Annotated in this window: 56 protein-coding genes (2 of these 56 cut by a window edge); 27 read left to right on the forward strand and 29 right to left on the reverse strand. The window is 61.1% G+C overall.

The features are described from left to right. On the forward strand, positions 1-887 hold the 3' portion of the coding sequence (locus HMPREF2690_RS04835) for an amino acid permease (protein WP_083316765.1). It extends 625 nt beyond the left edge of the window; only the last 887 of its 1,512 coding nucleotides appear in the window; its start codon lies beyond the left edge, outside the window; its stop codon occupies positions 885-887. A gap of 30 nt (positions 888-917) precedes the next feature. Further along, the gene (locus HMPREF2690_RS04840) at positions 918-1,946 is read left to right on the forward strand and encodes an ornithine cyclodeaminase (protein ID WP_070771393.1); all 1,029 of its coding nucleotides are present in this window, start codon (positions 918-920) and stop codon (positions 1,944-1,946) included. 88 nt (positions 1,947-2,034) lie between these two features. On the opposite strand, the gene HMPREF2690_RS04845 is transcribed toward HMPREF2690_RS04840, so the two are convergent. Together HMPREF2690_RS04845 and HMPREF2690_RS04850 are read right to left on the reverse strand one after the other, a co-directional pair. Next, positions 2,035-2,559 carry an alkylhydroperoxidase, AhpD family gene (locus HMPREF2690_RS04845; protein WP_070451048.1) on the reverse strand — a complete coding sequence of 175 codons (525 nt, stop codon included), beginning with the start codon at positions 2,557-2,559 and terminating at the stop codon, positions 2,035-2,037. An 86-nt stretch (positions 2,560-2,645) separates the two neighbouring features. Continuing rightward, positions 2,646-3,242 (reverse strand): peroxiredoxin, encoded by a 597-nt coding sequence (locus HMPREF2690_RS04850; RefSeq protein ID WP_070422344.1) that lies wholly within the window; start codon positions 3,240-3,242, stop codon positions 2,646-2,648. A gap of 115 nt (positions 3,243-3,357) precedes the next feature. Here HMPREF2690_RS04850 and HMPREF2690_RS04855 point away from each other — a divergent pair, with 115 nt between their 5' ends. Both HMPREF2690_RS04855 and hrpA read left to right on the forward strand, forming a co-directional pair. Continuing rightward, on the forward strand, positions 3,358-4,314 hold the full coding sequence (locus HMPREF2690_RS04855; RefSeq protein ID WP_070422343.1) for a hydrogen peroxide-inducible genes activator: 957 nt from the start codon (positions 3,358-3,360) through the stop codon (positions 4,312-4,314). A 15-nt stretch (positions 4,315-4,329) separates the two neighbouring features. Beyond that, the gene (gene hrpA, locus HMPREF2690_RS04860; RefSeq protein ID WP_070820301.1) at positions 4,330-8,268 is read left to right on the forward strand and encodes an ATP-dependent RNA helicase HrpA; all 3,939 of its coding nucleotides are present in this window, start codon (positions 4,330-4,332) and stop codon (positions 8,266-8,268) included. Here the strand turns inward: hrpA and nrdR are convergent. Next, positions 8,265-8,726, reverse strand: a complete 462-nt coding sequence (nrdR, locus tag HMPREF2690_RS04865) for a transcriptional regulator NrdR (RefSeq protein ID WP_070422341.1) — start codon at positions 8,724-8,726, stop codon at positions 8,265-8,267. The genes hrpA and nrdR overlap by 4 nt on opposite strands. Positions 8,727-9,383: 657 nt before the next feature. On the opposite strand from nrdR, the gene lexA reads away from it, so the two are divergent. From lexA to HMPREF2690_RS04890, 5 genes are all read left to right on the forward strand, one after another. Beyond that, positions 9,384-10,031 (forward strand): transcriptional repressor LexA, encoded by a 648-nt coding sequence (gene lexA / locus HMPREF2690_RS04870; RefSeq protein ID WP_083284773.1) that lies wholly within the window; start codon positions 9,384-9,386, stop codon positions 10,029-10,031. 104 nt (positions 10,032-10,135) lie between these two features. After that, the gene (locus HMPREF2690_RS04875) at positions 10,136-10,936 is read left to right on the forward strand and encodes a DeoR/GlpR family DNA-binding transcription regulator (protein WP_070451043.1); all 801 of its coding nucleotides are present in this window, start codon (positions 10,136-10,138) and stop codon (positions 10,934-10,936) included. A 55-nt stretch (positions 10,937-10,991) separates the two neighbouring features. Further along, entirely contained in the window at positions 10,992-11,975 is a 984-nt protein-coding gene (locus HMPREF2690_RS04880; protein WP_256380948.1) for a 1-phosphofructokinase family hexose kinase, read from the forward strand. Positions 11,976-11,994: 19 nt separating this feature from the next. Beyond that, positions 11,995-14,061, forward strand: coding sequence for a PTS fructose transporter subunit IIABC (locus HMPREF2690_RS04885; protein ID WP_210401378.1), 2,067 nt, complete (start codon positions 11,995-11,997; stop codon positions 14,059-14,061). A gap of 66 nt (positions 14,062-14,127) precedes the next feature. After that, positions 14,128-14,397, forward strand: a complete 270-nt coding sequence (locus tag HMPREF2690_RS04890) for an HPr family phosphocarrier protein (RefSeq protein WP_070422337.1) — start codon at positions 14,128-14,130, stop codon at positions 14,395-14,397. A 76-nt stretch (positions 14,398-14,473) separates the two neighbouring features. Here HMPREF2690_RS04890 and HMPREF2690_RS04895 read toward each other — a convergent pair whose 3' ends face one another. Further along, on the reverse strand, positions 14,474-15,751 hold the full coding sequence (locus HMPREF2690_RS04895) for a uracil-xanthine permease family protein (protein ID WP_070820304.1): 1,278 nt from the start codon (positions 15,749-15,751) through the stop codon (positions 14,474-14,476). A gap of 77 nt (positions 15,752-15,828) precedes the next feature. On the opposite strand from HMPREF2690_RS04895, the gene nagB reads away from it, so the two are divergent. After that, positions 15,829-16,590: a glucosamine-6-phosphate deaminase gene (gene nagB, locus HMPREF2690_RS04900; protein WP_070614517.1), complete on the forward strand. Its 762-nt coding sequence runs from the start codon at positions 15,829-15,831 to the stop codon at positions 16,588-16,590. 33 nt (positions 16,591-16,623) lie between these two features. Here nagB and hflX read toward each other — a convergent pair whose 3' ends face one another. Further along, the gene (gene hflX, locus HMPREF2690_RS04905; protein ID WP_083320314.1) at positions 16,624-18,168 is read right to left on the reverse strand and encodes a GTPase HflX; all 1,545 of its coding nucleotides are present in this window, start codon (positions 18,166-18,168) and stop codon (positions 16,624-16,626) included. A 106-nt stretch (positions 18,169-18,274) separates the two neighbouring features. On the opposite strand from hflX, the gene HMPREF2690_RS04910 reads away from it, so the two are divergent. Next, on the forward strand, positions 18,275-19,027 hold the full coding sequence (locus tag HMPREF2690_RS04910) for a hypothetical protein (RefSeq protein ID WP_246819510.1): 753 nt from the start codon (positions 18,275-18,277) through the stop codon (positions 19,025-19,027). A 17-nt stretch (positions 19,028-19,044) separates the two neighbouring features. Then, positions 19,045-19,560 (forward strand): hypothetical protein, encoded by a 516-nt coding sequence (locus tag HMPREF2690_RS04915; RefSeq protein ID WP_070820305.1) that lies wholly within the window; start codon positions 19,045-19,047, stop codon positions 19,558-19,560. An 18-nt stretch (positions 19,561-19,578) separates the two neighbouring features. Here HMPREF2690_RS04915 and HMPREF2690_RS04920 read toward each other — a convergent pair whose 3' ends face one another. The 4 genes from HMPREF2690_RS04920 to HMPREF2690_RS04935 form a co-directional block, all read right to left on the reverse strand. Beyond that, entirely contained in the window at positions 19,579-20,466 is an 888-nt protein-coding gene (locus HMPREF2690_RS04920) for a hypothetical protein (RefSeq protein ID WP_070483814.1), read from the reverse strand. A gap of 92 nt (positions 20,467-20,558) precedes the next feature. Then, entirely contained in the window at positions 20,559-21,413 is an 855-nt protein-coding gene (dapF, locus tag HMPREF2690_RS04925; RefSeq protein WP_070820306.1) for a diaminopimelate epimerase, read from the reverse strand. Beyond that, on the reverse strand, positions 21,356-22,255 hold the full coding sequence (miaA, locus tag HMPREF2690_RS04930; protein ID WP_070820307.1) for a tRNA (adenosine(37)-N6)-dimethylallyltransferase MiaA: 900 nt from the start codon (positions 22,253-22,255) through the stop codon (positions 21,356-21,358). The genes dapF and miaA overlap by 58 nt, the downstream gene beginning before the upstream one ends. After that, complete coding sequence (locus HMPREF2690_RS04935; protein WP_070820308.1) at positions 22,252-22,818, reverse strand: hypothetical protein; 567 nt, start codon at positions 22,816-22,818, stop codon at positions 22,252-22,254. The genes miaA and HMPREF2690_RS04935 overlap by 4 nt, the downstream gene beginning before the upstream one ends. Positions 22,819-22,948: 130 nt before the next feature. Here HMPREF2690_RS04935 and HMPREF2690_RS04940 point away from each other — a divergent pair, with 130 nt between their 5' ends. Together HMPREF2690_RS04940 and HMPREF2690_RS04945 are read left to right on the forward strand one after the other, a co-directional pair. Further along, the gene (locus HMPREF2690_RS04940; protein WP_070820309.1) at positions 22,949-24,313 is read left to right on the forward strand and encodes a DUF349 domain-containing protein; all 1,365 of its coding nucleotides are present in this window, start codon (positions 22,949-22,951) and stop codon (positions 24,311-24,313) included. Further along, positions 24,313-25,383, forward strand: a complete 1,071-nt coding sequence (locus HMPREF2690_RS04945) for a GNAT family N-acetyltransferase (RefSeq protein ID WP_070820310.1) — start codon at positions 24,313-24,315, stop codon at positions 25,381-25,383. Before HMPREF2690_RS04940 ends, HMPREF2690_RS04945 begins: the two co-directional genes overlap by 1 nt. Here the strand turns inward: HMPREF2690_RS04945 and HMPREF2690_RS04950 are convergent. Together HMPREF2690_RS04950 and miaB are read right to left on the reverse strand one after the other, a co-directional pair. Beyond that, positions 25,380-26,000, reverse strand: coding sequence for an Rv2732c family membrane protein (locus HMPREF2690_RS04950; RefSeq protein WP_070451032.1), 621 nt, complete (start codon positions 25,998-26,000; stop codon positions 25,380-25,382). The two genes, HMPREF2690_RS04945 and HMPREF2690_RS04950, sit on opposite strands and share 4 nt — an antisense overlap. 17 nt (positions 26,001-26,017) lie before the next feature. Then, a complete protein-coding gene (miaB, locus tag HMPREF2690_RS04955) occupies positions 26,018-27,547 on the reverse strand; it encodes a tRNA (N6-isopentenyl adenosine(37)-C2)-methylthiotransferase MiaB (protein WP_070483827.1) in 1,530 nt (509 codons plus the stop codon). Between the two features lie 129 nt (positions 27,548-27,676). Between miaB and gluA the strand changes: the two genes are divergently transcribed. The 4 genes from gluA (at position 27,677) to HMPREF2690_RS04975 (ending at position 31,034) form a co-directional block, all read left to right on the forward strand. Next, complete coding sequence (gluA, locus tag HMPREF2690_RS04960; protein ID WP_168167285.1) at positions 27,677-28,405, forward strand: glutamate ABC transporter ATP-binding protein GluA; 729 nt, start codon at positions 27,677-27,679, stop codon at positions 28,403-28,405. Positions 28,406-28,436: 31 nt separating this feature from the next. Then, positions 28,437-29,309, forward strand: a complete 873-nt coding sequence (locus tag HMPREF2690_RS04965) for a glutamate ABC transporter substrate-binding protein (RefSeq protein WP_070816265.1) — start codon at positions 28,437-28,439, stop codon at positions 29,307-29,309. Positions 29,310-29,394: 85 nt separating this feature from the next. Continuing rightward, entirely contained in the window at positions 29,395-30,081 is a 687-nt protein-coding gene (locus HMPREF2690_RS04970; protein ID WP_070422323.1) for an amino acid ABC transporter permease, read from the forward strand. Beyond that, positions 30,081-31,034, forward strand: coding sequence for an amino acid ABC transporter permease (locus HMPREF2690_RS04975; protein ID WP_070820311.1), 954 nt, complete (start codon positions 30,081-30,083; stop codon positions 31,032-31,034). Before HMPREF2690_RS04970 ends, HMPREF2690_RS04975 begins: the two co-directional genes overlap by 1 nt. Before the next feature lie 27 nt (positions 31,035-31,061). On the opposite strand, the gene recX is transcribed toward HMPREF2690_RS04975, so the two are convergent. The 3 genes from recX to HMPREF2690_RS04990 form a co-directional block, all read right to left on the reverse strand. After that, the gene (recX, locus tag HMPREF2690_RS04980) at positions 31,062-31,649 is read right to left on the reverse strand and encodes a recombination regulator RecX (RefSeq protein ID WP_070771413.1); all 588 of its coding nucleotides are present in this window, start codon (positions 31,647-31,649) and stop codon (positions 31,062-31,064) included. Positions 31,650-31,652: 3 nt separating this feature from the next. Then, a complete protein-coding gene (gene recA, locus HMPREF2690_RS04985) occupies positions 31,653-32,774 on the reverse strand; it encodes a recombinase RecA (RefSeq protein ID WP_070422320.1) in 1,122 nt (373 codons plus the stop codon). Positions 32,775-32,974: 200 nt separating this feature from the next. After that, entirely contained in the window at positions 32,975-33,190 is a 216-nt protein-coding gene (locus HMPREF2690_RS04990) for a DUF3046 domain-containing protein (RefSeq protein ID WP_070422319.1), read from the reverse strand. 58 nt (positions 33,191-33,248) lie between these two features. Here HMPREF2690_RS04990 and HMPREF2690_RS04995 point away from each other — a divergent pair, with 58 nt between their 5' ends. Genes HMPREF2690_RS04995 through HMPREF2690_RS05005 form a run of 3 tightly spaced genes read left to right on the forward strand, consistent with a single transcriptional unit; the run spans position 33,249 to position 35,112 of the window. Beyond that, entirely contained in the window at positions 33,249-33,815 is a 567-nt protein-coding gene (locus HMPREF2690_RS04995; RefSeq protein WP_070422318.1) for a biotin transporter BioY, read from the forward strand. 5 nt (positions 33,816-33,820) lie between these two features. Beyond that, entirely contained in the window at positions 33,821-34,510 is a 690-nt protein-coding gene (locus HMPREF2690_RS05000; protein WP_070771414.1) for an energy-coupling factor ABC transporter ATP-binding protein, read from the forward strand. Beyond that, on the forward strand, positions 34,507-35,112 hold the full coding sequence (locus tag HMPREF2690_RS05005) for an energy-coupling factor transporter transmembrane component T family protein (protein WP_070820312.1): 606 nt from the start codon (positions 34,507-34,509) through the stop codon (positions 35,110-35,112). The genes HMPREF2690_RS05000 and HMPREF2690_RS05005 overlap by 4 nt, the downstream gene beginning before the upstream one ends. A gap of 55 nt (positions 35,113-35,167) precedes the next feature. On the opposite strand, the gene HMPREF2690_RS05010 is transcribed toward HMPREF2690_RS05005, so the two are convergent. From HMPREF2690_RS05010 to pgsA, 4 genes are all read right to left on the reverse strand, one after another. Further along, positions 35,168-35,992: a PspA/IM30 family protein gene (locus HMPREF2690_RS05010; protein WP_070451023.1), complete on the reverse strand. Its 825-nt coding sequence runs from the start codon at positions 35,990-35,992 to the stop codon at positions 35,168-35,170. Between the two features lie 74 nt (positions 35,993-36,066). Continuing rightward, positions 36,067-36,414, reverse strand: coding sequence for a helix-turn-helix domain-containing protein (locus HMPREF2690_RS05015; RefSeq protein WP_070422314.1), 348 nt, complete (start codon positions 36,412-36,414; stop codon positions 36,067-36,069). A gap of 23 nt (positions 36,415-36,437) precedes the next feature. Continuing rightward, complete coding sequence (locus HMPREF2690_RS05020) at positions 36,438-36,977, reverse strand: CinA family protein (protein WP_070422313.1); 540 nt, start codon at positions 36,975-36,977, stop codon at positions 36,438-36,440. Further along, positions 36,974-37,513 carry a CDP-diacylglycerol--glycerol-3-phosphate 3-phosphatidyltransferase gene (gene pgsA / locus HMPREF2690_RS05025; RefSeq protein WP_083320324.1) on the reverse strand — a complete coding sequence of 180 codons (540 nt, stop codon included), beginning with the start codon at positions 37,511-37,513 and terminating at the stop codon, positions 36,974-36,976. Before pgsA ends, HMPREF2690_RS05020 begins: the two co-directional genes overlap by 4 nt. 49 nt (positions 37,514-37,562) lie before the next feature. Between pgsA and HMPREF2690_RS05030 the strand changes: the two genes are divergently transcribed. Beyond that, positions 37,563-37,847 (forward strand): YciI family protein, encoded by a 285-nt coding sequence (locus tag HMPREF2690_RS05030; protein WP_070422311.1) that lies wholly within the window; start codon positions 37,563-37,565, stop codon positions 37,845-37,847. Here HMPREF2690_RS05030 and HMPREF2690_RS05035 read toward each other — a convergent pair. Next, positions 37,844-39,019 carry a TerC family protein gene (locus HMPREF2690_RS05035; RefSeq protein ID WP_070820314.1) on the reverse strand — a complete coding sequence of 392 codons (1,176 nt, stop codon included), beginning with the start codon at positions 39,017-39,019 and terminating at the stop codon, positions 37,844-37,846. The two genes, HMPREF2690_RS05030 and HMPREF2690_RS05035, sit on opposite strands and share 4 nt — an antisense overlap. Before the next feature lie 261 nt (positions 39,020-39,280). Between HMPREF2690_RS05035 and HMPREF2690_RS05040 the strand changes: the two genes are divergently transcribed. Continuing rightward, positions 39,281-40,330 (forward strand): HNH endonuclease signature motif containing protein, encoded by a 1,050-nt coding sequence (locus tag HMPREF2690_RS05040; protein WP_070820315.1) that lies wholly within the window; start codon positions 39,281-39,283, stop codon positions 40,328-40,330. Positions 40,331-40,389: 59 nt separating this feature from the next. Here the strand turns inward: HMPREF2690_RS05040 and HMPREF2690_RS05045 are convergent, their stop codons facing one another. The 7 genes from HMPREF2690_RS05045 to dapB form a co-directional block, all read right to left on the reverse strand. Continuing rightward, on the reverse strand, positions 40,390-43,386 hold the full coding sequence (locus HMPREF2690_RS05045; protein ID WP_070483843.1) for an FtsK/SpoIIIE family DNA translocase: 2,997 nt from the start codon (positions 43,384-43,386) through the stop codon (positions 40,390-40,392). A gap of 67 nt (positions 43,387-43,453) precedes the next feature. Continuing rightward, entirely contained in the window at positions 43,454-44,080 is a 627-nt protein-coding gene (locus HMPREF2690_RS05050; RefSeq protein ID WP_083292016.1) for a TIGR03085 family metal-binding protein, read from the reverse strand. A 24-nt stretch (positions 44,081-44,104) separates the two neighbouring features. Beyond that, positions 44,105-44,530, reverse strand: coding sequence for a hypothetical protein (locus HMPREF2690_RS05055; protein ID WP_070771421.1), 426 nt, complete (start codon positions 44,528-44,530; stop codon positions 44,105-44,107). A gap of 69 nt (positions 44,531-44,599) precedes the next feature. Further along, positions 44,600-46,678: a ribonuclease J gene (locus tag HMPREF2690_RS05060; protein WP_070422305.1), complete on the reverse strand. Its 2,079-nt coding sequence runs from the start codon at positions 46,676-46,678 to the stop codon at positions 44,600-44,602. A gap of 2 nt (positions 46,679-46,680) precedes the next feature. Next, positions 46,681-47,589, reverse strand: a complete 909-nt coding sequence (dapA, locus tag HMPREF2690_RS05065) for a 4-hydroxy-tetrahydrodipicolinate synthase (protein ID WP_070820316.1) — start codon at positions 47,587-47,589, stop codon at positions 46,681-46,683. Positions 47,590-47,625: 36 nt separating this feature from the next. Beyond that, positions 47,626-48,261: an FAD-dependent thymidylate synthase gene (locus HMPREF2690_RS05070; protein WP_070820317.1), complete on the reverse strand. Its 636-nt coding sequence runs from the start codon at positions 48,259-48,261 to the stop codon at positions 47,626-47,628. Then, on the reverse strand, positions 48,262-49,005 hold the full coding sequence (gene dapB / locus HMPREF2690_RS05075) for a 4-hydroxy-tetrahydrodipicolinate reductase (protein WP_070816278.1): 744 nt from the start codon (positions 49,003-49,005) through the stop codon (positions 48,262-48,264). It abuts the gene before it with no gap. A gap of 55 nt (positions 49,006-49,060) precedes the next feature. Here dapB and HMPREF2690_RS05080 point away from each other — a divergent pair, with 55 nt between their 5' ends. From HMPREF2690_RS05080 to HMPREF2690_RS05095, 4 genes are read left to right on the forward strand one after another with little or no spacing between them, the layout of a single operon-like run. Further along, positions 49,061-49,711 (forward strand): AMIN-like domain-containing (lipo)protein, encoded by a 651-nt coding sequence (locus tag HMPREF2690_RS05080; RefSeq protein WP_070820318.1) that lies wholly within the window; start codon positions 49,061-49,063, stop codon positions 49,709-49,711. Further along, complete coding sequence (locus HMPREF2690_RS12150; protein ID WP_070820319.1) at positions 49,711-49,962, forward strand: hypothetical protein; 252 nt, start codon at positions 49,711-49,713, stop codon at positions 49,960-49,962. Before HMPREF2690_RS05080 ends, HMPREF2690_RS12150 begins: the two co-directional genes overlap by 1 nt. 19 nt (positions 49,963-49,981) lie before the next feature. Next, positions 49,982-50,953, forward strand: coding sequence for an oxygenase MpaB family protein (locus HMPREF2690_RS05090; RefSeq protein ID WP_070816281.1), 972 nt, complete (start codon positions 49,982-49,984; stop codon positions 50,951-50,953). Positions 50,954-50,963: 10 nt separating this feature from the next. Then, positions 50,964-52,529 carry a succinic semialdehyde dehydrogenase gene (locus HMPREF2690_RS05095; RefSeq protein WP_141761204.1) on the forward strand — a complete coding sequence of 522 codons (1,566 nt, stop codon included), beginning with the start codon at positions 50,964-50,966 and terminating at the stop codon, positions 52,527-52,529. Positions 52,530-52,584: 55 nt separating this feature from the next. On the opposite strand, the gene HMPREF2690_RS05100 is transcribed toward HMPREF2690_RS05095, so the two are convergent. From HMPREF2690_RS05100 to HMPREF2690_RS05110, 3 genes are all read right to left on the reverse strand, one after another. Next, positions 52,585-54,909, reverse strand: a complete 2,325-nt coding sequence (locus tag HMPREF2690_RS05100) for a polyribonucleotide nucleotidyltransferase (RefSeq protein WP_070422398.1) — start codon at positions 54,907-54,909, stop codon at positions 52,585-52,587. A gap of 96 nt (positions 54,910-55,005) precedes the next feature. After that, positions 55,006-55,275, reverse strand: coding sequence for a 30S ribosomal protein S15 (gene rpsO / locus HMPREF2690_RS05105; protein WP_070569980.1), 270 nt, complete (start codon positions 55,273-55,275; stop codon positions 55,006-55,008). A gap of 102 nt (positions 55,276-55,377) precedes the next feature. Continuing rightward, on the reverse strand, positions 55,378-56,287 hold the 3' portion of the coding sequence (locus HMPREF2690_RS05110) for a nucleoside hydrolase (protein WP_070820320.1). 53 nt of this gene lie beyond the right edge of the window; only the last 910 of its 963 coding nucleotides appear in the window; its start codon lies off the right edge, out of view — the gene reads right to left on this strand; its stop codon occupies positions 55,378-55,380.

Raw genomic sequence — 56,287 nt, forward strand, 5'->3', positions numbered from 1 at the left:
CGCTCATCTCCGATCACGGTGGCTGGTTCCCGAACGGCGTACTGCCGGCACTGATCGTGATCCAAGGCGTCGTGTTCGCTTACGCAGGTATCGAGCTGCTGGGCACGACCTCTGGTGAGGCAAAGAACCCCCGTAAGGACATCCCGAAGGCGATTAATGCTGTTGTCTTCCGCCTGCTGGTGTTCTACTTCGGCTCCGTGCTCCTGCTGTGCATGCTGCTGCCGTACACCCAGTACTCCGGTGACGAGTCACCGTTTGTGACTTTCTTCAACTCCATCGGCGTGCCGTACGCCGGTCCTATCACTCAGTTGGTGGTCATCACCGCTGCGTTGTCCTCCCTGAACGCCGGCCTCTACTCCACGGGCCGCATCATGTACTCGCTGTCCAAGGCCGGTTCCGCACCGCAGTGGGCAGGCAAGGTCACCAAGGGTGGTGTGCCCTACGGTGGCATTCTGATGACCACCGGCGTCGCCCTGTTCGGCGTTGTGCTCAACTACTTCGTGCCGGAGGCAGCGTTCGAGGTTGTGTTGAATATCGCGGCACTTGGCACGATGGCGTCCTGGGCGGCAATTTCCCTGTCGCACATGCGCTTTGTGCGGCTGGCCCGGCAGGGCAAGTACACCCGTCCGGATTACCGCGCACCATTCTCGCCGTTCACCGATATTGTCTCGCTGCTGTTCCTTGGGCTGGTTGTCGTGCTCATGGCCTTCGACTACCCAATTGGCACCTGGACACTGATTGTGTCGCTGCTGATGTGGCCGGCGCTTGCGTTCGGCTGGTTCAAGGTCCGCGATCGCGTCGAGTTCATTTCACGCTCGCACGTAAACTACGAGCACGTCACTGGTGAACAAGCCCCTGATATCGATCCCCCAATCGTTGCCCATTAATTCCCCACATTTTTGAAAGGAACTACCCGTATGACTCAACTCGTCGACGTCACCAACATGTGCCGCTGGATCGACCACCACGGTGTGGAGAAGATCATCGCCGGCATCCTCGAATACATCGAAAAGGACTTCGTCCGCTGGGAAGAATTCGACAAAATTCCGCGCGTGGCTAGCCACACCCCGATCGGTGTCATCGAACTGATGCCCACCTCCGACTCAGTCGAGTACGGATTCAAGTACGTCAACGGCCACCCGTCGAACCCGGCTCGTGGCTTCCAAACTGTGACCGCTTTCGGTTTCCTGGCTGACGTAGACAACGGCTACCCCACGTTTGAAGCCGAGATGACCTTGCTCACTGCACTTCGTACTGCTGCAACCTCCGCAATGGCGGCAAAGTACCTCGCCCGCAAGGACTCTGAGGTCATGGCGATGATTGGCTCCGGTTCGCAGTCGGAGTTCCAGGCACTCGGGTTCCGTGCGGCGCTGGGCATCGAGCGGGTTCGCATCTTCGATATCGACCCGAACGCTATGGAGAAGTTCCGCCGCAATATCGAGCCACTCGGCATCGAGGTCTACATCGCCGACAGCGTTGAGGATGCGCTCGAAGGCGCAGACATCATTACGACCTGCACCGCCGACAAGGCCCAGAACACCATCCTGGACTACTCGTTGGTTCGCCCGGGCGTCCACATCAATGGTGTGGGCGGCGACTGCCCCGGCAAGACGGAGCTTGATCCGCGCATTCTTGACGACGCCACCGTGTTCGTCGAGTTCCCTCCACAGACCCGCATCGAAGGCGAGATCCAGAACAAGGACGAGGACTTCGAGGTTGTCGAACTGTGGAAGGTCATCGCAGGCAAGGTCCCGGGCCGCTCCAGCGATGAGGAGATCACGCTGTTCGACTCCGTGGGCTTTGCTATCGAGGACTTCTCCGCCCTGCGCTACCTGCGCGACTCGACTGCTGGCACCGACTTCCAGACCTATATTGAGTTGGTCGCCGATCCGGATGATCCGAAGGACCTGTTCTCGCTGACCACCAAGGTGCTCAGCCCCATGTAGCGCGCTCTGCTTAACGACGAAACGCCGCTGGCTCCGAACAGAAAGGTTCGGGGCCAGCGGCGTTTAATCGTCGATACGCGCTAGTGGCTTAGCGTGCGTCTTCGATGGTGATCGTCTGGGCAACAGCCTGGACAACACCGGCAATCTTGATGGATTCCCAGACTTGTTCCTTGGTCAGGCCTTCCTCGCGGACGGTGTTGGCGTGGGCGACAGCGCAGTGCTCGCAACCATTGATGGTGGAAACGGCGAGCGACCACAGCTCGAAATCAGCCTTTTCCACGCCCGGCTTGGAGATGATGTTCATGCGAAGACCGAACTTCACGTTGGCGTAGTCGTCACCCAACCAGCCCTTAGCGCGGTACGCGACGTTGTTCATCGCCATGACAGTGGCCGCACCGAAGGCTGCGTCGATGGCCTCCTCGGAGAGGTGCTCCTTGGCCTCGTCGGTGATCTCGGAGATGACGGTTGCGTTGCGGGTCGCGGCCGCGGAGGCGACGAGCGTGCCCCACAGTTGCTGCTCATTCAGCTCGGTCGAGCGGGTCAGCGAACCAAGGTTGAGCTTCTGGTCCTTGGCGTACTCGGGAAGTGCGTTGCGCAGGTTATCGATAGACATACGTTGATCCTTTCAGTTGGTATGGGAGCGCCCCGCCACTCCAGCGGTAAGGAGCGCGGGGCGGCACGGAAACTAAAGTTCGGGTGCTACTTCAGGGACTCCTGGACCACAGCCATCTTGTCGATGTTCTTGGTCGGGTCGTTCTTCTGCCAATCGCAAGCGCAGACCTCTTCAGACTGCAGAGCGTCGAGGACACGCAGGACCTCGTCGACGTTACGGCCAACAGCGTCCGGGGTGACGGACACGAACTGGATGATGCCGTCCGGGTCGATGATGAAGGTTGCACGGTCTGCGACACCGTCAGCGTTCTCAACACCGAGGGCGCGGATCAGGTCGTGGCGGATGTCCGAGAACATCGGGAACGGGATGTCCAGCAGTTCCTCGTGGGTTGCACGCCAGTTGAAGTGCGAGAACTCGTTATCGATGGAGCCGCCGAGCACCTGGGTGTCGCGGTCCTCGAACTCCTCGTTGAGCTTGCCGAATGCGGCGATCTCGGTCGGGCAAACGAAGGTGAAGTCCTTCGGGTAGAAGAAGATGACCTTCCACTTGCCCTCGTACTTATCCAGGGAGACGCGCTCGAAGTAGTCGTCCGGGGAAGCAGCGTTAGCTTCCTTCAGGTTGCCACCCTTCAGTGCGAGAAGGTCGAACTCCGGAAAACGCTCTCCAACGGTCATGATCGGCATGATGATCCTCCAAAAGAATCTGGTCAAACGAATGTGTTTCGGACGTAAAACAGTATGACACAGTTCGCAGAAGGTTGCAACCAAAAACCTATTAGCCGGTGTAGGATTCATAAGTATGAGCAATCGAGAGTATAAACCGACACTCGCACAGATCCGTACCTTTGTCACGGTTGCAGAACAGAAACACTTTGTGAGCGCAGCAGCGAAACTTGGCATCTCCCAGCCTTCCCTGTCACAGGCTTTGGCGTCGCTTGAAAATGGTCTTGGCCTGCAACTTATCGAGCGTTCCACCCGGCGCGTGATCGTCACCCCCACCGGTGAAGCGCTGTTGCCATATGCGAAGGCAACCCTCGACGCTGCCGATGCTTTTCTTGCCCAGTCGCGCGGAGCGCTCGGCGAGCTCGCCGGCCCACTGAACATTGGCATCATCCCTACAATTGCGCCGTATCTCCTTCCGGGAGTGCTTATTGGGATCGAGGAAAACTACCCGGATTTGGAACCGCGCATCGTAGAAAACCAAACGGATCAACTGTTACAAATGTTGCGCGACGGGCAACTCGATCTGGCAGTGCTTGCCACTCCGACGCACGCACCAGGTTTGGAGCAATTGCCGCTTTACGACGAGCCGTTTGTGGCAGTGACCAATCCGGACGATCCACTTGCCGGCCGCACCGATCTGGGGCTGGACAGCCTGAAGGACCTCAACCTTTTACTACTGGATGACGGCCACTGTCTCCGGGATCAGATTGTGGAGCTGTGCAAGATCGCTGAGGCAACTCCCGGCGCGCGCAAGCATGCTGTGACACGCGCATCGTCACTGACCACGATCGTCCAGTTGGTCGTGGCAGGGCTGGGGTCAACGTTGATTCCGGCCTCCGCGGTAGGCACTGAGTGCTCTCGCCCCGGAGTCGCTTCCGCAACGTTTGCAAACGGCGTACAGGCGCAACGCACGGTGAGCTTGGTCTACCGCGCGTCCTCGCAGCGTGTTGCGGAGTTCGAGCAGTTAGGGCAACTCGTGAAGGCTTCGTATGAGCGGGCCCTGGAATCAGGTAAATCCCTGCTTCCGCGCTAAGCTCTGCCTCTGGCTATGACTGATCATTCTTCCTCCTCCCCCGCCCCGCCGAAGCCGCAGCTCTACGATGCGCTCGATGCTGTACCGATTGCGGATGTTCGACGGTTCCGTAGGCGACTCAAAAATGCGAGCGCGCCGGATGCGCTGCGGGCGATTGGGAAGGATATTGAGAGGGCACGGGGTGTCGTCGAGAAGCGCGATGCTCTGATCCCTGAAATTACTTACCCGGAAAACCTGCCGGTGTCTGCGCGCCGCGACGACATCATGGAACTGGTGCGCGACAACCAGGTCGTTGTTATCGCCGGCGAGACGGGATCGGGCAAGACCACCCAGATTCCAAAGATGCTGCTGGAGATGGGGCGTGGCCGGCGTGGACTGATTGGACACACGCAGCCGCGCAGACTCGCCGCTCGCACCGTTGCGGAGCGCATCGCCGACGAGCTCGGCCAGGACATCGGTGAATCTGTCGGCTACGCCATTCGTTTCGACGACAAAGTATCCCCGTCTACTGCGGTCAAGCTGATGACGGACGGCATCTTGCTCACAGAGATGCAGCGCGATCGCTTCCTCAACGCGTACGACACGATCATTATCGACGAGGCCCACGAGCGCTCACTCAACATCGACTTCCTGCTGGGCTACCTCAAGCGACTGCTGCCCAAGCGGCCGGACCTCAAGGTGATTGTCACATCTGCGACCATTGACCCGGAGGCATTTGCCAGCCACTTCGCCGACGCCGAGGGCAACCCAGCTCCGATTATCGAGGTCTCCGGGCGTACTTACCCAGTCGAAATCCGCTACCGACCACTGGTTGAGCAGATTCAGAAAAAAGACGGCTCCATCAAGGAGATTGACACCGACATGATCGACGGTGTCGTCGCCGCCTGCAAAGAACTTATGGGTGAGGGCAACGGCGACATTCTGTGTTTCTTCTCTTCAGAGCGCGACATCCGTGACTGCATGGAGGCGATTGAGAAGCAGCACTGGCGTGGCGTTGAGGTTGTTCCGCTGTTCGGTCGCCTCTCCAACGCGGAGCAGCACCGTGTGTTCTCCCCACACTCGGGTCGTCGCATTGTGTTGTCGACAAACATCGCCGAAACGTCTCTGACCGTGCCGGGCATCCACTATGTGGTGGACACTGGCCTGGCGCGTATCTCGAGGTATTCGACACGCACCAAGGTCCAACGTCTGCCTATCGAGGAAATCTCCCAGGCTTCCGCGAACCAGCGTTCGGGCCGATCGGGCCGTACCGCCGACGGCATTGCCATCCGCCTGTATTCGGAGGAGAACTTCGAAGCGCGCCCAGAGTTCACTGACCCGGAGATTCTGCGCACAAACTTGGCGTCAGTCATCTTGCAGATGATCTCGCTGCGGCTTGGGGATATCAATGAGTTCCCCTTCATCCAGGCGCCTGACCATAAGGCGGTCCGCGACGGACTTATGCTGCTGCACGAATTGGGGGCGATCTCGCAAAAAGAACGTGGTGGCGCACCGACCCTCACCAACGTTGGCCGCGATATTTCCCGCATTCCTGTGGACCCCAAGATGGCCCGCATGCTGGTGGAGGCCAATCGCCTCGGCGTGCTTGATGACGTCACTGTCATCGTCGCAGCCATGACCATCCAGGATGTTCGAGAACGCCCCTTGGAGTACCAGGCCCAGGCCGACCAAGCACACGCCCGCTTCAAGGACAAAGAGTCCGACTTCCTGTCATCGCTGAAACTGTGGGACTACATCGGCGATTCCCGCGACGAGCTGTCCGGCAACGCATTCCGTAAGCGTATGAAGCGCGAGTTCCTCCACTACATGCGCATCCGTGAGTGGCGCGATCTTGTCCGCCAATTGCGCGACGTGGAGCGACAGCTCGGCTGGTCTCCCGCCGATAGTGTCGCGGGTGAGCGCGATGCAGCTGCAGTCCACCAGTCGCTCTTGACTGGTTTGCTCTCCAATATCGGCGCGCGTGACGGCAATTCCAAAGAGTTTCAGGGAGCGCGCGGGACACGGTTTATGGTCTTTCCCGGCTCGTCGCTGGCTAAGCGGCCTCCGGAGTTTCTCATGGCCGCTGAACTCGTCGAAACGTCACGGCTCTGGGCTCGTGACGTAGCCAAGATCGAACCTGCTTGGGTTGAGCGTGCCGCCGGCGACCTGCTCAAACACTCCTATTCGGAACCTGTGTGGTCGCGTAAGCGTTCCGCAGCGATGGTCCACGAAAAATGCATGCTTTACGGCGTGACCATCGTGCGTGATCGGCTTGTTCCCTACCACCGGGTGGATCCTGCCGCTGCGCGCACAATGTTCATCCGCCACGCGCTGCTGGAGGGCGATTGGAACCGTCACCATAAGTTCATCGACCACAATGAAGCGTTGCTTGCGGAAGCAGCCGAGGTCGAGGAAAAGGTTCGCCGCCGCGGCCTTGTCGTCGACGAAGATACGTTGTTCGACTTTTACGACGCTCGCCTGCCCGACAATGTCACCACCGCTCGCCACTTTGATTCGTGGTGGAAGAAACAGCGTGCGAAAGACAAGCATTATTTGGACTTCGATCCGAACGCATTGCTTGACGACGACAACGTTGACGCCTCTGCGACCGCCTTTCCCGAGGCCAAGCGCCAGGGCTCCGTGGAATACGCACTGCGCTACAAGTTCGAACCGGGCGACCCGTTTGATGGAGTCACTGTCGAGGTACCCGTGCCACTCCTGGCAAACCTTGACCCTGACGGCTTCGATTGGCTCGTCCCAGGCTTGCGCTCTGAACTCGCTGCCGAGATGATCCGCACCCTACCGAAGGCGTTACGTAAAACCGTCGTCCCCGCCCCCGACTTTGCGCAGCGTGCACTCGAGGTAATGCCCGAGGACGTCAACACGGACATCCCGTTTACTGAAGCGCTCGCCGATGCGCTTCGAAGCGTTGGTGGCCGCGGTATTAACGCCACGGATTTCAACCCCCAGGCGTTGCCACCGCACTTGCAGGTTACCTATGCGGCAATCGACCGCCGCGGCAAGATCGTCGACCACGACAAGGATCTCGCAGCGTTAAAACGCCGTCAGGCGGGCAAGATTAAGTCGTCTGTATCCAAAGCTGGACGCCAATCGGAGTCTGAGTCTGTAAAAAAGTGGACGTCGGACTCGCTCGGCGCTGTACCGGAGACTGTGACCACAACAATCGACGGTAACGAGGTTGATGCTTACCCAGCACTCGAAGCTACAAAAGACGGTGTCAAGGTCACGGTGCATCCGACGAAGGCTGCCGCCGACGCGTCGATGGTCACTGCGACACTGACGTTGCTGTTGCGCGAAATCAGCGTTAATGCGCAGCAGATGACCAAGGGCCTACCGCTGCGCCACAAGGTCGCTGTTGACCGCTATCCCCACGGCGGAGCAAATGGCCTGGTCGAGGATGCTCGTGTAGCAGTGATTCGTGATCTGATGATGTCGCACGGGGGCCCGGTGCGCACTCCGGAGGAGTTCGACGCCCTTCTCGCCGAGATTAAGCCACAGGTCTCGGGTGGTGTAAGGCGTGCTGTGGTCAACACTGCTCCAGCGCTTGCCGCGTACGCCGACATTTCGGTGGAGCTCGATCAGTGGGAGGGGCCTGCGATTGATGACATGCGTTCGCAGCTCGTCTTCTACCTCCCCCGTCACGCAATAACGGTTCATGGGGTGCAGCACTTGCAGCATTTGCCGCGCTATATCGATGCGATGCGGATCCGGCTGGAGGATATGCGTCTGGACCCGGACCGAGATGCTGACCGCCAGGAAGTTGTCGATGGGGTGAAACGCTACCTTGCTGATCATATGAAGCGACTTCCCGCACAACGGTCGAAGACGCGGGCCTACAAGGATATTCTTTGGCTCATTGAGGAGTTGCGGGTCAGTTTGTTCGCGCAGCGACTTGGCACTCCCCGACCGGTCAGCCAGCGCCGGATTGAGAAGAAAATTGATGCGCTGCGCTAGCGATATTCTTCGCGGTCGCGCCGACGCATAAGCCTGATTTCCGACTCGAAATCGTCGGCACTTTCAAACGACTTATACACAGATGCGAAGCGCAGGTATGCAACCTCGTCAAGCGCACGAAGTGGCTCGAGTACTGCCAAACCAATCTCGTGAGCAGGAACCTGCGAGCTGCCCTGCGCACGCACGATTTCTTCGACTTCTTGTGCGAGGCGCTTCAGTGCATCGTCGGAAACGTCCCGACCTTGACATGCACGCCGCACACCAACGATGAGCTTGTCGCGGTCGAACGGCTCACTTACTCCATTACGTTTGACGACGGTGAGTACCGCGTTTTCAACAGTGGTGAATCGACCACCGCATTCTGTACATTCACGGCGACGGCGAATTGCAGAGCCTGCTTCGACAAGTCTGGAGTCAGCGACTCTGGTCTGTTCGTTATGACAGAAGGGGCAATACATAGGGCTCAGAATACCCCTCTAGCGGACCGCCTCAGAGTCTGCGATGAAAACCGGCTGGGACGATCCCGGCACCTGGTCTGCATCACTAAACACTCCACCAAACGCAGAGCCGGCTAAAAGCGCTCCAGTCAGCAACGCTGCTAAGACGAAACCTTCCTTGCCCTCGCGGTGAGATTCGAATGCCTCAGATACATATTCCCGACGTCCATAACCTAGGTTCTCTGTACGCTCACCTTTTCGATCAATAACGTCAAGCGTTCGAACACCGCTATAAACACCGCTACGATCTCGTCCTGGATTAAGGTCCCACACCTCGACCGGCTGCGCTAACCGAGGCGTCCGAGATACACCGCAATCGCTCCCATACCCACTGTTCACTGCTGGATTAATCGTTACCGACATTTCACTCTCCTTCAATCTCGTGCACCACTGTACGAATGCACTCGACATGTTCGAATATGTAATCGTTTGTATGTTCGATTCCGCTTACATGTTCGATTTATAGCAAAGCGAGCAAACACTGTCTAGCCCAAAGTGGAAAATATCGAACAAACTTGCCCTCTCTGGTAGGTTCTATGCCTACAGACCTAGAAACAGAGACACGCGGAAAGAGGAAGAGCGGTGGCAAAGAAAAAATCTGACGCAGGCAATCTCGACATGAGCACACTTTCAGACAGGCAACGTCGAATCCTTCAGGTCATCCAAGACGCCGTTGTGCTCCGCGGCTACCCGCCAAGCATCCGTGAGATCGGCGACGCTACCGGGCTGCAATCAACCTCATCCGTGGCATACCAGCTCAAGGAACTGGAGAAGAAGGGCTTCCTGCGCCGCGACCCCAATAAGCCGCGTGCCGTGGATCTGCGCCACCTGCAACAGACAACCAAACCGAAGCGCAAAACCCCCCAGCAGGACACGCCCGAGGACGCGACTCCCGCGCGTTTCGTTCCAGTTTTGGGACAAATAGCAGCTGGTGCACCTATCCTGGCCGAAGAAAACGTCGACACCTATTACCCACTTCCTAGCGACCTACTCGGTGATGGCGACGTTTTTATGCTTCAGGTTGTTGGAGAGTCCATGCGCGATGCCGGCATCCTCAACGGCGACTGGGTTGTTGTACGTTCGCAGCCTGTTGCCGAGGAAGGCGAGTTCGTCGCTGCATTGCTTGACGGCGAGGCGACAGTCAAAGAGTTCCACCGCGATTCCACCGGTGTGTGGCTCCTTCCCCACAATGATGCGTTTGCCCCAATCAAGGGCGATAACGCAGAGATCATGGGGCGTGTTATTTCCGTTTTCCGCACCCTTTAGCGGGAATTTGCCCTCCTTTAGGGGCAAAACAAACACAATCACAGACATCCGGGCATGAATGTCTGAAATACTGAGTACTCCGACCAAAACGTTTGAGGAGTGCGATGTACGCCGAGGAGCGCAAACGCCAGATTGCGTCACTTACTGCTGTGGAAGGCAGGGTGAGCGTCGCTGAACTCGCGGAGAAGTTCGATGTCACTGCCGAAACGATCCGCCGCGACCTCACCGCACTTCACGCCGATGGGATTGTGCACCGCGTACATGGTGGTGCTGTTGCAAACCAAGCCTTTCTCACCTCTGAACTCCCGCTCGATGCCCGGTCTCGTGCGGCATCTGATGCGAAGACCGCGATCGCGAAAGCTGCACTGGATTTTCTCCCCCGCCACGACAACGCCGCGATTTTTCTGGATTCTGGCTCTACAACCAGTTACTTTGCACAGTTGCTTTGCGAGGGCACCCGCGCTCAAGACTGCTCTATCGTGACAAATTCGCTGCCAATCGCCCTGGATCTTTCCTCCGCAGGCCTTGATGGCGTACAGCTTCTTGGAGGGTCAGTTCGTGCAATTACGCAAGCGGTAGTTGGTGCGACTGCACTTCGAACGTTGGCATTGCTCCGCGCCGATGTCGCATTCATTGGTACCAATGCACTGACGATTGACCACGGCCTATCTACCGCCGATTCTCAGGAAGCAGCCGTGAAATCGGCCATGGTCACAAATGCCCAGAAGGTCGTGGTCTTGTGTGATTCATCGAAGATCGGCAACGATTACCTTGTCAGTTTCGCACCCCTCGATGCCATCGACATCGTCATTACCGATAGTGGTGCACCTGAGACATTCCTCGAAGATCTCGAGCGCAATGATATTGAGGTCGTTCTTGCGCCGGTGACATCCAGCACACACTAATTCCGATTGTGTGGGATTCGTTGCAAAAACGGATACAATCGGACACACTGGTTGTGTGAGCAGCACAAAGAACACGGTGCGGGTAGTCACCCTCACCCCAAACCCCAGCATGGATGTGACGGTAAACGTCCCCGTGCTTAAACGCGGTGAGGTTGCGCGGATTTCCCAGACCCGAAAAGAGGCGGGTGGAAAAGGGGTCAATGTCGCGCACGCGTGTGCCAAAGCGGGCATTCGAACCATCGCGATTGCCCCCTGTGCCCCCTCCGATCCGTTTGCGGACGTCATCCGTGAACTGCCGGTGCAGTTTCGCCCCGTTGCTATCGCGGCATCGGTGCGAACCAATACTGCGATCGTTGAAGATGACGCAACAACGACAAAGATCAACGAACCAGGAGCGAGGCTTTGCGACGACGAAAAGGCGGCCGTTGAATCAGCTATAGATTCAGTCGTCGCAGACGCTGAAGCCGTCGTTCTTGCAGGATCGCTTCCCCCTGGTGTCCCAACTGACTGGTACGCAGATCTTGTGGAGCGCATCCGTCGGGTTAATGCTGGCGCGCTGGTCGCAGTGGATACTTCCGATGCACCGCTGCAGGCAATTGGTGAGCGACTCGATACGAGCGCGCCGGACGTGTTGAAGCCAAACGCGTTTGAGCTCGCGCAGCTCACCGGTGGCGACGGCAGCGCATTGGAGCGCAGCGCTTCCGAGGGCGACTACGCCGCCATCGTTTCGGCAGCACAGAAACTGATTGACCACGGGGTCAACGAAGTACTGGTCACCTTAGGCGGCGCCGGTGCATGCTTAGTTACTCGCGCTGGTGCGTGGGCGGCGACCCCACCTCCAGTCACGGTGCTCTCAACCGTCGGCGCTGGTGATAGTTCGTTGGCTGGCTACCTGATGGCACGGATCGCCGGGGATGAACCAGCCGAGTGCCTCCGCCGTGCAGTGGCGTACGGCTCGGCTGCGGCGTCGCTGCCGGGCACTGGCATCCCCTCTCCTTCCGATATCGACCTTGAACACACTCACGTGTTCCCCGTATAACTGCATGAAAGAAGACAACGTGAATCAACCTCTCATCACGCCAAAACTTGTCACGCTTGATGCTGACCTTGGCATTTCTCCCTCCGATGTCATTGGCCAGCTCGCTGCACGTATCGCAGATTCTGGCCGTGCGACTGATGCCGCAGCGGTGGCTGAGGCAGCCGTCGCGCGCGAGGCTAAGGCCGGGACCGGCGTGAACGGACGGGTCGCTATCCCGCACTGCCGTAGTGCCGCTGTCACCGAACCCACGCTTGCGTTTGCCCGGCTGTCCAACCCTGTTGACTTCAACGGCCCCGACGGTGACGCCGAGCTGGTGTTTCTCATTGCAGCACCTGAAGGCGGCGGCAAGGCACACTTAAAGATTCTCTCGAAGCTCGCCCGCGCACTGATCCGCGGCGATTTCGTTGATAACCTCCGCTCCGCCGCGTCTGAGCAGGAGATTGTGGATCTTGTGCACGGCGTGGTCAATGCTGAACCGAAGAAGGCTGAACCGAAGAAGGCTGAACCGAAGAAGAAGGCCGATGCGGTGGTGTCGTCGCAAAGCAATGCGCCAATTCGTATTGCAGCGGTCACATCGTGTGCGACCGGCATTGCGCACACCTACATGGCAGCGGATGCACTGACGCAAGCAGCTAGCAAGCGCGACAATGTTGATCTTCGTGTCGAGCCGCAAGGCTCCTCCGGTGGGGATCCGCTCGACCAGGCGTTTATCGATTCCGCTGATGTGGTGATTTTCGCCCATGATGTCGCTGTTCGCGGAAAGAGTCGCTTCGCGGGTAAGCCCGTGGTCGACAGTCCAGTCAAGCGTGGTGTCAACGAACCGGACGCGATGATCGATGAGGCGATCGCCGCATCGAAGGACCCAAACGCACCTCGAGTAGCTGCAGCGTCGAAGGCAGATAGTGACGACACCGCGTCTGCCGCGACACAGAGCTGGCCCAAGCGCATCCAACAAGCGATCATGACCGGCGTTTCCTACATGGTGCCGTTCGTCGCCGCCGGTGGCCTGCTGTTGGCCCTCGGATTCCTCTTCGGCGGCGCGGACATGGCGAATGGCTGGCAGGCACTGGTCACCGAGCACTCCCCGACCAACCTGCCGAGCAATCAGATCACTGTGGACGGCGAACTCATTGCGTTCAGGCGCTCCGGCTGGTTGCTCTACCTCGGCGCAGTGCTCTTCGCCACTGGGCAGATGGCTATGCAATTCGTCGTGCCGGCACTGTCCGGCTACATCGGCTACGGACTCGCTGGGCGCCCGGGTATCGCACCTGGCTTCGTCGGCGGCGCAATCTCCGTGATGGTCGGCGCTGGCTTCATCGGTGGCCTGATCACCGGTTTGCTCGCAGGTGTGATCGCCCACTGGATTCAGACGTGGAAGGTTCCGCGCTGGCTGGGTTCGCTCATGCCGGTGGTGATCATCCCGCTGCTGACATCGCTGATCATCGGCGTACTGATGTTCCTGCTGCTGGGCCGTCCGCTCGGCGCTGTCATGGAAGGACTCACCGCGTGGCTGGAGTCCATGTCCGGTTCGTCTGCCGTGCTGCTTGGCGTGACTATCGGCTTGATGATGTGCTTCGACCTGGGTGGTCCGGTGAACAAGGCTGCTTACCTGTTCGGCACCGCTGGCTTGTCTGCGGGTACCCAGGGTGCGTACGAAATCATGGCCGCGGTAATGATCTCGGGCATGGTGCCGCCGATCGCGCTGTCTATCGCCACCTTCCTGCGTTCCTCGCTGTTTACCCCGGCTGAGCAGGAGAACGGCAAATCCGCCTGGCTGTTGGGATTGTCGTTCGTGTCAGAAGGCGCAATTCCGTTCGCAGCTGCAGATCCGTTCCGTGTGATCCCTTCGATGATGCTTGGCGGTGCAACCGCAGGTGCGGTCTCGATGGCCCTTGGTGTGGGTGCACAGGCACCGCACGGTGGCGTGTTTGTGATCTTCGCCTACCACCCGTGGTGGGGCATGCTCGTGGCGTTGGCTGCCGGTGTCGCGGTGGCGACGCTCGCTGTTGTGGCGCTCAAACAGTGGTGGCCTAACGATGAGATCCGAAAGGCTGCGAAACGCGAGGAAGAACTCGTGTCGGCTTAAGCACAAGGGCGTACACTCGACTGCAAAGCGCATTCTTGAAAAGCCGCGTGAAAGGAAAGTTGCATTATGGCTTCGAAGACGGTCAAGGTCGGTTCCACGGTTGGTCTGCACGCTCGTCCGGCGACGGTGATTGCGGACGCTGCTGGTGAGTACGATGACGAGATCCTGCTTACCCTGGTCGGCGGCGACGAGGACGATGAGACTGATGCTGCGTCCTCGCTCATGATCATGGCGATGGGTGCAGAGCACGGCGATGAGGTCATCGTCACCTCTGATAATGCCGAGGCGGTTGAGAAGATCGCCGCATTGATCGCGAAAAATCTCGACGACGAGTAAAAGCTTCTTGCTTAGCGACGACTACGCCCGGGCAACCACAGTGGTTGCCCGGGCGTAGTCTTTTTGATGGGTGAGGTTAGCGGAACTGGCCTTCACCAATATGGTCGTAAGCCCACCGCATCAGCGGATAGATAACGATGATGCCGACGGAGCCGAGGGCGATGCCTTCCAGGGTGACCTGCCCGACCTCGAAGGTGAGGTTGCCGATGCCGACAATCAGCGCGACGGCAGCTGCGGTGAGGTTCGCCGGGTCAGTGAAGTCGACCTTGTTGTCCTGCCAGATACGCACGCCAAGCATGCCGATCAGGCCGTAGAGCACCAAGCACGCGCCACCGAGCACGCCGGCGGGAATGGTGAAGATGACGGCGCCGAACTTCGGGATGAACGCGAGGATGATCGCGAAGGTGGCAGCCACCCAGTACGCAGCGGTGGAATACACCTTGGTCGCGGCCATGACTCCGATGTTTTCGGCGTAAGTAGTGGTGCCGGAGCCGCCGAAGCCACCCGCCAGGGTCGTGGCGATGCCATCGCCGATCAGTGCCCGGCCCTGCATGTGGTCCAGGTTGCGGTGGGTCATCTCGGCGACCGCCTTGACGTGTCCGACGTTTTCAGCAATGAGCACAACAAGCACCGGAAGTGTCACTAGCACGGCAGAAAGGTGGAACTCCGGAGTGTGGAACTGCGGCAGGCCAACCCAGGCGGCGTCACCGATTGTGGCCAGCGCGTCCTCGCTCAAACCGCCGGTGAGTGCTGCGAAGAGCCAACCCACCAGCACACCAATCAGGATGGACAGTCGAGAAAGCATCCCGCGCGTTGCAACCGTGACCAGCACGATGGTCAGCAAGGTCACGCCTGCAACAGCAGGCTGGGTTTGTACGTTACTGACCGCAGTCGGTGCGAGGTTAAAGCCGATCAACGCCACAATCGCACCTGTGACTACAGGGGGCATTACGGCGTCAATGACGCGTTTGCCGGCTTTTTGCACGATCACGCCGACAAGGATGAGCGCCACACCCGTCAGCAGCACGCCACCGAGTTGCGATCCAATGCCATACTGCTGAGACGCGGTCAGCGGGGCGATGAAGGCAAAAGAAGAGCCGAGGTAGCTCGGCAACTGGTTCCGGGTGATCAGCAGGAAGATAATCGTGCCAAGTCCGGAAAACAGCAACGTGGTGTTTACTGGGAAGCCAGTGAGCGTGGGCACCAGCAGTGTTGCGCCAAACATAGCCACCACATGCTGCATGCCGATGCCGATGGTGCGCGACCACGACAGTCGTTCGTCGGGAGCGACAACCGCCCCGGGTTTCACATGGCGTCCGTCGCCATGCAGGGTCCAACCAATTGAGTTCGTCACGAGTCTTCATTATGGCCCTCGCGCGCTTTGCATAGCTAATCGCAGCCGCAGCAGTTCGAGCGGGTAAGTTGCTCCTCATGGACATCATCATTCGACGCACCCCCGAGGAAGTCGGCGCATACGCCGCCGATTGCATCGAGCCGTTCGCACGCCAAGGCGCCACCATCGGCCTTGCGACCGGATCCTCACCCAACCCAACCTATAAAGAGCTCATCCGCCGACATCGCGAAGAAGGCTTGAGCTTCGCCAACTGCAAGGCCTTCTTGCTGGACGAGTACTACGGCATCCCTCGTGACCACGAGCAGTCTTACTACTCGACGATCCGCCGCGAGTTCACCGGCTCTATCGACATTCCGGATTCGTCCGTTGCGTCTCCCGACGGCGAGGCCGCCAACCCCCAGGCAGCAGCTACCTCCTACGACCACGCCATCCGCCACGCGGGCGGTGTAGATATCCAAATTCTCGGCATTGGCGCAAACGGACACATTGCGTTCAACGAGCCGACGAGTTCGCTGCGCTCCCGTACCCGTCTCATCGACCTGCATCCACGCACGATCGAGGACAATGCACGCTTCTTCGATTCTGCCGACGAGGTCCCGCGCCAAGCCCTGACACAGGGCATCGGCACCATCCTTGAGGCACGCCACCTGGTGCTTATCGCCACTGGCCCGGCGAAGGCTAACGCGGTACAAGCACTCGTCGAGGGGCCTCTGTCCGCATCGTGCCCGGCATCGGCACTGCAGCTGCACAACGCCGCGAAGGTTGTCGTAGACGAAAGCGCCGCCGAGATGCTCACCGGGGCCGAAACCTACAAGGCGTTCGACCCTTACTGGCGCTAACACCGGGGTCAACGCCAACCCGAACCGCCAGGCTTAGGAGACGACGAACTCCGCATACTGGTCGGCGAGGACACGTGGCAGGCGGACGTCGATACGCGTGCCCTCTGCCTCGTACTCCTCGGAGCGCACTGTGCCCTCCTCGTGCACGCGGCTGACCACATCTCCGCGGGTGTAGGGCACGACCATGGTCACGTGCGCATCGATGGAGTTGAGGTGCTGTTCGATGCGCGCCTCTAGCTCGTCGATTCCCTCCCCCGTCAGCGCGGACACAAACACCGCGGTGCGGCCGGTTTTTTCAAAGGCGTGGCGAAGTTCGGCGAGCACGATCGGGTCGGCGTCGTCGATCTTGTTCACCACAACGATCTCCGGCGGCATCTCTTCGCCCGAATCGCGTGTGACCTCTGCAAGGACCGCATTGACTGCTTCGATCTGCTTCAGCGGGAACGGATCCGAACCGTCCACGACGTGCAGGACAAGGTCGGCGCCGCTGACCTCTTCGAGCGTGGACTTAAACGCCTCAACCAGCTGGGTAGGCAGGTGGCGCACAAACCCAACAGTGTCGGTCAGCACTACGTTGCGCCCGTCTGCCAACTTGGCCTTGCGCGTCGATGGGTCGAGAGTGGCAAACAGCGCGTCCTCCACCAGCACGCCCGCACCCGTCATCGCGTTGATCAACGAGGATTTACCCGCGTTGGTGTAGCCCGCGATCGCGATCTTCGGGATAGTGGAGCGCTGGCGCTGCGCGCGCTTGATCTCTCGGGCAGTCTCCATATCGCGCAGCTGGTGGCGCAGTTTGGCCATCTCGGTGCGCAGGCGGCGACGGTCGGCCTCGATACGTGTCTCACCAGGACCACGCAGGCCCACACCGCCGTTGGAGCCAGCACGACCGCCCGCCTGACGCGACAGGTTGCCACCCCAACCGCGGGTACGGCTGTAGAGGTACTCCATCTGCGCAAGGCTGACCTGTGCTTTGCCCTCTTTACTCTTCGCGTGCTGGGCGAAGATATCGAGAATTAACATCGTGCGGTCGATCACCTTGATCTTGAGGGCTTCCTCCAGCGCGATCATCTGCGACGGCGAAAGCTCACCATCAAAAATCACCGTATCAACACCGGTAGACAGCACAATCTCACGCAACTCCGCAACCTTGCCGGAGCCGATATACGTACCCGGATCAGGCTTGTCACGCTTTTGGTACAGCATGTCGACGACTTCAGCGCCGGCTGTTTCTGCCAGTGCTGAAAGCTCCCACATGCGGGCTTCAATCTCCGCAAGGGTGCCTTCGGTCCACGCGCCAACGAGCAAGACCTGTTCGATGCGGAGTTTGCGGTACTCCACCTCTGTGATGTCTTTTTGGTCCTGCGAGCGGATCTCGGTCGACCCGGTCACGGAACGAAACGCGTTGCGCTCCTCCAGGTCGAGCGCACCTACCGTCGGTGCGGATTCGTCGGGAACGGTGTTGTGCCGAAAAGCCTCACGGAGAAGTTCGTCGTGGGCGCGTTGCTCGGGCGTGGTGTCGTCGTCACGCAAAAAGCGCTCACGGTTACCGCCGAAACGGTCAAAGTGGGGTTCAGTCATTACATCCTTTAATGGAGCTTGAAACGTCCTATTCATATCTACCCCATCAAACGCCAATAGGCCCGAGATTCTTCCCCAAGTGCGTCTGCGACTAGGATCGAGCGTCATGAGCACAGCAATCAGCAACGACCTCGCCGCAATCGGCCTGAACTTTGACAAGTGGCAGGACGCTGTGGAAGCCGCCATTGCCACCGACCGTCTCGCGGTCACTGGTGAAGTGCGCGGCGGCCAGCTGATCCAATACGCCGACCCCTCAGGCGCCCAGCTCAACATTTTGGCAGTTGAGCCGTTCGCTACCTTTGCAGGATTCGATTCCGTGACCCGCACCTACGCGCACGTCACCCCAATCAACGACGTGGTTGCGCTCGCCGATGTGGTGGACCCACGCGGCAACGCGATGGCATCCCTGACCGTGAATCTTGCCCAGGGGCCATTGCTTGTCGACGAGCCCACGCTCCAATGGCAAGAACTCTCCGTGACCGCACTCGCGCTGACAACGGAGCGCTACACCTCAACCGATGCCTACCTGGCCCTGCACCCGGGAGCGGTGGTTGGCACGGTAACCTCCCCGGGCGCCGAAGCAGTCGCATCCGGTGCCGCCGCTACCCCGGACGCACGCGCCGAATTCTCCGGCCGCGTACTGGATGCGGAATACCGCACCTCCGAACTGACCGGCCAGCGCTTCATCCACGTCGCTGTCGATGCTGCGTTCCCGTTCGACGTATGCCTGCCCGACGGCGACCTGCCGTCCCGCGACTCCGTCATCGCAGGCACCGCCGTCATGGCCGGCTCCATCCCAACTCCGACCGGCGGCGGCTGCGGCGGCTGCGGCGGATCCTGCGGTTGCGGCGGCCACTAATCCTGTAGGGCAGAACCATGAGTTCACCAGACAAGGACCTCTCGCGAGCACTACTCGGCGCGCTCGTACTCGCTGCCGTAGTAGTGCTTGTCTTGTTGCTGAAGTGGCCTGGTTTGCTCCTGTCTGTCCTGCTGATCGCTTGCGCCTTCTTCATCAGCCGACATCTGCAGCCAGACCCCGAGGTAGCTGCAATGCGATCGTCGCTGGAGTACGCGCGCGACGACATCCTTGAGATTCTCGACGCGTACGAAAAGCTCCAAAACGGCGCATCAGCCGCCGACATCGCAGACCGCACGCTGCACTACCCTGCCCTGGCAAACCCAGATAACTCTGTGCCCCAAATCAACGAGTTTCTGCTCCGAGCATCCTCTGCGCGACGCTTCATCGAGCGTGTCGACGGCTATCTCGAATCCCCCGGCACCGACAAAACCCAGTTAGAGCGCATTCTCATGGTTGCCGACGAGCGTGCCTTCGAGCTTCAGGAGGCCTGGGACGACGCACGCCGGGCCGCAAAGGAGATCGGCCCGGCGTAACGTGTGGAAGTTGCGGTTTTAGAACGGCAACTGCGGCAGGTTAAACGGCAGCGCGATGCCAAACTGCGGAGCAAGCGCAACTACGCCCGCAAACAGCAGGCCAACGGCAGCGAGAGTGCCGAGAACGATGCCGACGATTGCCCCAACGTTTTCCTCAGGAGTATTGAAGGGGTTCGAAGCCCAACCCTTCGTTGGGAACGCAACGGTAGCGTTGCCACCCTGAGCGCAGGCAGCCATTGCCTTCTCAACCGCAGGATTGTATTCTTTCTGAACTGCATTGCCGGTCTTAACGTGCGCCGTCTTGTTGGCGGCCTTCTTGAAGGCCTCAATGCGACCCGTCGGAATACCCAGCTGCTCTGCGGCAAACGATGCAACATCGGTAGTCGGCAAAGCCTCATTGCTTGCTACCACTTCAGTGAATGAAAGCGGTGACGTCGCGGGGATATCGCCGTTGTACACGAGCTCCTTTGCAACGCGTGGGTAGCTCTCCATCAGCCGTGCGTAGCCATAAAAGTAGCCGACGTAGTTGTCCTGGTTATAGGACATCAACTTGTCGTAGGCTGCTTCAAAGGCTTCCTCCTCAGCAGCAGTGAGATCGTCCGTGCGCTGGGCCTCAATCTTCTTTAGCGCTGACTGCACTGTTGCGGACTTCAGCGTAGAGTCTGCCCACCCCTTGATTTCCGGGTAGGCGCCTTCAATACCCTTTTCAAAAACTTCGAAAACCTTCTTTTCGGTATAGTTTTTGTTCAGTTTTGCCAGGTAGTCCTTTTCCGCCTGGTCCAACTTGACCGAACACGTGTTGTTGGTGGTGCGAGGTCCGATCTCAGCTGCGTATGCAGCAGGGACGGTGAGCAGGGATGCCGAAAGGCCAAGCGCGACGGCCGAGGCGATAACTTTGCGTTGCATAGGAAACTCCTGTCAGGGGGGTGGGGTCACAATGACAGGTTGATTGTAAGGCAGGAAAATCCCCCGCACACGTGGTTTACAAAAACTGCTCGTTAAAGTTCGCGGGCCAGCTCTCCACGGAACACGATGGTGGCCGGGCCGGTCATGGTGGCTACACCGTCGTTGAGCTCGACCTTGACGGCGCCACCGGGGACGTTGATGGTGACGGCACCGTTTTCAATTCCGGCGTCTGCAAGCACTGCCTGAGCTGCGGCAACCGTGCCGGTGCCGCAGGAGCGGGTCTCCCCGACGCCGCGCTCCCAGACGCGCATGTGCGCCTCGCCGTCGCGAAGTTCGGTAAGCACTTCGACGTTGACGCCTTCGGGGAAGAACTCGGGGTCGAAGGTCGGGGCGACAAAATCCATTTCCGCAAGCCCTTCAGGTGTGAGACTCGGGATCACGCAGGCGAGGTGTGGGTTGCCCACGTCCACGCCAATGCCAGCGAACTGGTTCTCCCCCATCGATGCGGTGGATACACCGGTGACCTGAACCGCCCCCATGCCGACGGAGACGACGGCGTTGGCGTCATCAGCTTCAAGCACCCGGATGTGCTTGACACCGGCGCGGGTGTCCACGTCGAACTCGCGGGCATCTTCAAGCCCTTCGGCGACGAGCACATGGGAGAAGGCACGGATGCCGTTGCCACACATCTCGGCGATGGAGCCGTCGGCGTTTCGGTAGTCCATGAACCACATACCGTCGCGACGCACCACGCGCAGCAGGCCGTCGCCGCCGACGCCGGCTCGGCGGTCGCACAGGAAGGCGACCTGCTCAGGGGTGATGTCGAGTTGGTCGTCGACGTCGATCAGGATGACGAAATCGTTTTCGGTGGCATGTGCTTTCAGGAACTTCACGGCAGCGAGTCTAACGCGAGATCCACCACGTTCGAATCGGCGGCGTCGAGCCATACCGTGCGCGGGTCGCGATTAAACCAGGAGCGTTGCCGGCGCACGTAGCGGCGCGTGCCGGTGATGGTCTGTTCGAGTGCTTGTTCTTCGGTGAGTTCCCCGTCGAACATGGCGAGGACCTGCGCGTAGCCGATGGCTCGCCCGGCAGTGGAATTGCGGACGAGGCCGTCTGTGACCAGGGCGCGGGTTTCGTCGATAAGCCCATGCTCGAACATCGTGCGGGTGCGCAGCTCGATGCGGGGGTTGAGCCACTCGGCGTTCGTGCGCAGGCCAAGGATGCGCGTGCCCCAACGTGGAGGGGCATTTTTCGGCGGTTGGGAAGCCTTGAACGGTTTGCCGGTCAATTCGATGACTTCGAGGGCGCGCACGGTACGTCGCGGGTCTTTGTCCTCGATGATGCTGGCTGCTTCCGGATCGACCTCGGCGAGTTCGGCGTGCAGCGCGTCGACGCCGATCTCCCCCAGACGCGCTTCGTAGCGGGCGCGCACGGTGGGGTCGGTGGGCGGGAAGGACCAGGCGTCGATAAGCGATTGCACATACAGCATCGAACCGCCCACCAGCACCGGTACCTTGTCACGCGCCATGATCTCCTCAACCGTGGCCACGGCAAGCTTCTGGTATTCCGCGACGGAGGCGGTCTTGGTCACATCCCAAATATCCAGCAGGTGGTGCGGAATGCCTCCGCGCTCCTCCACCGGTAACTTCGCGGTGCCGATGTCCATGCCCCGGTAGAGCTGCATCGAATCAACGTTGACCACTTCCCCGCCGAACTCGTGCGCCAGCGCAATGCCAAGCGCGGACTTGCCGCTGGCAGTGGGCCCTACAACTGCAATGGGATTCATACGCTCCACTCCGCTACATACCGTCCGACACCCAGCGTGTCATCGGCATCGATCAACCGCGCATCCTTGCGCTCAAGTCCTGCGAGTTCGCGCCACAGTTCCGGTTCGAGCACCTGCGTATCGACGAGCACAGCTTCACCACCGTCCAACCACCGCACAATGGCCTCGTGCGTCTCCGGCGCGCCGGGAACCAAGGCCAGCGGGGCGCGCGGAGTTAACCCCGCAGGCCCGTCGACGACGACAACGGTGATGGCGGCGAGGTCAGGGTCGTCAATGCGCGAACGTACCTCGCGAACCTCCGGGTCCCCCAGCGCAAACCTAGCGACCAGCTCTCCTAAGTGGTTCCCACTACGCACCGTGATGTCAGGGCCGCCCCAGGCACGAAACGACCCCGTGTGCGCCGTGTGCCACTGCTCGTCGAGCGAGCAGACGATGTCGATGGCGCGGCCACCTGCAGTTTCCGCCAACGCACGGGTGACGGCCAGGAGGCGCTGCGAGGCGTCGTCGTGGGGCGAGAGCGCCAACGCAGGCGATCCGGGGATGATCCAAAGGTTTGCTCTCACCCGCTCAACCCTACCCAGAGACCCAAATCACCCCGCAGCGATGTGTGTGGCTGTACGATCGCATGCATTGCGCAAAGGCAGCCGCGACGCGCGGCACAGTGCGGCCTATGCCGCGGAAAGGACGACCACTATGACCGAGTCGAACCCCACCAACACCTCTGGCAAGATCCCCTCGCCTGCCGCCATGGCGAAGAAGGGTCCGAAGCCTCGGCCACGCCCGGCCGCGGCGCCTGCCGCCCCGTCAGTGACACCGGCGCCTGTTCCGGCGCGTACGCCGTCGGATCCGTCGAAGTTTGGCCGTGTTGATGCCGAGGGCAACGTCTTCCTCACCCGCGGCGGCACTGAACGCCAGATCGCGTCCTGGCAGGCAGGTACGCCCGAGGAAGGCCTCGCACACTACGGGCAGCGTTACGACGACCTGGTTACCGAAGTCGAACTCATCGAGACCCGCCTGCGCGCTCACCCGGAAGACGCAGACGCGATCCGCAAATCCGCCGAAGCGCTGAAAGCCTCGCTTGACGACGCCGCAGTAATCGGCGACCTCGACGCCGTCGAAGCCCGCCTCGATGCTGCCATCGCCGCATCCGCCGATGCCCGCGAGCAGGCCAAGGAGCAAAAGGCGGAGCGACGTAAGGCAGCGATCGCCCGCAAGGAAGCCCTCGCCGCCGAGGCCGAAGACCTGGCGGAAAACTCCACCGAATGGAAGCGCGCCGGCGACCGCATCCGCGACATCCTCGAGGAGTGGCGCGGCATCCGCGGCATCGACCGCGCAACCGACGACGAGCTGTGGAAGCGCTACTCCCGCGCCCGCGACAGCTTCAACCGCCGCCGCGGCGCCCACTTCGCCGAGTTGGACCGCAACCGCGCCCAAGCCAAGAAGGTCAAGGAAGAACTCGTCGACCGCGCCGAGGCTCTCAAGGACTCCACGGATTGGGGCAGCACCGCCCGCGCCTACCGCGACCTGATGACGGAATGGAAGGCCGCCGGCCGCGCCCCACGCGAGGTAGACGACAAGCTCTGGGAGCGCTTCCGCGCAGCCCAGGACCACTTCTTCGAAGCCCGCAACGCCGTCAACGCCGAGCGCGACCGCGAATTCGAGGCCAACGCGGAAGCCAAGGATGCGCTCATCGCTGAGTACGACGCACAGATCGACCCCGCCAAGGGCCTCGGCGCCGCAAAGGCGAAACTACGCGAACTGCAAGACAAGTGGGACGAGATCGGCTTCGTCCCCCGTGGTCGCGTCCGCGAATACGAGGACAAGATCGCCCGCATCGAACAACGCGTCTCCGAGGCCGAAGACTCCCGCTGGCGCAAGACCAACCCTGCCCAGCAGGACAAGGTCAACCAGTTCCAGGTCAAGGCCGACGACTTCGAGCGCCAGGCCCAGGAGGCGGAGGCCAAAGGCAACGCCGCCAAGGCAGCAACGCTGCGTGAACAGGCGAAGCAGTGGCAGGAGTTCGCCGACGTTGCCGCGAAGGCCGTGAACGAGGGCTAGTGCTCACACCACAGCAGTACGTCCCCCGGCCCAACTCATCGGAGGCAGTGGTCGGGGGTTACGCATTTTCCGCCACGCTCGCCATCCAGGACATCACAGGCCTTGCCACCTCTGGTGTGTCCGCATCGCACATTGCGAAGCGCCTCGAGCCGTCCGCCGAGTCGGAAGCAATCCTCTTCGCGCTCACCTCCCAGCAGGCACCCCGCCCTGTGACGGATTTGGGCTACCGCGAACTTTTCGACGATGACCTCGACCACACCGACGCCTGGCTCTTCATCTCCCTGCCTTTGCTCGAAGACCGTCGCGTGATCGAAGCGAACTTCACCTTCGACGCCGAGATCGCGCCCCTGCCCGGCGAAGATGAACCGCCCGAACCGTGGGCCGCAGCGCTGTTGCTTCTCGACGACCTCTCCACCCGCCTCGAACGCCCCATCCGCCAACTCTGGGTCACACACCTGCCCGACGCTCCGGCATCCCCCGCGTTGACCGAAGCCGGCTACACGGCGGCCTTCCGGGAAGACCAGGCCACGTTCGAGATCACCGCACTGGATGCCCTGCCTCGTACTGTGGCCGCCGAGTTCGCAGTCATCGAAGGCCCAGGGTTCTTCTCCAAACGTAAAGCAGGCGCCGACGAGGTAGAGCAGTTCTCCCGTCTGCTCACCGCGGCATCGCGCGACTACCCTCGCGGCGACCTGGTGATGGACACGATCAATTGGGACCTTGAGCGCATCCGCGACGCCGGCGCGAGGCTGCAAGACCGAGGCGGCTCGCAACTGACCGGGCTGGCCTACGTCGACGGCGTCATCGTCGGGCTCTGCGAAGTCGTGCGCTTCCACGCCGACGACCCGAAGGTCTGCGAACTCGGTCTTGTCTACGTCCTGCCAGAGCACCGCGGCCGTGGCATCGGCAAATCCCTGCTGCGCGCTTCACTCGAGCGAGCACACGCAACCTGGGAAGACTTGGAGACGGTGTACTGCTCCTACCCCGCCGACTCCGCGCCAGCAGCCGCCATCATGAAAACGGTCGCCGCGGAAGTAGTATCCGCGACGACCGGTTGGCAAAAGCTCTAAATATTGCGGTGGCGCTCGGCGGCACGGGCGCGGCGGTCGTCCACAAGCAACGGGTTCTCCTCGTGCGCGTTCGCCTGATGCGTCGCCGACTGCTGCAGCAACGCCACGTCGTCGCGCTGCTGCACCTTCGCGCGCTCGTCGGCCACCTTCACCTGTGCCTCAGAGCGAGACAGGATCAGCGGGAACAGCGTGAACACCGCAACGAACACAGCCAACATGGCCAGGTAGTAGCCGATGTCGCGTGAGGTTTCCGGAGCACTTTGGTTGCGCAACCAAATGCCGAGGATGGAAAACACGGCAGAGACCGTTGTGACCATCCAGGCAGGCAAGGTGACGGCGAATCGTCGCAAAGCAACTGCGAGCGATGTCAAAACCCCAACACCGATGAAGGAAAACCACACAAACAAGTACTCCGCCACCGAAGTGCGCGCATCGCGCGACGCCTGGGTCAGCCCCAAAACCTGCCAACCGGCCACCCCACCTGCAAACGGCAACACCAACGCCACGAGGTACACCACCGCACACGCGGCGAGCACCCACCGTTTCGCCCCCATCGTGATCTGCGAAGCGGCGGACTTCTCCGCGCGAGCCAACGTCTGCGAATCCTGCTGCGTCATAGCAGCCACTGTAGCCCCTAGCAGCCGCAGGACGAATCGCCGGTGGGCTGCTTGGGCGGTTGACCGATCGTCGGTAAGCCAAGCCCCACGCCGACAGGTGCAGTCGTCGGCACCTGGCCCGCCGCCGAATTGTCGCCGGCCTTCGTACGACGGTGATCACGCACCCCAGAATCTGCGATAAGGAAGTGCGGCTTGGACTCAGTGATGGTGACAGTGACGTAATCGCCCGGGCGGATCTCGCCATCAATGTCACCCTCAACCGCGAAGTGCACCAGGCGGCCATCGCGAGCGCGACCCGACATGCGGTGCGTGCGATCATTCTTACGTCCGCCACCCGCTTGCACAAGCAACTCCTGCTCCGTGCCGATCATCTTCTCGTTCTCCTCGGCACTAATGCGATCCTGCAGCGCAAGCAAACGCTCGAAACGCTCCTGCACCACAGCCTTCGGAATCTGCTGCTCCATCTCCGCAGCCGGCGTGCCCGGACGCGGCGAATACTGGAACGTAAACGCAGAAGTGAAACGAGCCTTCTCCACCACATCAAGCGTGGCCTGAAAATCCTCCTCAGTCTCACCCGGGAAGCCGACAATGATGTCAGTGGTGATGGAAGCGTGCGGAAGCTTCTCACGCACCTCATCCAAAATCCCAAGGAACTTCTTCGACCGGTACGACCGGCGCATGTCCTTAAGCACCTTGTCGGAACCCGACTGCAACGGCATATGCAGCTGCGGGCACACATTCGGAGTCTCCACCATCGCGTCAATCACATCCGAGGTGAACTCCGCCGGGTGCGGCGACGTAAAACGCACACGCTCCAAGCCCTCGATATCGCCACAGGCACGCAAGAGCTTGGAGAACGCAGAACGGTCGCGCTCCATGTCCTCGTCGACAAAGTTCACGCCATACGCATTCACATTCTGACCAAGCAGCGTCACCTCGGACACACCCTGATCGACGAGCGCCTGCACCTCCGCCAAAATATCGCCCGGGCGGCGATCCTGCTCCTTACCACGCAACGACGGCACGATGCAGAACGTACACGTGTTATTGCAGCCCACCGACACAGACACCCAACCGGCGTAGGCAGACTCGCGCTTCGCCGGCAGGACAGACGGAAACACCTCGAGCGACTCAACAATCTCAACCTGGGCTTCGTCCTCCACCCGTGCGCGATCGAGCAACGCCGGCAATGCGGAGATGTTGTGCGTGCCAAAGACGGCGTCGACCCACGGTGCCTTCTCAATCACCGTGTCGCGATCCTTCTGCGCCAAACACCCGCCGACCGCAATCTGCATGCCCGGATGATTCGCCTTCGTGTTCTTCAACTGTCCGAGCGAGCCATACAGGCGCTGATCCGCGTTTTCACGCACCGCACAGGTATTGAAGACCACCAGGTCGGGCTCAGTCCCCTCGTCTGCCGCCACGTACCCAGCATCCTCGAGCAGACCCGAAAGACGCTCAGAATCGTGCACGTTCATCTGGCAGCCGAACGTCCGCACCTCATAGGTGCGCGAAGTGGTGTTTTCAGAGGTATTTGCCGTAGTCACGGCGAGACAGTCTAACCAGGCAAAGCGCCCAAACCTAACCGCAAATGACAAACACTTTCCCAGTTTTGGTCACCCGCATCACAGTTTTGGCCTACTGTGCCTTGTATGACACAGGAGATTGCCGAACCCATGATTCGCATGGTGGGTGTGGAGAAGTACTTCGACGACTTCCACGCACTACAAAACATCAACCTTGAAGTCCCCCGCGGACAAGTAGTCGTAGTGCTGGGACCGTCCGGATCGGGAAAGTCCACCCTGTGTCGGACGATCAACCGCCTCGAAACCATCGAGGAAGGCACGATCGAAATTGACGGCCGTACCCTCCCCGCCGAAGGGAAGGAACTGGCCCACCTCCGTTCAGACGTAGGCATGGTGTTCCAACAGTTCAACCTGTTTCCGCACCTGACCATTCTGGACAACGTCACCCTGGGCCCCATCAAGGTCCGCAAGGTGAAAAAGACCGACGCCACCGCACGCGCTCGCGAACTGCTCGACCGCGTGGGCATCGGCAACCAGGCAGAAAAATATCCGGCACAGCTCTCCGGCGGCCAGCAGCAGCGCGTCGCAATCGCACGCGCCCTTGCGATGGAGCCGAAAGTCATGCTTTTCGACGAACCCACCTCCGCCCTCGACCCCGAAATGGTCGGCGAGGTCCTCGACGTCATGGCTGAACTCGCCGAAAGCGGCATGACCATGGTCGTGGTCACCCACGAAATGGGCTTCGCCCGCAAAGTTGCCGACCGCATCTTGTTCATGGCCGATGGCGAAATCGTCGAAGACACCGACCCCGAGTCGTTCTTCACCAACCCGCAGTCCAGCCGTGCACGAGACTTCCTCGGCAAGATCCTGCCCCATTAACCCACCCACGTTTCTTACAAGGAGAATCACCATGAAGCGCACCGCACGTTTCGCATCGACCACTGCCGCAGCTCTGCTCGCGGCCACCACACTCGTCGCCTGCGGCGGCGACTCCGCTGGCGACGCCGAAGGCCTCCTCGCGCAGATCGAGGCCGGCAACGTCACCCTCGGCACTAAGTACGACCAGCCAGGCCTCGGCCTGCGCGAAGCCGACGGCTCCATGACCGGCCTCGACGTCGACGTCGCCACCTACGTGGTCAACCACATTGCCGACGAAAACGGCTGGGAGCATCCAGAAATCACCTGGCGCGAAACCCCCTCGGCACAGCGCGAAACCGTGCTGCAAAACGGTGAAGTCGCAGCAATCGCCGCGACCTACTCCATCAATAAGTCACGCTCCGAAGCAGTCGACTTCGGAGGCCCCTACCTGCTGACCCACCAGGCCCTGCTCGTACGCTCCGACGATGCCGACATCACCGGCCTCGAATCCCTCGACGGTCGCATCCTCTGCTCTGTGACCGGCTCCACCCCGGCACAGAAGGTCAAGGACACCCTGCCGGGCGTCCAGCTCCAGGAATACGACACCTACTCCTCCTGCGTCGAAGCCCTGCGCAACGGCAACGTCGACGCCCTCACCACCGACGCGACCATCCTCGGTGGCTACTCCGCACAGTCCCCGGGCGACTTCAAGGTCGTCGAGCTGAAGAAGGACGGCGAAGAGTTCACCAACGAGCACTACGGCGTTGGCCTGAAGAAGGAAGACGCTGGCGCACTCGAGGCCGTCAACAAGGCACTCAACGCGCTTTACGAAGACGGTTCCTTTGACAAGTTCGTCAACGACAACCTCGACGGCGGCCAGGGTGTTGAAAAGGACAAGGTCGGCGACCTGTCCTTCGTCGAGTAGCACCTGCCGTGTGGCTGGGTGAACCCCCCCCGGCCACCGAGCCCCAACCCTTCTTCATCTCCTTCACGTATTGGAAGTTCCCACCATGGATGCAATGTGGGCTGATCTCGCGCCCAAACTGTGGCCAGCATTCTGGACCACAATCAAGCTGACGTTCTACTCCGCCATCGGATCAATGATCCTGGGCACCCTACTCACTGCTATGCGGGTCTCCCCCGTTGCCATCCTGCGGAACCTGTCGGCGTTTTACATCAACACCGTGCGCAACACCCCGCTGACACTTGTGATCCTGTTCTGCTCGTTCGGCCTCTACCAAAACCTTGGCCTTGAGCTCGCGAGCCGCGAATCCAGCACCTACCTTGCAGACCAAAACTTCCGCCTCGCGATCCTCGGCTTCGTTTTGTACACCTCGTGCTTCGTCGCCGAATCGCTCCGAAGCGGCATCAACACCGTTCACTTCGGACAAGCCGAAGCCGCACGCTCCCTCGGACTGAGCTTCGGGCAGATCTTCTCGTTGATTATCTTCCCCCAAGCTCTGCGTGCAGCAATCGTTCCGCTGGGCAACACGCTGATCGCTTTGACGAAGAACACCACGATCGCATCGGTCATCGGCGTCGCGGAAGCATCGCTGCTGATGAAATCCACCATCGAATTCCACGCAAACCAGCTCTTCGCCATCTTCGGCATCTTCGCCCTCGGCTTCATCGTGCTCACACTGCCAACAGGGCTCGTCATCGGCTGGCTGTCTAACCGTCTGGCGGTGAAACGATAATGGCATCCTCTGTCCGCGCAACTGTTCTCTACGACGCCCCCGGCCCCAAAGCCGTACGCCGCAACTACATTTACACCGCAATCACCATCGCTGTGCTTTTGCTCGTCGGCTGGTGGGTACTGAGCAAACTAGCCACACACGGCCAACTCGACGCTGAGCGCTGGACCCCATTCATCCAGGGAAACACCTGGACCACATACATCATCCCTGGCCTCGTCGGCACCATTAAGGCCGCCGTCGTATCGGTGCTGCTCGCAATTGTCTTCGGCGTGTTTTTCGGGCTTGGCCGGCTCGCCCCGAACAAACTCATACGCGGGTTCTGCGCTGTGGTTGTCGAGTTCTTCCGCGCCATTCCAGTGCTGCTACTCATGATCTTCCTGTACCAGGTCTTCGCGGTATACAAGATCGTTCCACCAGCGTCGCTCGCGTTTTGGGCCGTCGTTGTGGCACTGACGCTCTACAACGGCTCCGTTATCGCCGAGATCCTCCGCGCCGGCATCAAATCGCTACCCCGCGGGCAAACGGAAGCAGCCCAGGCGCTTGGGCTTAGCCACTGGCAAACCATGGGCAAGATCTTGCTGCCCCAGTCCGTCGCAGCCATGCTCCCGGCACTGATTTCCCAGATGGTCATTGCGCTGAAGGATTCCGCCCTGGGCTACCAAATTGGCTACGTCGAGGTTGTTCGCTCCGGCACGCAGGTCGCCTCTGCAAACCGGAACTACTTGGCGTCGCTCATCGTGGTGGCCATCATCATGATCCTGATCAACTACGCGCTGACAATGCTCGCTACCCGCGTCGAGCGCCAACTACGCGCCGGCCGAGCGCGCCGCAACCCCTTTGCCAAGGTGCCCACCGCTGGCAAGGAAGTGGGCCTGGACACCAAGGACACCGTCAACCTCGACTGGCAAGCCCCCGGCTACCAGCAGATCGACAACCCCGTGGAGAAACACTAAGCCCGCGTGCGGAGTCACCACCCCGCGTCACGCGTGGGCTTCGCACTCGGCGATGCGTTCGTCGAGCGCTTCCCGGCCCAGGCGCATTGCCAGCCCCTGGTGAAACCCACGGCGGGCAAGCGCCCCAACGATCCGGCGCAAAAACTTGTCGTACTCTGCCCGATCCTCGGGTGCGTGTTTCACCTTGCGCGCCGCCTTTTCGGCGACCCCGCGGGCGATGCGCTCTTCGTCGTCGTCTGTGATCTGCTCGAGCGCAGCCGCACGGTCCGCACTACCCACCCCTTTGTCACGCAGCTCCATATCGAGCGCACGAGCAGACTTTCCGCGACGCGCAGCGCGCTGACGCACCCACTCAGAAGCAAATGCTGCGTCGTTGAGCAGGCCTGAGCTGGCGAGGTCGTCGAGAACTTCGTCGACAAGCATGGGCTCAAACTCAGCCTTGATCAGCCGACCACGCAGCTCCTCACGCGAGCGCGCCCGCTGATCCAGCAGCCCTAATGCGCGTTTGCGTACCGGCGCCTTCGCCTCCTCATGTGCGTGGTCGATGAAACCCGACCCCGGCTCGTACGCCTCGAGAGCAGCTTTGAGGCGCGCAATCTTTTCGGGGTCCGCCATCGGCTACTTCTCGTCGGCCTTGGCGTCGTCTTCGTCGTCGAAGTCGATGTTTGGCACCATGTCCACCGGATCATCCGACAAGGCATCGTCGTCAACATTGGCATACTTGCCCACACCCAGCGCGCGGAAGATTTTGTCTTCGATTTCGTCGGCCAGGTCCGGGTTGTCTTTGAGGAACAGGCGCGCCTTTTCCTTACCCTGCCCCAACTGGTCGCCCTCGTAGGTGAACCACGAGCCGGACTTCTTCACAATGCCGTTTTCCACGCCCATGTCGATGATGGAGGACTCCCGCGAGATGCCCTCGCCGTACATGATGTCGAACTCGGCGATCTTGAACGGCGGGGAAACCTTGTTCTTCACAACCTTCATCCTGGTGCGGTTACCGATGGAATCCTGGCCGTCCTTCAGGGTTTGAATACGGCGGACATCGCAACGCACCGACGCGTAGAACTTCAAGGCCTTACCGCCAGTGGTCGTCTCCGGGGAGCCGAACATCACGCCAATCTTTTCACGCAGCTGGTTAATGAAGATCGCGGTAGTCCCGGAGTTGTACAGCGCACCGGTCATCTTGCGCAGTGCCTGCGACATCAAACGTGCCTGGAGGCCGACGTGGGAGTCACCCATCTCGCCCTCGATTTCAGCCTTCGGGGTCAGCGCTGCAACAGAGTCGATCACGATCATGTCGATAGCACCAGAGCGCACCAGCATGTCCGCGATCTCAAGCGCCTGCTCACCCGTATCTGGCTGGGAGACCAGCAGATTGTCGGTATCCACGCCAAGCTTGCGGGCGTAGTCAGGGTCGAGGGCGTGCTCGGCATCAATGAACGCCGCGATGCCGCCTGCGCGCTGCGCCTCCGCAATCGCATGCAGGGCAACGGTGGTCTTACCGGACGACTCCGGGCCGTAGATCTCCACGACCCTGCCGCGTGGCCAGCCGCCGATACCAAGGGCAACGTCGATAGCAGTGTTGCCGGAAGAGATGGACTGAATCGGCGGGCGATTCTCGTCGCCCAGGCGCATGACGGCGCCCTTGCCAAAGTCCTTCTCAATCATCGCAAGCGCAGCGTCGAGCGCGTTCTGGCGCGAGTTCGCGGCGGAAGCGGCAGTCTTCTTCTTCGTTGCCATGTGGTGTTTTCCTCCAAATTGTCGGTGGTGCGACGGTTGCCGCATCCACACTGTGTGTTAGTCCGTGCCTATTAGACGCACGCGCCTACCCTTCGGTTCCCTCCAAAACAGGGAAAGTTCCTCGGGGCGGATACAGAAGCCACTTTAGAATGCGGCTACGACACCGAACACTGTACACGCAAGCGTGTTCGAACGGGAATTCAAAACCCGGGCCTGTCAATGCCAAGTCGGCGCTCTTCCGGAATGTCAAACGCTTCACAGAGTCCGCGCCACGCCTCGCGGGGATCGACACCACTTTCGATCATGTCCGCCGCGGTGCGCTCGTAGCCCGGTATCACCTGCGTATCGATAATCCACTTGGCTCGACCCGCGCCAAATTCGTCCTCGACCAGTTGATGAAACTCCGTCAAACGCATGACTCAACACGCTACCCGAACACGCGTTATTGAACGGCGTTCAGGTACACTGCCGCGCATGAGTAAATCTTCCACCGCGCAGGACATTGCGCTCATCGCCGTCTTCGCGGCCATCATCATCGCTCTCGGCTTCGTCTCCATCCCCGTCGGCGCCGCAGGCGTGCCTATCGTGCTGCAAAACGCAGCCATCATCCTCGCCGGCCTCGTCCTCGGCTGGCGCCGCGGCCTGTTCACCGCAGGTATCTTCCTCCTGGTCGGCCTCGCACTACCCGTGCTTGCAGGCGGCCGCACCGTCATCTCCGCACTCGGCGGCACGACCGTGGGGTACCTTGTGGGCTACCTCGTCTCCGCTACCGTCGCGGGCCTGATCGCCTACCGTGCGCCATTCCGCCGCAACACCGCAGCTACGATCGGCGTCCTCATCGTCGCCGGCTACGTTGCCCTGTTCTTCCAGTACCTCTGCGGCGTATTCGGCCTCATGGCCCGCGCTGAGATGTCCTTCGGCGCAGCATGGGCCGCACAGGTGCCATTCCTGCTGCCTGACGCCGGCAAGGTCGCTCTCATGATCGCCATCGCAATCGCGGTGCACCAGGCGTTCCCTGACCTGCGCGGTAGTCGTCGATAAGCACGATGCCCGTCATCGAATTCAAAGGCGCAGCCGTCACCTACGACGGCAACACCGTCCTTCAGCCACTCACCACGCGCCTGAGTGAGCAACGCATCGGCATCATCGGCTCCAACGGTTCCGGCAAATCCACCACCGTGCGCCTCATCAACGGACTCATCGAACCCACTTCAGGGCAAGTGCTTTACGACGACCTCTCGCCCACCACCCAAGGCCGCGACGTCCGCAAACGCGTCGGATTCGTCTTCTCCGACGCCGAATCCCAAATCGTCATGCCACGCGTCTCCGACGACGTCGCCTTCTCTCTTCGCCGCTTCAAACTCCCCCGCGACGAAGTGCGATCGCGTGTCGACGACGCTCTCGCCCGCTTCGAACTCACCGACCTCGCCGAAAACTCACCGCACACCCTGTCGGGCGGCGAAAAACAGATGCTCGCACTTGCATCCGTGATGGTGATCGAACCAGACACCATCATCGCCGACGAGCCGACCACACTGCTTGACCTGCGCAACCGCAAACGAATCGTGCGCGAACTTAACGCACTCGAGCAGCAACTCATCGTGGTCACACACGACCTGGACATGCTGCGCGACTTCGAACGCGTCCTCGTCATCGACGACGGCACACTCGTCTACGACAGCAACCCCGCCGACGCCATCGCGTTCTACACCGACCTCATGGATAAAAAACCATGATCCGCGAACTCCCCCTCGGCGTCTACATCCCCGGCGACACACTGCTCCACCGCATGCAGCCAGCTCTGAAGTTCGTGCTGCTGGTGGCTTTCATCATCGGGGTCACTGTCCTGCCCACCCGGCCCTGGCACGCAGCCGCCGCACTCGGGTTTGTGCTGGTGCTCTACTTGTGGGCACGCATTCCCATGAAGATCGCGTGGCGCCAACTCGTGCCACTCCTGCCTTTCCTGATCTTTTTAGGCGTGTTCATGGTGTGGCAAAACGGCGTCGAATCGGCAGCGACGCTACTCATCGGGCTCCTTGCCACCATCGCTGCGGCGAACCTTCTCACACTGACCACCCCGGTCCAGGAACTCCTTGACGCCCTCGACCGAGCACTCGCACCGTTGGGACGCACAGGCGAACTCATCTCGCTCACCATTGCACTCACCATTCGCCTGATTCCGCTGACACTCGCGACCGCGAACGAAGTCCTCGACGCCCGCAAAGCCCGCGGGGCTGGCTTCTCCCTCCTAGCGTTCGGCACTCCCCTGGTCATCCGCTCCGTGCGGCGGGCGAAGATGATCGGTGAAGCGCTCATGGCGCGCGGCGCCGTCGACTAACCCCACGCAGCGAAAAGGCCCGAAGCGATGTGCTTCGGGCCTTCGACGTTGTGATTTACTCGCCGCGCAGTTCGCGCATGCGCTGCGCAACCGCGTCGTCGCTGACGTTAGCGTCGGTAGCGGACTGCCCCGGCTCAATCGCCTGTTTCTTGCCAGCGGTGAGCTCGCCTGCCATCTCCGCACGCAGCTGCTCCAAGCGGCCGTGACCAGCCATCTGGATACCGGCCTGCTCAACCTCAGCCATACGACCCTGAATGGAGTTCTGCGCCAACTCGGCGGCACCAAGCGCGTTAGCGTAACGACGCTCAATCTTCTCACGAACCTGATCCAAGTTCGGACCGGACGCAGTAATCGAGTTCATCGACTGCATCGTCTCCGAAACCTTCTCCTGCATCTTCGCCTGCTCCAGCTGCGACAGGAGCTTCGAGCGCTCAGCAACCTGCTGCTGCAGGTGCGCCGCGTTGCGCTCCACAGCCTGCTTCGCCTGAGCTGCCTGCTGCAGCGCCTGGTCGTGGAGCTGCTTAGTATCCTCCACACCCTGCTCAGCGGTGACCAGCTGTGCCGCAAACGCCTCCGCGGCGTTTTCGTACTCCTGCGCCTTCTGCGCGTTGCCCTCGCCGCGAGCCTTATCAGCAAGCTTGAGCGCCTGGCGGGCATTCGCCTGCAGCTTCTCAACATCCTCGAGGCGACGGTTGAGCTGCATCTCCAACTGACGCTGGTTACCAATCACCGCGGCAGCCTGCTGCGACAGTGCCTGGTGCTGGCGCTGCGCCTCGTTGATGGCCTGCTCAATCTGGATCTTCGGGTCAGCGTTCTCTTCGATCTTGTTGTCGAAGAGAGCCATCAGGTAGTTCCAGAACTTGGAAAAGGGGTTCGCCATGGCTAATCACCGCGACCTTTCATCTTCATTAGTTAGTGCGTCAAACTCCACCCACAATAGTCGGGTGAGCTCCGTTACGCTTCCGCAGCCGCCGGAGAGGTAACCGCGAGTTCCTCGTTGAAGGAATGCAGCGACATATTCGCCACCGCTTCCAGCAACACCTCAGACACCGTGGTGTCCAGTGCCTCGCACAGCGCTGCAAGCAGTTCAGAGGACACTTCCTTGCGACCGCGCTCCAGCTCCGAGATGTAGCCGGAAGACACGCGAGCCTCCTTCGCCAACGTGCGAAGAGTTACGCCCTTATCAGCGCGAAAAGCGCGCAGCGACATACCGAGGGCTTCGCGGAACAGCGGCTCACGCGCTGGGGCGGATGCAATCGGCAGTTCTACCGGGGCTTCGTAAAGCAGAGTCGTAGTTGTCATCAGCTGCTCCAACGATCGGTGGTCTAGTTTTGTTCCCGAACGCCAGTCAGCGCACCAACCAGGGCCGCTTCGACCGCGCGTCGGCGAATCTCGTTGCGCGACCCTGCGAGGACTCGGACAGGGGTCGCATGTCCATCGACAAGCGCATACCGGCCCGCTTCCGAATCGAGCAGTTCCGCAGCTTGCGACGACGCCGTCCACTGCGGCCCAGCCAGCCCAATCCACACCGTGCCAGCCGGCATACCGTCTTGCGCACCGGGCCCTGCGACGCCAGTAAGCGCAACCGCCCAATCCGTCCCGCACACCCTACGAGCACCGCGCGCCATCTCCCGGGCCACCGCAGCAGAGACCACGCCCTCTTGCTCGATCAACTCTGCCGGAACGTGGGCCAACTCGGTTTTGAGCTCCGCCGAGTACGTCACCAAACCGCCGACGAGTACGTCGGAAGCACCCGGCACGTCCGCAAGGGTCGCAGCAGCAAGCCCGGCAGTCAGCGACTCGCAAAAAGCGATGGTTTGGTTCCGGGAACGTAGTTCGTCGATAAGCAATTGCGCCGTCGTCATTTGTTCGCCTTTCCTGCATCAACCAAATACTGCACACCCGTAACCACGGTGACCGCCACCGCGAGCAACATCACCACAAACACCGGCGTATCCGCCCATGCGGGCAACGGACACAAGTACAGGCCAACCGCCAGCGACTGCAGGACAGTCTTCACCTTGCCACCCTTCGACGCCGGCACCACCAGACCGCGACGCAACATCCACATACGCCACACCGTGATCCCCAGCTCACGAGCCACGATCACCACAGTGACCCACACCGGCAACGAACTCGCAATATTCAGCGTAACCAGCGCAGTAATCATCAACGCCTTGTCCGCGATCGGATCAGCAATCTTGCCGAAATCCGTAATCAGCCCCCGCGCACGAGCAATATCCCCGTCAAGCTTGTCTGTGATCATCAACGCCACAAACAGGCCAAACGCCCACCACCAGCGCTCCGAAAGCACCAGCCACGCGAACACAGGAATGAACAGAATCCGCAGAGACGTCAACACATTCGGCAGATTCCAATTCGACGGCTTATCCGTTTGCATCACGCGATCCACCATACCCATCTCACGCGTTCCACCTAGACTGCCCTCCATGAAGTATTTCGCAGCAACCTACACCTACGGCGAGCAAACGCTTGTCGACGACACCCGCCCCGCCCACCGCGAATTCATCTCCTCGCAACTCGCACTCGGACGCATCGTGGGATCCGGCCCTTTTATCGGCGTCAATCAAGCCCTGATCATCCTGCAACTGCCCGACACTGCCACTGAAGCTGATGCGGCGGCCGTGCTGGATCAAGACCCATACACGACCGCCGGCGCACTCGCAGCGCGCGAGATCCGGGAGTGGAACCCGGTGATGAATATCTTCGGCTAAGCCTTCCTACCGCCACGCGCGACATCGAGGTGGGCGGTCTCGCGCGATCCGGTCGCGGTGTGATCGCCCTTGCCAGATGTCGCCGGGTCGTCGATCCACTCAACATGGTGTCCGTGACGGTCGACCTTGCGGCGGTTGCCGTGGTCGTCGAAATCAATGTGGTACTGGTTTTCGTTCGGATCACGAACACCAGCCTTCACGTCAGCGCGGTCCTTGATCACCGAGGCAATCGCGGTGATCGCGAGCACGCCGACGATGATCAGCAGCGAGGCGACAGTGCCGACCTCCGGCACGTCGAGACCCTCGCCGCCATTGATGAACGACAGGTTGTTCTCGTGCAGCGCGTGCAACAGCAGCTTCACGCCGATGAAGCCGAGCACCACCGCGAGGCCGTACGGCAGGTATACCAGGCGGTCGAGCAGGCCGTTGAGCAGAAAGTAGAGCTGGCGCAGGCCAAGCAGTGCGAACGCGTTGGCGGTGAACACCAGGAACGCCTCCTGGGTAATGCCGTAAATAGCCGGGATGGAGTCGAACGCGAACATCACGTCGATGAACCCGATGGACAGCAGCGCCACAAACAGCGGGGTAACCGCGCGCTTGCCGGCCTGGGTAGCGGAAACGAGACGGTCTCCGTGGTACGAGCTGGTCACCGGAATAACCTTGCGTAGCGTCTTGACCACCATCATGTCGTTCGGATCCGGATCCTCTTGGTCCGTCACCTCGTCGTACACCATCTTGATCGCGGTGTAGATCAGGAAGGCGGCGAAGATGTAGAACACGTCCGACCAGGCCTCGATGATCACGGCACCCAGCAGAATGAATACGAGACGGCAGATCAGCGCGATCACGATGCCGATCAGCAACACCTTTTGCTGATATGCACGCGGGATCTTGAACGCACCCATGATCAGCGCGAACACGAACAAGTTATCCACCGACAGCGACAGCTCAGTGATGTAGCCGGTGAAGAACTGCATGCCGTGTTCGCCGTCCCACAGCCACCACACGATCCCGCCGAAAATGCAGGCCATGGTCATGTAGAACAGGGCCCAGCCGCCCGATTCCTTCATCGTCGGCTCGTGCGGGGTACGCACGTGCGAGACGAAGTCAAAGATGAAAAATCCCAGGATCACCGCAGAGGTGATCAGCCATATACTTAACGGCACATGCATGCGTTTAATCCTCCGGTAGCAGAAACAACCGGAGGTCTCCCCCACCCAAGTGGGCTGTTCGGACCGGGGCCATCACTTTTCGACGACACCGTGTTGACGATCCAGAACACTTCCGGGGTACTCCCCTCCAAGTGGGTAACACAATACACACACTTTTTTGGTGTCGCGAATGTGGATAACCACCCCAGTTTGTTGATGTGTCAACGCGGTTATCCACAAGGGCCCTGCCGGGCATTGCGGAACTGGTTTAACGTGCGAGGCATGAGCCCATTTGAAACCTTCCTCGCGGACCTACCCACGGTGGATAGCCTGCAAGGCTTCAACCGTGCAGCCGCACTTGCCAGCCGCTGCCGGCCAGCAACCGTGACCGCCTGGGGCCGCATCCACGACGTCTACTTCGGCGCCACAAAGTGGACCAAGCAGCAGCGCCGAGCCCTTGAGGCGGCCCGCGCTGGCGCGTTCGACTTGGACCGGCTGTCGTACATCGAGAACCGGCTGACTGCAATCGACGATGAGAGCGAGCGTTGGCGCGTGCGCCACAAGCTCCTCGCCGTCCACGGCAGCTTCGCCGCACTGCGCCAGGCCGCAAAAGACCTCATCCCACCAACGGCGCCGAGGATGCCGAAGGCACAGGTCAAGTTCTCCTGCTCCACCCTTGGGATGCGGACGATGAGGGTCACCGCCTCCGAGCGAGACATCGCGGATCTCGAGCACGCCCTGCGCCAGCACGTGGACAGCTCACGGCCCGCGGCACCGCAGATGCTTGACGCCTTTCTCTCACTGCTTCGCGACGGCACCTCCATCCCACACGCCGCTCCCCGCCCTATAGTGCTCGCACCGCTACCTGAGCACATCCAGATCCTCTCCGGCGACGGCGAGGATGTGACCCTCGTACTTACCGACGGCACCACCATGACCGGAGCCGAGTACCTCAATCTCACCTTCGGCGAAATCGCCCTGTTCCACCCGCAAGCCGGGGCGGTGAACCTCTACCGGACACAGCGCTTCGCCAACCAAAAGCAGCGCGACCTCGCACGCCTGCTCATGCCTCGTTGTCCCTTCCCCTCTTGCCGTCATGGAGCTGACTCGTGCGAGATTCACCACATCACGGCCTGGAAGCACGGCGGCGAAACCAACATGGATAACCTCGCACCCCTGTGCAGCTACCACAACCGGGTCAACGACGACGACCCTTGGCACACCAGTCGAGGGCGCATCGAAATCATCAACGGCACCCCGACGTGGGTCTCGCCAAGTGGTGTGCCGGTTCCCGTGACCGAAGCGGGGGCAATGCAGCAACTCTTCGGCTAGCGGCTACTTAACGACGAAAACCCGCACACGGCGGGTTATTCGACATACCCTCAGACAGGCTAGAAGGCTCCCCCAGTGGGGTTGTACGTGGCGGTGACGGTGCGGGTGTCGCCGTCGGTGCCGCCAGTGTCACTGCCAGAGTCAGGGCCGTCGGTGGTGGTGTCGTCGTCAAGCATGACGTCCTTGGGTGCCTCAGCCGGATCGGCGCCCTTGATCATCCAGATGATCGTCTCCAACTCCTCCGGCTTGACCAACACCTCGCGAGCCTTCGACCCCTCAGACGGGCCGACCACACCGCGAGATTCCATCAGGTCCATCAGGCGGCCAGCCTTGGCGAAACCGATACGCAACTTGCGCTGCAGCATCGACGTCGAACCCAGCTGGGAGGTCACCACCAGCTCGACGGCCTCGAGGAGGTCGTCCATGTCCTTACCGATGTCGTCGTCAATGACCTTGGCTTCCGCCTGCTTATCCTCCGTGACGCCCTCAACGTAGTCGGGTTCGTCCTGTTGGGACTTCGCAGCGTCGACAACCGCCTGGATCTCCTCGTCCGAAACGAACGCGCCCTGCATACGCTGCGGCTTGCCGGCACCCTGCGGGATGAACAAACCATCACCCATACCGATGAGCCTCTCGGCACCGCCCTGGTCGAGGATCACGCGAGAGTCCGTCAACGACGAGGTCGCAAACGCAAGACGCGACGGCACGTTCGTCTTAATCAGACCAGTCACCACATCCACGGACGGACGCTGGGTCGCAAGCACCAAGTGGATACCGGCCGCACGCGCCTTCTGCGTGATACGAACGATCGAGTCCTCGATTTCCTTCGGCGCCGTCATCATCAGGTCTGCCAACTCGTCGACAACACACACGATGAACGGGTACGGACGCATCTCACGCTCCGACCCCGGAGGGGCCGTCAGCTCACCAGAGCGCACCTTGCGGTTGAAGTCCTTGATATGGCGCACGCGCGCGGACTTCATGTCCATATAGCGCTGCTCCATCTCCTCCACCAACCACTGCAAGGCTGCGGCCGCCTTCTTCGGCTGAGTGATAATCGGCGTGATCAGGTGCGGGATACCCTCGTACGGGGTCAGTTCCACCATCTTCGGGTCCACCAAGATGAGGCGGACCTCCTCAGGGGTGGCGCGCGTGAGCAACGAGATGAGCATGGAGTTCACGAACGCTGACTTACCGGAACCCGTCGAACCGGCAACCAGCAGGTGCGGCATCTTCTGTACCGACGACGCGATGAAGTCGCCTTCGATGTCCTTGCCCAGACCGATGAGCATCGGATCGTCCTGCGACGCCACGTTCGGTGCGTCGAGCACGTCGCGCAGGCGCACCATTTCGCGGTCAGCGTTGGGTACCTCGATGCCGACGGCGGATTTGCCGGGGATCGGGGTGAGCAGGCGGACGTTGTCGGTGGCCACCGCATAGGCGAGGTTGGACTGCAGGTTGGTGATCTTGGAGACCTTCACACCTGGGCCAAGTTCGACCTCGTAACGGGTCACTGTCGGGCCGCGGGAGAAGCCGGTGACTTGTGCGTTGACGTTGAATTCTTCGAAGACATCGGTGATGGCTTCGATCATGCGGTCGTTGGCTTCGGTGCGCGTCTTCGGTGGGTTGCCGGGGATGAGCAAGTCGGTTGAGGGCAGGGTGTAGTCGCCCTGCGGGATCTTGCGTACCTGCTTCGGTGCCGGTGGTTGGGTTTCGGACTTTGGGGTGGTTGCAGGGATCTTGGAGGCGTCGATGCCGGAGCGTGCGGCGATGGCTTTCGCCATCTGCTCGCGCGAGGTCTCGACGGCATCGGGGGCCACTGCTTGTCGACGATCCGACGTCTCTTCCGGGCGCTCCAACACCTTCGTCTCGTTGGGGTTGTTGTCGGCGCGGGTCGTCTGCGCTGGTGCCGGCGCTGACGTCGGTGCGGGGCGACGCTTCGGACGAGGAACGACCGTGGTCGCCTCCGGTTCTGGTTCTGGTTCGGAGGTGTCGTCGGTGTCGTCGGTGTCGTTAAGGTCGTCGGCGAAGTCGAACAGGTCGTCGTCTTCGTCCTCGTTGGTGGGGTAACTCTCCATCGGCGTGCGCGGGCGGCGCGGACGAGGCATCAGACGTGGCGCTGGACGCGACGCGCGTGGGCGTGGGCGGTCGCGGCCTTCTGCAATGTCATCGAGGTCTGCGTCGACGTGCGAGTACGGGTCGTCGTCCTCATCGTCTTCTGCGTTGAGCATGCCGGTAACGAGGCCCTTGACGTAGTCGTAGGCCTCGCGCACCGTAATACCTGTCGCTTTGAGCGCACCGTACAGCACGATCAAGCCCAGCAGCGGCACGGCAACGAACGAGGAAAAACCAGCAGCGAGCAAACCACCGGTGAAGGCACCGATCGCGCCGCCAGCGATTCGGCGGTCTTCCCATGCCGAAGGGTTGCCGGCAAACACGTGGATGAGGCCAAGCATCGCCACTGCGATGATGCTGAAGCCCAGAGCGGCGCGTGCGCGAACCTCGTCGCTCGCGCGCACGTTAAGCATGAGCGCAATAGCGACGCCGACGAGCACGACCGGCAGGATCAGCGCACCCGCACCGATCAACCAATGGGTGCCGGTGGAGATCAAATCCCCGACCGGGCCCGCAACATCGAACCACACTGAGCCGCCGATGACGGCCGCGAGGCCGATCAGTACAAGACCCCATGCGTCGGCGTGGTGCTCGAAGGTGCTGGAACGCGGCGTGGGGTCGTCGTCACGCTGTTCGAGCTCGTCGTGGTCGTCGTACTGGTCGCGTCGCGGGCGACGGCGTGAGGTACTCAGATTCTCTTCTTCCTGCTCATGGTGGCGCGGCTCGCGCCGGAGAAACGAACCGACGCCGCGGGCTGCGGCGCCGAGGGAACTACCGACCACTTTGTACGCAGAGCCGACGCGCTCATCGGCAGTGTCGGCGGCCACGGTGGAAGAGGTCGGCGGGTGTGTCATCGACACCGGCCCGCCGTAGCGGGTGCCGTCCGCCGAGCGGCGTGAAGAAGACCGCGAGTTACGCGGTGCGGTGTTTTTGACAGACATGGGTGTAACTCTAACGCCTTAAGTCACATTTTCCCCATACGCCACACCAGAGGCGCGGTGTCAAGCGTTAAATCTTGACATCCAGACCATCGAGCGCTTCCAATGCGCCGGTCAGTTCAATCTCCGCAGCGTTGCGACCCGATACCCACAACAGCAATTCGCCGGGTGCCCCGCTGACGCGCACGACGTCGTCGCCACGCTGTGCCACCCCTGCCTTATCCCCGAGAGTCACCGGCGGCAGGTCCGGCGGTGTCAGAATCACGGGCGCTTGAGCCTTGCGCAACGTCATCGCGCCGAAGCGCTTCGCCAGCGCCAAAAGCTGCGCGTTCACCGTGCGAGAAAAGTCGCGCGGGCGCACCTCTCCCCCACCCCGGCGCACATCCTCGTGGTGAATAAAGTGCTCGGCAGTGTTCATTGCAGCATCGAACGGCTTGATCCACACCGGCGGGCCGGCCGCCCACTCGTTCACCACCTCGGTGTATGGGCGGGCCTTCACCTTTGAGGTTTCCTTCTCCGTCATACCCGACAGTGCGTCCACGAACATGCCCGGCAACGCCAAGGGCTTCGACTCGCGGATCAGCAGGTGTACGGCCAAGTCGAAGGTGTTCCACCCTTCGTTCAAGGTGGGCGCATCAGGGCCTACCTCAAGGAACAACTCGGCTAGACGTGAGCGTTCTCGTTGTGCAAAAGACATGCCAACGAGCATAGCCACGAGCCTTTAGAGCAGCTGCGCGCTCCGGAACACGCTAAAGAGATTCTGCTCGATATTGATGAACACTCGGAGTACAGGTGCGAACATCGCCCACGTCTTGTCAGTGGTCACGACCCGACCCGACGCGCCGTAACCCAAATCGGTGACCGTCTGCCCTTCGACGTAGCACCCCTGCATGCCACCTTTGTAGTGAGCGCACAGGATCTGGTCGCCGTCGAAACGACCCAGCACGCGAATCGCATCGTTATTAGCCGAGTAGTAGTCCTTATCACCAGGGCGCACAACGTCGTGGCTCATCCAGTATCCGGTGTAGCCCGGATCGTACGGAACCGGTGTCCCCTCCGGCAGCGGATGTGCTCGCTCGTCGGCAAGTGCAGGCGTGGCTGTGAGAAGGGTCGCGGTGGCGGTGAGTGCTACGAGTGACTTTTTCATACCTCTGAAATAGCAAAATCGGGGCCCGGCGTTACGGCCAGACCCCGATTTGGGGGTTAACGCAGCGAACTAGCGGGACTCGCGGGTAGCGGCGATTTCCTCCTCAGTCGCGATGTGGTTGTCGGACGACATCGGCACAACGGTCGGCAGGATCACAGGCTGACGCTTGTAGTTCTGCTCGATCGCGCGCGAGACCTTGCGGCGGATCTGCTGCACCATGCGGAACGGATCGTTCTCGCCTTCCGCAGCGAGGTCACCCATGACGGCTTCAACACCTTCGACGACCTTCTTGTTGAAGTCGCGGTCATCGTCGGAGTAGCCGGTCGTCGATACGCGAGGTGCTTCAAGGAGACGACCCGTGGCGTCGTCGATAACACAGGTAATCGACACGACACCGCCGGATGCCAGCGACGTACGATCCGCCAACACGTCCGGATCGACGTCACCCATGGTCACGCCGTCAACGTAGAGCTGGCCCACCTGGTACTGGCCGGCAACCTTGATGTTGCCCTTGTGCATATCGACGACAACACCATTCTGGGCAAGCGCCGTGTTATTCGGCTTCACACCAGTAGAGATCGCGAGCTCCTTGTTCGCGCGCATGTGACGCCATTCGCCGTGCACCGGCATAGCGTTGCGCGGGCGTGCAGCGTTGTACAGCGCAAGCAGCTCGCCAGCGTAGCCGTGGCCGGACGCGTGAACGTGCGCTTCAGCGTTGGTGATCACGTTCGCACCGATCTGGGCGAGGTTGTTAATCACCGCAAACACGGCCTCCTCGTTGCCCGGAATGAGCGAGGACGACAGGATGATCGTGTCGCCGTCATGGATGGTGATCTGACGGTGCTCGCGGCGAGACATGCGCGACAGTGCCGCCATCGGCTCACCCTGCGTACCCGTAGTGATCAGTACCGTCTTATGCGGGGCCATCTTCGCGGCTTCTTCGATCGGAATGATCGTGCCCTTCGGAGCCTTGAGCAGGTTCATCTTCTCCGCAATCTCCATGTTGCGGAGCATGGATCGGCCGTTGAAGGCAACCTTGCGGTTGTTGGCCACAGCGGCGTTGACCGCCATCTGCACACGTGCAACGTTGGAGGCGAACGAGGCAATGACAACGCGCTGGCGAGCATTACCGACGAGGCGGATCAGCGTCTCCTCAATACCCGCCTCAGAGGCGGAGATGCCCGGGATGGTGGCGTTGGTGGAGTCACACATGAACAGGTCGATGCCTTCGTCGCCAAGACGCGACAGGGCCGGCAGGTCGGTCGGCTTGCCGTCGTACGGGGTCTGGTCGACCTTGACGTCGCCGGTCATCACGACGTGGCCGGCACCGGTCTTGATGGACACGCCGAGGCACTCCGGAATGGAGTGGTTGACGTGCCAGAAGCGCAGGCGGAACGGGCCGACGGTGACCTCGGAGTCCTTGTTCACGTCGTTGAGCTTCGGACGCTGGCGGTGCTCCTGCGTCTTTGCCTTGATCAGGGCGTTGGTGAACTTGGACGAGTAGATCGGGATGTCGTGGCGCAGCTTCAGCAGCCACGGGATCGCACCGATGTGGTCTTCGTGGCCGTGGGTGACGATGAGCGCGTCGATCTTGTCCAGCTTGTTCTCAATCGGGCCGAAGTCCGGCAGGACCAGGTCCACGCCCGGCTCGTCGGAGTTCGGGAACAGCACGCCACAGTCCACGATGAGCAGACGGCCGTTGTATTCGAAGACCGTCATGTTGCGGCCGATTTCGGAAATACCACCGAGTGCGTAGATACGCAGGGTGTCCTTGGCCAGTTTCGGCGGGGCTGGCAAGCGCTTGGTCAGGTCGGCGCCTTGCATTCCCTTCACCGGGTTGCGACGACCGCCGCCCTGGTTGCCACCGCGACCACGGCCACGGCGACGGTTTCGGCTGCTGCCACCACCGTTGCCGCCACCACCGTTGTTGCCGCCGTTACCACCACGGTTGCCGCGCGGCCTTTCGCCGCCATTGCGACCACCGTCGCGACCGCCATCACGGCCCGCGTCGCCGCCATTATCGGCGGTGTTCTTCTGTGCGTTTGTGTCCGGGGTCTCCGGAGCTTGGAAGACCGGCTGTTGATCAGCCGGTTCCGGGGGTCCTGCCTTGCGCGTCACCTTACGGGCGCGGTTGCGGGGTTCGTTCATATTTATAGGACTCCAGCCTGTTTCATATCTTCTTGGAGCCGCTTGACCTGCTCGGCTGTCGCTGGTGCGACAGGCAGGCGCGGGTCTCCCACTTCGATGCCCTGCAGTCGCAGAGCTGCTTTTGCAAATGTCACGCCACCCAGCTCGGCCTGCTGCCGTGCGAGGACGTTGAGTACGTTGGCGTTGATTTCCCGTGCGCGGGTGAGGTCGCCGGCCTCGAATGCGTCCACGAGTCCCCGCAGCGCTTGTGGTGCTGCGTGTCCGACGACGGAGATAACTCCGGTTGCGCCGAGTGTGAGCCAGGGCAGGTTGAGCGGGTCGTCGCCTGAGTACCACGCCAGGCCTGTCTCTTGGATAAGGCCTGCGGCTTCGAAGAGGTCGCCGCGGGCGTCTTTCATTGCCTGAATGTTGTCGACCTCGGCGAGTTCGCGGATCGATTCGGCAGTGATGGGGATCCCGGAGCGTCCCGGGATGTCGTAGAGGCAGACGGGCAGGTCGGTTGCGGCTGCGATTGCTTTGAAGTGCGCGACTACTCCGGCCTGTGAGGGCTTGGAGTAGTACGGGGTGACTGCGAGCAGGGCGTCTGCGCCCGCGTCTGCAGCTTGTTGCGCCAGCGTGACTGCATGGCGGGTGTTGTTGGAGCCGGCTCCAGCGACGATTCTTGCGTTGGTGCCAACTTCTTCGCGCACTGCTTTGAGCAGCTCAACTTTTTCTTCTGCGCTGGTTGTTGGGGATTCGCCGGTGGTTCCGGCGAGGACGAGTGTGTCGATTCCGTTTTCTACAAGGTGGGCAGCAAGCCGACGTCCTGCGGCGAGGTCGAGGTTGCCGTCGGAATCAAACGGCGTAACCATGGCGACGCAGACGGTGCCGAATGTGTTGGCACCTGTATCAACTTTGCATGATGAGCCCATGAGCAAGAAGAATACCTCCTATTGACACGTATGTGCTTATCGACGTTCCCCTGCCGCCAAATCTTCAAACACCAAGGGTGCTTCCGGCTGGAGCACATCGAGGCACGCGCGTGCGATCATTCTGATTTCTTTGTCTTCATATTTTCCGCTGTGCTTCTCGACGAAACCACGCCACGCCCCGTACGACCCTGTGATTACCAGTTGCGTTGCGGTGGCTAAGGGCTGAAGCAAGCGTGCTGCTTCGGCGGCTCGTTTGCGCCGAGAGAGCAGGTTGGGGTCGTCGACAAGCACGTGCTCGAGGCCGTCGAGGAGTTCTTGGCGGATGAATGCAATGTGTTCGATGGCGGTGTCAAACAGGTTGACGAGGTCCTCGTCTTCCGCGATGAGGTGTGGGACGACCGCGCCGTCGTCGTCACGCAGGCTCACCGCGAAACCGGGGTGTGCACGGATGATTTTTGCCGCGGCGCGCGATACCCCGTACACGTGGAGGGTGGCGCTGGCGTGGGCGAGAAGGTCGGTGCGGTCGTCGTCGATAAGCCTGCGCAGCACTGTTTCGGCGTCGTGGGACGACATTGCGGCGTGCGCGATAACCGCCTCTGCGTCGGTGACATCGGTGCCGCCTGCGGGGCGGGTGTTGCGCAGGGCGGTTGCGGCGACGAGTTCGGCACGCATTTAGAGCCCGAGGTACTCGTCGAGGCCGATCGTCAGACCTGGACGGTTGGCCACTTCGCGCACACCAGTCAAAACACCTGGGACGAAGGATTCACGGCCGTAAGAGTCCTGACGGATGGTCAGTGACTGATCGGTGGTGCCGAAAATGACCTCTTCGTGCGCGACCATGCCCTGCATGCGTACCGCGTGGACAGGCACACCGTCGACATCGGCGCCGCGGGAGCCGTCGAGTGCTTGCTCGGTCGCGTCCGGCATCGCGTCCATACCGGCTTCCTTGCGGGCCTGTGCAATCCCCTGCGCTGTCTTGACCGCGGTGCCGCTCGGCGCGTCGAGTTTGTTCGGGTGGTGGAACTCGACGACCTCCGCCGACTCGAAGAATGGCGCCGCCTGGCGGGCAAACGCCATGGTGAGTACCGCAGAGATGGCGAAGTTCGGGGCGATGAGCACGCCGACGCCCTCGTTGGCGGCGCACCAGTCGCGGACCTGCTGGTAGCGGGCATCGTCGAAGCCAGTCGTGCCAACAACGCAGTGGATGCCGTTGTTAATGCAGAACTCCAGGTTGTCCATCACCGCGTTCGGGGTGGTGAAATCGACGATGACGTCGACGCCTTCGTCGACAAGCGTTTGCAGCGAGTCCCCCTTGTTGATCTCCGCCGCCAGCTCGAGATCGTCCACCTTCTTCACCCCGGCGACGACTGCCGAGCCGACCTTGCCCTGTGCGCCAAGCACTCCAACCTTGATCATGTGCATCCTTTCTTTCGCTCGCCCGCAATGGTAGCGCCACCTAAGCTGGGCGACTATGAAACGCCACACGACACTACTTATCCCGGGTGCCATTGCGGCGCTGCTGCTCGGCGCGTGCTCTGCGGACAACGACGCCGACACCGACGCCAGTACCGACGCCACCGTTACAGCACCAACGTCGCAGAGCACGACCGCTACCTCGAGCGAAGCGGCGACGACCACTGACGTCTCCCCTGCCGCAGCAGCTGCCCCCGTAGAGCCCCCCACCAAAGATGGGTTCTCGCTCGAAGACACACACATCCAGTCCGAGCAACTCGCCGAGATGATGATCGAAGACGTGCGTGCTGGTTCGCACGAGGGATACGACCGCCTCGTAGTGGAACTGTCTGGCACCGGTTCGCCGAGCGTGATCGCCGGGTACGACACCGACCCGCGCCAGCAGGCTTCCGGGCTCCCACTGAAACCCGCCGGTAATGCGTACTTCACGCTGATCATCCAGGGTGTGCCGCTAAGCATGTCTGCAGATGAGGCAGTCTTGGCTAAGTCCAGCCCTGCCGGCGTGGCGGACGGCAGCATCACGGAGATCGCGGACGGCGGCGTGTTCGAAGCGGACGCCCAGTACGTTGTCGGTTTGGACAAGCAGCGCCCGTACAAGCTCAGCGTGCTTGAAAACCCGACCCGCATCGTCGTGGACTTTCAGAAGTAATGAACGCCACATCGTGGCTTGGGCTCGCCTTCGTCATCGGGGTGAGTGTCCTTGGGTTGTTCGTCTTGTGGCGCAAGTTGCGCGAGATTCAGCGCAGCGATCTTGACGACGACGCCAAGCGCCGCTGGGGCCTTCTTTTCGGTATCTCGCCGCTTGTCGGATTGTTTACGTGGAATCGTCGCGAAGAATTGCTCGGCCATCGTGACGATTCGGAAGAAACTTCCAGTGAGACAGGTCAATGGACAGCGTGATTGTGTTACGCTTCACACCATGCCAAAGCCGCAGCCATCCGATAGCTTCGACGACCTGCTCGACGGCAGTGTCAAAACCGGTAAGCGCGACGTAAAACGCGCACCGCTCGGCCCTGACTCGCTGCTGTGGAAATGGGGCGCCGACAACCGCATTCAACTCCTGCGCGGCTACACCGGCGTGCTGCAGAATATGCACCCAGCCATCGGCCAGTCACTGCTGGACCACTCGAAGTTTTTCGAGGAGCCCTTCGCACGCCTCGAGCGCTCCACCCCACAAATCATCGCGTCGATTTACGACGACCAGGACGTGATCGGTAAACAAATCCGCGATTACCACGTAGATATCAAGGGCAAGCTCCGCGACGGCAAGCGCTACCACTCGCTCAACCCAGAAACCTACTGGTGGGCACACGCAACATTCGTCTACCGTGTCATCCTCGCTCAGGAACTGTTCGGGACCCCGTTTACCCACGCGGAGAAGGACCAGATCGTGCGCGAAGGCGTGACCTGGTGGGACTTGTACGGCCTGTCCGAGCGCCCTGTCATTGACAACTACGACGACCTGATCGCCTACATCGAAGAGATGGAAGACACTGTGCTTGAGCGCAACGATACGGTCGATTTCGCGCTGCGTACCGCCCGCGTCGAACCGGTGAAGGCACCGGATGGTGTCCCCGAGGCTGTGTGGAAGGTCATCTGGAAGCCGATCATGCGCAGCGTGATTTGGCTGACGGTGGGCACGCTCAACGACAAGGAGCGCCAGATCCTCGACCTCGACTGGACGCACCGCGACCAGCGCCGCTTCAACCGAATCGCAAGGTTTATCCGCGGTGTGTTCAAGATCCTGCCTGAGGACAAGCGCTACATGGAGCCAGGGCGCTCGCTGATGATCAAAAACGGCATGATCTCCGGCAAGTACAAGGAACCGAAACTGATCACCCCGTACTCTCCGAAGAGCCAAGACGCAACGTCCGGCGGTTGCCCCGTCTAGCATCGGCGTTATGCTGCCAAAACGCCTCCGCGAACAACCACTGCCCGCACACCTTCAGAGCGAGCTCGTCGCCCTGACGACGAACCACGGCGGCGAGGTGATCTCCGTCGCATCTCCGCTTATCGACGAGCCCCTCGGCACCGTCCCCGCAGGCACCACAGACGACGTGGATGAGGCGTTTCGCCGCGCCCGTGTGGCGCAGCGTGCGTGGGCGGAGCGCAGCCTGGCGGATCGCACCGCGGTGTTCGACGCGTTCCATTCGCTGGTCTACCGGCACCGCGACGTGCTGGCGGACATCGTGCAGCTCGAGACCGGCAAGGACCGAACGGCAGCGTTCGACGAAGTGCTCGACGTGCTCAATAATGCCCGGTACTACGCCCGCAACGCAGCAACGTTTCTGGCAGAGAAACGACGCCCGGGTGCTCTACCTCTGCTGACCCGTGCGCGGGAGCAACGCATCCCCGTCGGTGTTGTCGGCCAGATCAGTCCGTGGAACTACCCGCTTTCCCTGGCTATTTCTGATGCCATCCCGGCTCTTATCGCTGGCAACGCTGTAGTGGCGAAGCCGGATTGGAAGACGCCGTTTTCGTGTCTCGTCGTCAAGCAACTGCTCGTGGAGGCTGGCCTTCCAGCGGACGTGTTCCAAATCGTGACAGGCTCCGGCCAAAAAGTCGGCGGTGCGATAGCCGAGCGGTGCGACTACCTGATGTTCACCGGCTCCACCGCCACGGGCAAGAAACTGGGCCGCACTGTCGGCGAACGGCTCATCGGCTATTCCGCGGAACTCGGCGGCAAAAACACGATGATCGTCGCGCCGGACGCCGACGTACAAAAGCACGCGCGCACAATGGCTATCGCGTGCTTCTCCAACGCGGGTCAGTTGTGTGTGTCCATCGAACGCATCTACGTCCACACAGACATTTACGACGACTTCCTGCACGCGTTCACCCACTCCACCGAATCACTCACCTTGGGCAAGGGACTGAACTGGGACTATGACATGGGCTCGCTTATCGACGACACCCAGCTCAAACGGGTGCAGACCTACGTCGACGACGCCGTAGCGAAGGGTGCACGGGTGGTCACCGGTGGCACACCTCGCCCAGATGTTGGTCCTCTCCACTTCGCGCCTACCGTTCTCGCAGACCTACCCGCTGACGCGAACCTGCGTGAGGAAGAGGTGTTCGGCCCCGTCGTGTATGTCCAGCGTGTGGGCAGCGTCGATGAGGCGATCGATCTGGCCAACGCCCTCCCCTACGGACTTAACGCCTCCGTGTTTGCATCCCCGCACACCGCCTGGGAGATCGCGCGCCGCGTTGAAGCCGGCAGCGTGACGATCAACGACGGCTACGCCGCTACATGGGGCTCGATGGCAACCCCGCTGGGCGGGGTAAAGGAATCCGGGATGGGCCGGCGCCACGGACGCGACGGGATGACCAAGTACACCGAGGTGAAAAACATCGCACAGCAACGCATCGTGACTATGCGCGGCCCACACGCAATGCCGAAGAGGCTCTACGGCCCGCTCATGACCTCGGCACTGGCGCTTGGCAAAAGGTTGCGTCTTCTGCCCTAGCAAGACAAAACGGGCGCTTCCCCAACTGGGAAGCGCCCATAATGTTTGCGAAAAACTACGCGTTATCCTCCACCGGGACAAGCGAGATCTTGCCACGGTTATCGATGTCGCGGATCTCAACCTCGACCTTGTCGCCGACGTTGATGACGTCCTCGACCTTCTCCACACGGGTGTTACCACCCAGGTTGGAGATGTGGATCAGGCCATCGGTGCCCGGGGTGATGGACACGAACGCGCCGAACGCCACGGTCTTGACCACGGTGCCCAGGTAGCGCTCGCCCACCTTCGGCATCTGCGGGTTCGCGATCGCATTGACCTTCTCAATCGCGGCGTCGGCAGCCTCACCAGAGGTGGCGGAGACGAACACGGTGCCATCGTCCTCGATGGAGATGTCTGCGCCGGTGTCCTCGGTGATCTGGTTGATGGTCTTGCCCTTCGGGCCGATCAGCTCGCCGATCTTGGATACCGGGATCTTCACAGTGGTGATCTTCGGTGCGAGCGGGTTCATCTCGTCCGGGCCGTCGATGACCTCAGCCATGGTGTCCAGGATGGCCTCGCGGGCGTCGCGGGCCTGGTTCAGCGCATCTGCAAGAACGCTGGACGGAATGCCGTCGAGCTTGGTGTCTAGCTGCAGAGCGGTGATGAACTCGCGGGTACCGGCGACCTTAAAGTCCATGTCGCCGAACGCGTCTTCGGCACCGAGGATGTCGGTCAACGCAACGTATTCGGTTTCACCGTTGACCTCGCCGGAGACCAGACCCATCGCGATACCCGCAACCGGTGCTGCCAGCGGCACACCAGCGTTGTACAGCGACAGCGTGGAAGCACACACGGATCCCATCGAGGTCGAGCCGTTAGAACCGAGCGCCTCGGAAACCTGACGGATCGTGTACGGGAACGCCTCACGCGAAGGGATCACCGGCTCAAGGGCACGCTCGGCGAGCGCACCGTGGCCGATTTCGCGGCGCTTCGGAGAGCCGACGCGTCCGGTTTCACCAGTGGAGTACGGCGGGAAGTTGTAGTGGTGGATGTAGCGCTTGGACTCTTCCGGGTGCAACGAGTCGAGGTGCTGCTCCATCTTCAGCATGTCCAGGGTGGTCACGCCGAGAATCTGGGTCTCGCCACGCTCGAACAACGCAGAGCCGTGGGCACGCGGGATGAGCTCCACCTCGACGCCGAGGTCGCGGATATCGGTCACGCCGCGGCCGTCGATACGGAAGCCCTCGGTGAGGATCTTCTCGCGCACGATCTGCTTCTGCAGTGCGTTGTACGCGGCGCGGATTTCCTTCGATGCTGCGTCGCGCTCCTCGCGCTCGTCATCGTCGATATCGAAGGAGTCGAACAGATCTTCCTCGATGTCTTCCATGTACTCGTTGGTGGCGTTCTCACGCTCAGCCTTCGATGCAATGGTCATCAGCTTGGCCAGCTTCTTCGCGGCCTTCTTCTCAACGGCCTTGAACACCTTCTCGGAGTACGCCGGGAAGAGCGGGAATTCCTTCTGCTCGGTGGAAACCTCGCTGGTAAGCGCACGCTGCGCACGGCACAGGGTCTCGATGTAAGGCTTGGCTGCCTCGAGGCCTTCTGCAACGGTCTTCTCAGTCGGGGCTGGGTAGCCCTTCTTGATCTGCTCGACCACGTTCACGCCGGCGCCTGCCTCCACCATCATGATGGCGACATCTTCCTCGGTCTTGCGGCCACGCTTACGCTCAACCATGCGGCCAGCAACGACCATTTCGAACAGGCAACGCTCGTGCTGCTCATAGTTCGGGAATGCGACCCACTGGCCCTCGGGGTGCTTATCGTCGGCAAGCAGTGCCATGCGCACGCCACCAACCGGTCCGGACACCGGCAGGCCGGAAAGCTGCGTCGCGGCGGACGCGCCGTTGATCGCGACAACGTCGTAGTACTCCTCCGGGTGCTGCGACAGCACCGTGATGACAACCTGAACCTCGTTGCGCAGGCCCTTAACAAAGGTCGGGCGCAGCGGGCGGTCGATCAGACGGCACGCCAGGATCGCCTGGGTGGACGGGCGGCCCTCGCGACGGAAGAACGAACCCGGGATCTTGCCCGCGGCGTACATGCGCTCTTCAACGTCGACGGTCAGCGGGAAGAAGTCGAATCCTTCGCGCGGCTGGTTGGATGCGGTGGTGGTGGCCAGCATCATGGTCTCTTCGTCGAGGTACGTGGTGACGGAACCGTCGGCCTGGCGCGCGAGCTGGCCGGTCTCGAAACGAATGGTGCGGGTGCCGAAGTCGCCGTTATCCAGCGTGGCAACCGCTTCGGTGACGCCGAAATCTTCATCGACGTGGACATCAAACGAGTTGTTTGGCTTAAAGTTGCGCAAAAGATCCCTCTCCTTCGAAGGCGTGTTGGCGATCATCGGTGCCGCCATGTCATAGGTGTTCTTGCAACGGCCAGCAATAATAGCAAAAAACGCCCCACCGCGCAGGTGAGGCGTTATTTTTTGCGCTATTGCTTAGCGACGAAGACCCAGACGGGCAATGAGATCACGGTAGCGATCAACATTGTTCTCGCGCAGGTACTTCAGCAGACCACGACGACGACCGACGAGCAGCAGCAGACCACGACGGGAGTGGTGATCGTGCTGGTGGTCCTTGAGGTGCTCGGTCAGGTTGTTGATGCGCTCGGTCAGCAGCGCAACCTGTGCCTCGGTGGAGCCGGTGTCGGTCTCGTGGATGCCGTACTCCTTGAGGATTTCGGCCTTCTTCTCAGTGGACAGTGCCATGAGGTGCTCCTTGGTTGTTTCAGTTCGCGTTCTACGGAAAAAGTCTGTGCTGCACCGCAACTGCCGCGAACCACAGTCGGCTGGCGCAAGACCTCGAAAAGGTTACACGACAGGGGTGGACTGGGCCAAACCAGTCAATCGACGCATAAACTCTTCGAGGAAACCTGCAGTATCTACCCGTACAGCCACTGCTGCGCACTTGTCGGGGTCGTTCAGGCGGGTTTCGTCGCCAATCGTGCGCCCACGCGTCTCGCCCTCGGTGTCCACCTTCATGTTGATGCCAAGCGTGTCCACCAAACCCGGCTGGATAGCCACGGCTACGGCGAGCGGGTCGTGCAGGCCGCAGCCGCCGAGGTGCGGCGAGGTGGTCTTGTAGGCGTTGATGTAGTAGTTCGTGATGTCGGCCAGGAATGTGCCACCGGTGGTGCCCAACTCGGCCCACGTCGCGGTTTCTTTGGTGGTCAACAGTGTTTGCAGTGTGACGTCGAGACCGATCATGGTGACGTTGCGCAGCTGGCGGAATAACAGGTCGGTTGCTTCGGGGTCCTGGTTGATGTTCGCTTCGGACCAGGCGGTGACGTTGCCTGGGACGGTGAGCGCGCCGCCCATCATCACGATGTTGGCATTTTCACGGAACACGTTGGATGCCTCGACCGCTGCCGCGATTGTGGTGGACGGGCCTGTGGGCACGATGATGAGGTCATCGCCGTACGCCGTAACCGATTCGACGAGGAAGTCCACCGCAGACGTCGATTCCACCTGACGCGTCGGATCAGGGATCTCCACCTCGCCAATGCCATTTTTGCCGTGGATGAACGCGGAGATCTCCTGGACCTCGAAGGAGTCCTTCGCACGCGCGTGGTCTGGGCCTGCGAACACCGGAATGTCTGTGCGGCCAAACAGCTCCAAGATGGCAAGGGTGTTGCGCACTGAATCCTCGACAACCACGTTGCCGTAGGTGCAGGTCACGCCGATGAGTTCTACTTCGGGCGACGCGAGTGCGTACGCCAGT

This window comes from Corynebacterium sp. HMSC034E11 (assembly GCF_001835905.1).
GTDB classification, from domain to species: Bacteria; Actinomycetota; Actinomycetes; order Mycobacteriales; family Mycobacteriaceae; genus Corynebacterium; species Corynebacterium coyleae.

Bases quoted from the DNA above. Each gene is read 5' to 3' on its own strand.
- HMPREF2690_RS04840 (WP_070771393.1), top strand. From the start codon at position 918: ATGACTCAACTCGTCGACGTCACCAACATGTGCCGCTGGATCGACCAC.
- HMPREF2690_RS04845 (WP_070451048.1), bottom strand. From the start codon at position 2,559: ATGTCTATCGATAACCTGCGCAACGCACTTCCCGAGTACGCCAAGGAC.
- HMPREF2690_RS04850 (WP_070422344.1), bottom strand. From the start codon at position 3,242: ATGCCGATCATGACCGTTGGAGAGCGTTTTCCGGAGTTCGACCTTCTC.
- HMPREF2690_RS04855 (WP_070422343.1), top strand. From the start codon at position 3,358: ATGAGCAATCGAGAGTATAAACCGACACTCGCACAGATCCGTACCTTT.
- hrpA (WP_070820301.1), top strand. From the start codon at position 4,330: ATGACTGATCATTCTTCCTCCTCCCCCGCCCCGCCGAAGCCGCAGCTC.
- nrdR (WP_070422341.1), bottom strand. From the start codon at position 8,726: ATGTATTGCCCCTTCTGTCATAACGAACAGACCAGAGTCGCTGACTCC.
- lexA (WP_083284773.1), top strand. From the start codon at position 9,384: ATGAGCACACTTTCAGACAGGCAACGTCGAATCCTTCAGGTCATCCAA.
- HMPREF2690_RS04875 (WP_070451043.1), top strand. From the start codon at position 10,136: ATGTACGCCGAGGAGCGCAAACGCCAGATTGCGTCACTTACTGCTGTG.
- HMPREF2690_RS04890 (WP_070422337.1), top strand. From the start codon at position 14,128: ATGGCTTCGAAGACGGTCAAGGTCGGTTCCACGGTTGGTCTGCACGCT.
- nagB (WP_070614517.1), top strand. From the start codon at position 15,829: ATGGACATCATCATTCGACGCACCCCCGAGGAAGTCGGCGCATACGCC.
- hflX (WP_083320314.1), bottom strand. From the start codon at position 18,168: ATGACTGAACCCCACTTTGACCGTTTCGGCGGTAACCGTGAGCGCTTT.
- HMPREF2690_RS04910 (WP_246819510.1), top strand. From the start codon at position 18,275: ATGAGCACAGCAATCAGCAACGACCTCGCCGCAATCGGCCTGAACTTT.
- HMPREF2690_RS04915 (WP_070820305.1), top strand. From the start codon at position 19,045: ATGAGTTCACCAGACAAGGACCTCTCGCGAGCACTACTCGGCGCGCTC.
- HMPREF2690_RS04920 (WP_070483814.1), bottom strand. From the start codon at position 20,466: ATGCAACGCAAAGTTATCGCCTCGGCCGTCGCGCTTGGCCTTTCGGCA.
- dapF (WP_070820306.1), bottom strand. From the start codon at position 21,413: ATGGCTCGACGCCGCCGATTCGAACGTGGTGGATCTCGCGTTAGACTC.
- miaA (WP_070820307.1), bottom strand. From the start codon at position 22,255: ATGAATCCCATTGCAGTTGTAGGGCCCACTGCCAGCGGCAAGTCCGCG.
- HMPREF2690_RS04940 (WP_070820309.1), top strand. From the start codon at position 22,949: ATGACCGAGTCGAACCCCACCAACACCTCTGGCAAGATCCCCTCGCCT.
- HMPREF2690_RS04950 (WP_070451032.1), bottom strand. From the start codon at position 26,000: ATGACGCAGCAGGATTCGCAGACGTTGGCTCGCGCGGAGAAGTCCGCC.
- gluA (WP_168167285.1), top strand. From the start codon at position 27,677: ATGATTCGCATGGTGGGTGTGGAGAAGTACTTCGACGACTTCCACGCA.
- HMPREF2690_RS04965 (WP_070816265.1), top strand. From the start codon at position 28,437: ATGAAGCGCACCGCACGTTTCGCATCGACCACTGCCGCAGCTCTGCTC.
- HMPREF2690_RS04970 (WP_070422323.1), top strand. From the start codon at position 29,395: ATGGATGCAATGTGGGCTGATCTCGCGCCCAAACTGTGGCCAGCATTC.
- HMPREF2690_RS04975 (WP_070820311.1), top strand. From the start codon at position 30,081: ATGGCATCCTCTGTCCGCGCAACTGTTCTCTACGACGCCCCCGGCCCC.
- recX (WP_070771413.1), bottom strand. From the start codon at position 31,649: ATGGCGGACCCCGAAAAGATTGCGCGCCTCAAAGCTGCTCTCGAGGCG.
- recA (WP_070422320.1), bottom strand. From the start codon at position 32,774: ATGGCAACGAAGAAGAAGACTGCCGCTTCCGCCGCGAACTCGCGCCAG.
- HMPREF2690_RS04990 (WP_070422319.1), bottom strand. From the start codon at position 33,190: ATGCGTTTGACGGAGTTTCATCAACTGGTCGAGGACGAATTTGGCGCG.
- HMPREF2690_RS04995 (WP_070422318.1), top strand. From the start codon at position 33,249: ATGAGTAAATCTTCCACCGCGCAGGACATTGCGCTCATCGCCGTCTTC.
- HMPREF2690_RS05000 (WP_070771414.1), top strand. From the start codon at position 33,821: ATGCCCGTCATCGAATTCAAAGGCGCAGCCGTCACCTACGACGGCAAC.
- HMPREF2690_RS05005 (WP_070820312.1), top strand. From the start codon at position 34,507: ATGATCCGCGAACTCCCCCTCGGCGTCTACATCCCCGGCGACACACTG.
- HMPREF2690_RS05010 (WP_070451023.1), bottom strand. From the start codon at position 35,992: ATGGCGAACCCCTTTTCCAAGTTCTGGAACTACCTGATGGCTCTCTTC.
- HMPREF2690_RS05015 (WP_070422314.1), bottom strand. From the start codon at position 36,414: ATGACAACTACGACTCTGCTTTACGAAGCCCCGGTAGAACTGCCGATT.
- HMPREF2690_RS05020 (WP_070422313.1), bottom strand. From the start codon at position 36,977: ATGACGACGGCGCAATTGCTTATCGACGAACTACGTTCCCGGAACCAA.
- pgsA (WP_083320324.1), bottom strand. From the start codon at position 37,513: ATGCAAACGGATAAGCCGTCGAATTGGAATCTGCCGAATGTGTTGACG.
- HMPREF2690_RS05030 (WP_070422311.1), top strand. From the start codon at position 37,563: ATGAAGTATTTCGCAGCAACCTACACCTACGGCGAGCAAACGCTTGTC.
- HMPREF2690_RS05035 (WP_070820314.1), bottom strand. From the start codon at position 39,019: ATGCATGTGCCGTTAAGTATATGGCTGATCACCTCTGCGGTGATCCTG.
- HMPREF2690_RS05040 (WP_070820315.1), top strand. From the start codon at position 39,281: ATGAGCCCATTTGAAACCTTCCTCGCGGACCTACCCACGGTGGATAGC.
- HMPREF2690_RS05045 (WP_070483843.1), bottom strand. From the start codon at position 43,386: ATGTCTGTCAAAAACACCGCACCGCGTAACTCGCGGTCTTCTTCACGC.
- HMPREF2690_RS05050 (WP_083292016.1), bottom strand. From the start codon at position 44,080: ATGTCTTTTGCACAACGAGAACGCTCACGTCTAGCCGAGTTGTTCCTT.
- HMPREF2690_RS05055 (WP_070771421.1), bottom strand. From the start codon at position 44,530: ATGAAAAAGTCACTCGTAGCACTCACCGCCACCGCGACCCTTCTCACA.
- HMPREF2690_RS05060 (WP_070422305.1), bottom strand. From the start codon at position 46,678: ATGAACGAACCCCGCAACCGCGCCCGTAAGGTGACGCGCAAGGCAGGA.
- dapA (WP_070820316.1), bottom strand. From the start codon at position 47,589: ATGGGCTCATCATGCAAAGTTGATACAGGTGCCAACACATTCGGCACC.
- HMPREF2690_RS05070 (WP_070820317.1), bottom strand. From the start codon at position 48,261: ATGCGTGCCGAACTCGTCGCCGCAACCGCCCTGCGCAACACCCGCCCC.
- dapB (WP_070816278.1), bottom strand. From the start codon at position 49,005: ATGATCAAGGTTGGAGTGCTTGGCGCACAGGGCAAGGTCGGCTCGGCA.
- HMPREF2690_RS05080 (WP_070820318.1), top strand. From the start codon at position 49,061: ATGAAACGCCACACGACACTACTTATCCCGGGTGCCATTGCGGCGCTG.
- HMPREF2690_RS12150 (WP_070820319.1), top strand. From the start codon at position 49,711: ATGAACGCCACATCGTGGCTTGGGCTCGCCTTCGTCATCGGGGTGAGT.
- HMPREF2690_RS05090 (WP_070816281.1), top strand. From the start codon at position 49,982: ATGCCAAAGCCGCAGCCATCCGATAGCTTCGACGACCTGCTCGACGGC.
- HMPREF2690_RS05095 (WP_141761204.1), top strand. From the start codon at position 50,964: ATGCTGCCAAAACGCCTCCGCGAACAACCACTGCCCGCACACCTTCAG.
- HMPREF2690_RS05100 (WP_070422398.1), bottom strand. From the start codon at position 54,909: ATGATCGCCAACACGCCTTCGAAGGAGAGGGATCTTTTGCGCAACTTT.
- rpsO (WP_070569980.1), bottom strand. From the start codon at position 55,275: ATGGCACTGTCCACTGAGAAGAAGGCCGAAATCCTCAAGGAGTACGGC.